Origin of the sequence: Pseudomonas sp. BNK-7 (assembly GCF_048072025.1) — a bacterium.
GTDB lineage: Bacteria > Pseudomonadota > Gammaproteobacteria > Pseudomonadales > Pseudomonadaceae > Aquipseudomonas > Aquipseudomonas danubii.
In genome coordinates this window covers 1534367-1591494 of sequence record NZ_CP182252.1, presented here as the reverse complement: position 1 = coordinate 1591494, position 57128 = coordinate 1534367, and the positions used below count along the sequence as shown (strand labels likewise).

The window sequence follows — 57128 nt, the reverse complement described above, 5'->3', positions numbered from 1 at the left end:
CAAGACCATCGTCCCGGTGCCCGGGGGCAAGCCGCTGCAGGAACCGCCGCCCGGCAAACTCGACTAAGGCCCCTATCCCTAGCAGAATGCTCGGACATTCTGCTGGGAGATGGCCGTTGAAAGCCCTCGACGAACTGACCTTCGACAACCGCTTCGCCCGCCTGGGCGACGCCTTCTCGACCCACGTACTGCCCGAACCCCTCGACAACCCCAGGCTGGTGGCCGCCAGCCCGGCGGCCATGGCGCTGCTGGACCTGGACCCGGCCGTGGCCGAAAGCCCGGTGTTCGCCGAACTGTTCGGCGGGCACAAGCTGTGGGCCGAGGCCGAGCCCCGGGCCATGGTCTATTCCGGGCATCAGTTCGGTTCCTACAACCCGCAACTGGGGGACGGTCGCGGACTGCTACTGGGCGAGGTCTACAACCAGGCGGGAGAACACTGGGACCTGCACCTGAAGGGCGCCGGGCAGACGCCGTATTCCCGCATGGGCGATGGACGTGCCGTATTGCGCTCGTCGATCCGTGAATTCCTCGCCTCCGAGGCCCTGCATGCCCTGGGCATCCCCAGCAGCCGCGCCCTGTGCGTGATCGGCTCGGACACCCCGGTATGGCGCGAGAAACAGGAACGCGGGGCGATGGTCCTGCGCCTGGCGCCGAGCCATGTCCGCTTCGGGCATTTCGAGTACTTCTACTACACCAAGAAACCCGAACAGCAGAAGCAGTTGGGAGAGCATGTGCTGGCCCTGCATTTCCCCGAGTGCCTGGAGCAGCCTGAACCCTATCTGGCGATGTTCCGCGAGATCGTCGAACGCAACGCCGAACTGATCGCCAAATGGCAGGCCTACGGTTTCTGCCACGGGGTGATGAACACCGACAACATGTCGATCCTGGGCATCACCTTCGACTTCGGCCCGTTCGCCTTTCTCGATGATTTCGACGCCCACTTCATCTGCAACCACTCCGATGACCAGGGCCGCTACTCCTTCAGCAACCAGGTGCCCGTCGGCCAGTGGAACCTCAGCGCCCTGGCCCAGGCCCTGACGCCATTCATCAGCGTCGAGGCGCTGCGTGAGGCCCTGGGCCTGTTCCTGCCGTTGTACCAGGCCCATTACCTGGACCTGATGCGTCGGCGCCTGGGCTTCACTCAGGCCGAGGACGACGACCAGAAGCTGGTGGAACGCCTGCTGCAACTGATGCAGAACAGCGGCGTCGACTACAGCCTGTTCTTCCGCCGCCTGGGGGAGCAAGCGCCGGACCAGGCGCTGGCCCGGCTGCGGGACGATTTCGTCGACCGCGACGGCTTCGATGCCTGGGCCGAGCAATATCGGCAACGGGTCGCCCGCGATCCGCTCCAGGGCCAGGACCTGCGCCGGGAGCGCATGCACGCGGTCAACCCGCTGTACATCCTGCGCAACTATCTGGCGCAGAAGGCCATCGATGCCGCCGAGTCAGGCGATTACTCGGAGGTGCGTCGCCTGCATCAGGTGCTGAGCCGGCCTTTTGAGGAGCAAGAGGGCATGCAAGGGTATGCCGAACGTCCGCCAGAGTGGGGCAAGCACCTGGAAATCAGCTGCTCGTCCTGACTCAGGCGAAGGTCTCCATCGACAGCTTGAAGCGCTCGGCCAGCCAGCGGATCTGCCGCAGGTTGAGCTGGCGCTTGCCGCTGAGTACTTCCGAGACCACCGACTGCGCGCCCACCCCGGGCAGGTCGCTTTGAGTCAGGCCATGTTCACGCATCAACGAACGTAGAACCTCCACTGCGCTGACCGCCGGCATCGGATGGTGCTCTTCGTCGTAGGCCTCGATCCAGTCACCCATGATGTCCACCAGCGAAGCCAGTGGGTGCGATTCGTCTTCGCCCATGATGTCCAACAGCTCATCGAGTGCCAGGGCCAGCGCGTCGTAATCGGCCTCGCTCTTGGGTTTGCGCAATATGGGCGCAACGAACGGCCAGTGCTCCGCCGCTTGCTTAACCTGAAGACTCATTGTGATTCCTCCTTCCACAGCCCCTTGTCGTATTCGCCGTGATCCAGCACATGCCTGATATAGAGGCGCTGCCCCCCATAGCGCACGATTGCGATCAGCCTCAGTTTGTTGCCGCCAAGGTCGAAAACATGAAAGCCCCCGACCTTGTCTAGCGCCGGGAACAAGGCCTTCATGTCGGCGAAATCAGCCGGCCTGGCGCCTTTGGCCTTGCGATACCAGGTATCCAGCGCCCGCGCGACTTGCGGCCATTGCTCCTTGGCCTGCCGGATACGTTTTGCGGTGACGATGTGCATGCAATGTCCCTATCGCATAGTGCTATTAACGTTAGATGCGAGCATTAGATATCTCAAGATGCTATATCCGCGGCCAGTCCAGCGGTGCTCACGTGCTTCAAGCCTAGACAGCCAACGAACGGGCTTGCCGAGCAGTGTGTGAGCGATTGCGACGGACTCATGAGCTTCGACCAACGCCTCAGCCGTCGTGCACAAAAACGCCAAACACAAGATTGCGCATGGACCCGTCGACAGCGGATACGGATAATGCGCAACCCTGATTTCCAGTACCTGCAAGGATGCGCATGAACCTGTTCCTGACCCTGGTCGCCGGAGTCTTCACCGCCATTGGCCTGGTGTCGGCGATCATCTACCTGAGCCGCCGCGCCAAGTACCGCATGAACCTGCAGGACCTGCGCCTGCACGGCAAACCGCACCGCACCATCACCCAGGTCGAACTGGACGAACTGGCCAAACAGACCGCCAGCCTGCAGCGAATCCAGGGCCGCGGCGGCATGTCTTACCAGCCGGTCAGCGACCACGTCTACCTGATTGGCGGCGGCGCCGGGAGCGACAGCATCGAGCTGCAGTCCCAGACGCTGAAGCACATGTCGATCGGCGGCATCCCCGTGGAATTCCCCTACCCGATGGAAAATTTCCTGACCACCAAGAACCAGGCCGAAGTGGTGATCGCCAAGAAGTTCGCCGTGGTCATCGCCCTCAACGGGCATCGCCTGGCCCAATGACACACAGAAGGCCTGGCTGCCACTTTCACCGCTCGCCCCTGCCACTAACCCCGTCGATGCCCTGCAAGAGTCCACCATGAAAACTCGCTACCTGCTGCTGTTACCCCTGCTGCTCTGGCTGACCGGGTGCAAGGAAGACTTCGCCACCCTGCACTTCCAGGACTCGGTGCGCTCCGATCCCAAGGCCGGCCCGCAATTCTCCGACCAGTTGGTGCACGAGGCGTACAAGCAGAGTATTTACACGGCGCTCAGCGCCCAGGGCCTGGACCCGGATGCCATCGCCCTGGAGCGCGACAAGGAGGATGACAAAGTGATCCACCTGCGCCTGCTGGACTACTCCCTGAGCCCGGAACAACGGGGCCGCCTCAAGGCCGTCTTCGAGCAGGTCACCCGCGCGCGCAATGCCAGCTCCATGAACCTGCACCTGGAGTTGGACAACGCCCAGGCCAGCGTTACCCCATCCGGCCCCAGCGGCCTGCCGGACAGCATCGATGCCACCCTCAAGTTCGACCCGACGTTCGAGATGCTGCTGGACCGCAGCTACGACGACAGCCTGCGTGCCATCGTCAACCGCAGCGAAATCGAAGGCCCGGTCAGTTGCAAGATCACCGCACACCTGACAATGCCCACGCGCTTGAAATTGATCGGCTACGAAGCCCTTGAACAGGACAACAGCGAGCGCGGCCTGATCTCCTTGCTGACCCGCAGCGGCAGCATCGCCAAGGTACCGCTCAAGGTGCATTTCGATGACCCGGACCTGAACCGGCACATGCAGCAAAAAACCATCCAGGCCTGGCCTTCCAGCTCGAAAAGCACCCAGCCCGCGCCGGTGCCCCTTGACGAATTCGCCATCGTCATCGGTTCCATCGGTGTCCAGACCCTGACCTCAGCCCTGCCCTTCGACACCCGCAAGGACGAGCTGCAAGCGCTGTGCGATCAAAAGATGCAGGCCCTGGGTCGGCCATTCACCTTTCAAATAGGCCGGACCCTGGATCGCTTGACCCGCGTCGACTACCGCTAAGCGCCATTGCGCAACAAGGACCTCCATTGAACCGACGCCTCTACACCGCAGCCCTGCTGCTGATGCTGCTGACCGGCTGCAAGCAGACCTACCTCACCCTGCACTTCCAGGACACCGTGGGTAACCCCAAGCAGGCCCAGATCGTGCCGTACTTCGCCGAAACCATCACTCAGATGGCCGCCGGGATCGGCATCGAGCCTGACCAGATCGGCCTGGAGATGGACCGCAAGGACGACAAGACCCTGCATATCAGCCTGGACAGCGCCGTGCCCGAAACCCAGCGCCAACGCCTGCAGGAGCTGTTCAGCGAGATTGTCGAGGCGCGCGCAGCCGGCACCTTCGAGGCCGTTCTGGAGATCGCCCCGGAAATCGGGAAATACACCAACCCCGAGTACCGCAAAAGAGCCATGGCCTTGCCGCGGCGCTTCTCGCTGGCGCTGGAGCCGGTGAAATACGCCGATGTGCTGTTTCATTACTCGATGGAGGAATTGATCAGCGGCAAGCTCTCGGCCACCGGCACGCCCAACGAGGCGTTTTGCCAATACCAGGCCACCCTCCAGGCACCGGGCATGCCGTTCAGCCAGATGGGCAGCAAGGCCGGGAGCGGACCAGGGGATTACAACGTGTATCTGGAGTGGAAAGACAACAAGCGCGAACCGGCGCAGTTCTTGTTCGGCAACATCAGGTTCGCCAACCCCACGCTCAACCAGATGCTGTTCGACAACCGCATCCAACTGTCCGCGATCAAGACCTCCTGGGGCACGCGAGTGGATCGCCGGGCCGACCGCGTCGGCTTCAGTGTCGGTTCCCTGGGCTTGCAGTACCACGAGGATGGAGAGATTTCTCCGTTGCAACACATAGGCTTCATGGGCAAGTGCGAGGGCATGGCCATGGACCTGGGCCGGCCCTTTACCTTTTACATCGGCCGCTCCATGGATCGTCTGGTCAGCGTCGAGCTGGCCCCGCCCAGCACGTGAAGCCATGGCGGCGCCGACTTGATATTCACCTTGGGCGCCGCCATTTAAGGCGCTCTACCCTGTTTGCGGAGCCCAACCATGTCCGAGCCACTGCTGATTCCCTGCCCGCACTGCAACGGTCTGAACCGTATCCCCGGCGAGCGCCTGGGCGATCAGCCCAAGTGCGGGCGCTGCAAGGGTGAGGTGTTGCTGAGCAAACCCTTTGACTTGCAACAGGGCGACTACGCCAGCCAGATCAAGGGCGACCTGCCGTTGCTGGTGGATGTGTGGGCTGACTGGTGCGGACCGTGCAAATCCTTTGCGCCGATCTTTGCGCAGGCCGCCGCGCAACTGAGTGGCAAGTGCCGGCTGGCCAAGCTGGACAGTGAAGCCAACCCTCAGCTCTCGGGGCAATTGGGCATTCGCTCGATTCCCAGCCTGATCCTGTTCAAGAACGGCCGGGAAGTGGCCCGCCAGAGCGGCGCCCTGCCCTTGCCGCAACTCTTGGGCTGGTTGCGCAGCCAGGGCATCTGAACACGCCCTGACAGGAGACTTGCACTTCTGCCACCGCGGCGCCGAGTTCAGGCGTTTTCCAGCAGGTTGTGCAGATCGACGAATTGCTGGGTCAGCTTGTGTCGCGAATCGAGATAGATCAGCGGCAGGCTGGCCTGGTGGGATTCACGCATGCGCACCGAGCTGGCCAGGTACACCGGCAGCACCGGCAACCCCTCGCTGATCAGTTCGTCGAGCATCTGTTGCGGCAGGCTGGCCCGCGCCTGGAACTGATTGACCACGATCCCCTCGACCTGCAGGTCCTCGTTGTGGTCTTCCTTCAACTCTTCGATCTCCGCCAGCAGGCCGTACAGCGCCTGACGGGAGAAGCTGTCGCAGTCGAAAGGAATCAATACCCGATCAGCGGCGATCAACGCCGAAACCGCATAGAAATTCAGGGCCGGCGGGGTGTCGAGATAGATCCGGTCATAGTCCTCGGCCAATTCGTCCAGCAACTTACGCAGCTTGTTGATCTTGTGCTTGGCCTCAAGCTTGGGCTGCAGATCCGCCAACTCGGCGGTGGCGGTCACCACATGCAGGTTGTCGAACGGCGTCTCGTAGATATCCACCTGGTTCTTTTTCGAGAAGGGCCCGGAAGACAGGGTCTGCTTGAAGAAATCGGCAATGCCCATGGGAATGTCATCGCCGGTCAGGCCGGTGAGGTACTGGGTCGAGTTGGCCTGGGCATCCAGATCCACCAGCAAGGTGCGATACCCCTCGCTGGCGCTGACCGCCGCCAGATTGCAGGCAATACTGGACTTGCCCACGCCACCTTTCTGATTGAACACCACTCGCCGCATGTCTAAACCTCCGTGTATCAAAGATCACCGAGTGTAGTAGTCCTGCGCGCCCGTTAGCTACCTCGGCAACACAAGAGTTTCCCAACCTCCGCCCCCCCTGGAACAGGCGACGCAAAGCCTCGGCGCCGAGGGATCGGGGCGCAAAGGAAACTCGATAGTGGCAAATAGACACCCATGATCGCGGCAGATTCGACGCTTTTGCGACCAACAGCCCAAGCAGCATTTGCTACAAGCCAGTCGCACCGGGATAATGCGCGCCACTGACGCCTTCGCGTCATCCAGGTCAATCGCCAATCGAAGCGATACACCGCGTCAAGGAAGCCCGCAGGGGCGGGATGAAATCAAGTGATCAAGTTCAACATCGCTCAATGGCGTGCATGGGCCCCTGGGCTCGAAAGCGTGGACGCCTGGCAGGCCTGGAGCCGTCAGCCGACCCTGCCCGAGAGCAGCGATGCCGCTCCCGATGTGTCTTTTCTGCCCGCCATGCAGCGCCGCCGTCTCAGTCGCCTGGCGCGCATGGCTTTCAGCGTTGGCTGGCCCCTGGCCGAAGGCCTCGAGCAATTGCCGCTGGTGTTCATTTCCCGGCACGGCGAAACCCCGCGAACCTTCGAGATCCTCAGCGACCTGGCCGCCGAGCAGCCGCTGTCGCCCACCCAGTTCAGCCTCTCGGTGCACAACGCGGTGATCGGCCTGTGGTCGATCATGCGCGGCGAAACCAGTGAAATGACTGCCCTGGCCGCCGCCGGCGACGGCCTGGAACACGGCCTGCTGGAAGCCGCCACCCTGCTGGCGGACGGCGCTCCCCATGTACTGCTGGTGATCACCGAGGAACAGCCGCCCGAGGCCTACGCCAGCTGGATCGACGACGTGCCGTTTCCCTATGCCCTGGGCCTGTTGCTGACCCCAGGCGACGACTGGCAACTGTCCCTGGACAGCCACGACAGTCAAATCCCCAAGACCCAGTGGCCCCATGCCCTGAACCTGCTGCGAACCCTGCTCGGCTCGCAGACCTTTTGCCAACATGCCTGGATGAATCGTGTATGGACCTGGCAACGCAACCACTGAGCGCCAAGGGCCGCAATGCCTACTACTGGCGCCTGCTGGCCACCGGTCTGAGCTTTGCACTGTTCGGAATAGGTGGTTTGTGCCTGCGCCTGGTGATTTTCCCGCTCCTGGCCTGCCTGCCCGGCGACGCCGCGAGCCATAGCCGGCGCGCACGCCGGACCGTCAGTCGGCTGTTCTGGCTGTTCATCCGTTTCATGGCCAAGAGCGGCGTGCTCACCTACGAAGTCCAGGGCGCCCACCTGCTCGGCCGTCCGGGGCAGATGATCATTGCCAATCACCCGTCGCTGATCGACGTGGTGTTCCTGATCGGCCTGGTGCGCGATGCCAACTGCGTGGTGAAGCAAAGCCTGTGGGACAACCCCTTCACCCGCAGCCCGGTGCGCGCCACCCAGTACATCAGCAACGACGGCAGCATGGACATGCTCGACAGCGCCTCCGGGGCGCTGCAAGCAGGCCAGACCCTGATCGTCTTTCCCGAAGGCACCCGTACCCAGCCGGGCGCCGCTCCCGCCTTTCATCGGGGGGCCGCGGCGATTGCCCTGCGGGGTGCGAAAATCATTACCCCGGTGGTGATCAAGGTCAGCCCCACCACTCTGACCAAGGCCGAGCCCTGGTATCGCATTCCGCAACGCCGTGTGCACTTCAGTTTTCACGTCGGTGCCGATATAGACCCACAGACCTTTGCCGCCCAAGGCCCCGCGCCTCAGGCGTCGCGCAAGCTCAATGAGCACTTGCACCACTATTTCATCAAGGAGCTCGCCAGAGATGAGCGATACACACCCGGATCTGATGCTTGAAATCAAACTGCTGATCATCGACGCCCTGGGCCTCGAAGACATCAGTGCCCAGGACATCGGCAACGATCAGACCCTGTTCGGCGAAGGCCTCGGCCTGGACTCGGTGGACGCCCTGGAACTGGGGCTGGCGATCCAGAAAAAGTACGGCATCAAGATCGATGCCGACGCCAAGGACACCCGCAACCACTTCAGTAACGTGGCGAGCCTTGCGGCGTTCGTCACTGCAAAACAGGCAGCTTGAGAACCGACCATGCAAACCCGTGACGACATCTTCAACACCCTGCGCGATGCCCTGGTCGAACTCTTCGAGCTTGAGCCTGACAGCATCAGCCTGGATTCCAACCTGTACCAGGACCTGGAAATCGACAGCATCGACGCCGTCGACCTGATCGACCACATCAAGCGTCAGACCGGCAAGAAAATCGCCGCCGAGGAATTCAAGTCGGTGCGTACCGTCAATGACGTGGTCGAGGCGGTCTACCGTCTGGTCCAGCCGGCCGCATGAGCCGGCTGATCGGCCTGGGCTTGTTGCTGGCCGGCCTGCTTTACCCCTTTGCGGTGTATTTCGGTATGGAGCACTTCGCTCCGTGGCAATTCGGCCTGCTGCTGGGCGGCCTGTGGCTGGCCCGGGCGCTGACCGGGGAACGTCGTCCCGGCAGCTTGTGGATGGCAGCCGCGGCGCTCGTCTTCTGCCTGCTGCTGGCGTGGTTCGACCACCCGGCGCTGCTGCGCTGGTACCCGGTGCTGATCAGCAGCTTCATGCTCGGCCTGTTCGGCCTGAGCCTGAAGTACGGCCCGCCGGTGGCGGAGCGCCTGGCGCGCCTTGGCGAGCCGGACCTGCCGGAAAAAGCCATACGTTATACCCGCCAGGTGACCATCGCCTGGAGTGTGTTTTTCCTTTGTAACGGAGTAATCGCCGCGGCCCTGACCCTCTGGGCGCCGCTGAGCTGGTGGACGTTGTACAACGGCCTGATCGCCTACGGGCTGATGGGTTTGCTGTTTGCCATTGAGTGGCTTTTACGACAACGGGTACGAGGCCGTAGATGAACTGGATTGCCCTTGAGCGGCTATTGCTCAGGACCCAAGCACCGCGGGTGGTCAGCGCCCATCCCGATATCCACCTGGAAGGCTTGCAGACCCGGGCCCTGGGCCTGGCCGCGGCCTTGCAAGCGCGCGGCGTGCGACGCCTGGCGCTGCACCTGGAAGATGCCGTCGACCTGGCCGTAGCCCTGCTGGGTGCCTGGCGCGCCGGGGTCAGTGTGTTGCTGCCCGCCGACCTGCAGGCCCAGACCCGCCAGCGCTGGGCGGCGGACGTCGACCTGTGGCTGACCGACCAGGACCCGCCCTTGCAGCCACTGCAGGCTGCGCCGCTGGAACCGGCGGAGCTGGACCTGGACGCCTGCCAACTGAGCCTGTGCACCTCAGGCTCCAGCGGCGAACCCAAGCGCATCGAGAAAAACCTGCGCCAGCTGGCCAACGAGGTCAGCGCCCTGGAACAGCTCTGGGGCACCGATCTGGGCCCGGCCTGGATCATCGGCAGCGTCGCCACCCAGCACATCTATGGCCTGCTGTTCCGCGTGCTCTGGCCGCTGTGCGCCGGGCGTCCCTTCGTGCGCCGTCAATTGCCGTTCCCCGAAGACCTGCAACGGGCCAGCCGCGAATGCCCGGCATTCGCCTGGGTGGCCAGCCCGGCCCTGCTCAAGCGCATGGGCGACAACCTCGATTGGCCGGCCCTGAGCCCGGTGCGCCGGGTGTTCTCCTCCGGCGGCGCCTTGCCTGCCGAGGCCGCCAGCGGGCTGCAACAGCGCCTGCAGCAATGGCCGACGGAGATCCTCGGCAGTTCGGAAACCGGTGGTATCGCCTGGCGCCAAGGGCCAGAGCTGTGGCAGCCCTTTGCCGAGGTGCACCTGAGCCAGGACAGCGACGGCGCACTGCTGATCGCCTCGCCCTACCTGCCGCCCGGGCATGTCGAACACACGGCCGATGCCGCGCGCATCGCCGCCGACGGCCGTTTCGAGCTGTTGGGCCGCCTGGACCGCATCGTCAAGCTGGAAGAAAAACGCATCTCCCTGCCCATGCTCGAACAGGCCCTGGAGCAGCACGACTGGGTCGCGGAAGCACGCCTGGGGGTGATTGAAGACAACCGCGCCTACCTTGGCGCCCTGCTGGTACTCAGTGAGTCCGGCCTGCATGCCCTGCGCAACCAGGGCCGACGCCACCTGACCCAGGCCCTGCGCCAGCACCTGGCCGGGCATTGCGAAGCCCTGGCCCTGCCCCGGCGCTGGCGCCTGCTGCGGCAGATGCCCCTGAACAACCAGGGCAAGCTGCCCCAGGCCGAAGTGCAGGCCCTGCTGCTGGCGCCACGCCCACAAGCCCCGGAAGTGCTGGAGCAAGTGCAGCACGCCGACGAATGGCAACTGCAACTGGCAATTCCACCAGACCTGGCCTACTTCAGCGGGCACTTCCCCGCCACACCGGTGCTGCCGGGGGTGGTGCAAGTGGACTGGGCCCTGGCCCTGGGTCAGCAGTTGCTCGATCTGCCGGGCCGCTTCGCCGGCATGGAAGTGCTGAAGTTCCAGCAACTGGTGCGCCCCGGCGACTGCATCCAGCTCAACCTGCGCTTCGACGTCCAGCGCCAGAAACTGTATTTCGCCTTCCTGAATGACGGCGCCCCCTGCTCCAGCGGGCGGATCATCCTGGAGGCCAGCTGTGGATAACGCTTCCCACTTCGCGGTTGTAGGCGCTGGCTTGCCAGCCAAGGGTTCAGCGCCGACCCACAAGCCCTGCGCCGTCATTCCGGTCTACAACCATGAAACTGCCGTGCCCGCCGTGGTCGACGCGCTCCTGGCCCGGGGCCTGCCCTGCGTATTGGTGGACGACGCCAGCAGCCCGGCCTGTGCGGCGGTGCTGGAACAACTGGCCGGGCGCGAGCAGGTATTCCTGATTCGCCTGGCCATCAACCAGGGCAAGGGCGGCGCGGTCATGGCCGGCCTGCGCGAAGCCGCTCAGTTGGGCTTCAGCCACGCCTTGCAGGTCGATGCCGACGGCCAGCACGACCTGGCGGATGTGGATCACTTCATCCAACGCTCACAGGCCCATCCCGAGGCGCTGATCTGCGGTTATCCGCAGTACGACGCCAGCGTGCCCAAGGGGCGCCTGTACGCCCGCTACCTGACTCACGTCTGGGTCTGGATCAACAGCCTGTCGCTGCAGATCCCGGACTCCATGTGTGGCTTCAGGGTATATCCCCTGCCCGCCACGTTGGCCCTGCTGGACTCGGTGCAACTGGGGCGGCGCATGGACTTCGACCCGGAGATCCTGGTGCGCCTGTCCTGGCGCAACCAGCCCATGCACTGGCTGCCGACCCGGGTGCACTACCCCCGGGACGGCCTGTCGCACTTTCGCCTGTTCCACGACAACGCGCTGATTTCCAAGATGCACGCCAAGCTGTTCTTCGGCATGTTGCTGCGCCTGCCGCTGATTCTCTGGCGCCGGTGGCGTTCATGAGCCTGGAGCAACCCAAGGAGCCCGGCAGCGAACACTGGGCCGGCCATCAGGAGCGCGGCAGCTTCTGGCTGATGAAGCTCACCGCCTTCGGTGTACGAGTGCTGGGGCGCCGGGTGCTGAGCCCGGTGCTGTACGCCATAGTCTTCTACTTCTTCCTGTTCGGCCGCCGCGCCCGCCGCAGCATCTGGCAGTACCAGCAGCGCCTGGCCCAATGGAGCGGGCGCGACGAATTGCGCCCCAGCCACTGGCGGGTGTTCGGCCAGTTCATGGCCTTTGCCGATGCCCTGCTGGACAAGCTCGATGTGTGGAACGGCAAGTTGCGCATCGAACAGATCGAAATCGTCGACCCGGCGCAGCTGCGCCATCAGCTGCGCGGGGAACGCGGACAACTGCTGGTGGGCGCGCACCTGGGCAACCTGGAAGTCTGCCGGGCCCTGGCCGAGCTGGGCGAGCAAGTGACCATGAACGTGCTGGTGCACACCAAGCACGCCGAACGCTTCAACCGCCTGCTGGGCGAGGCCGGGGCCAGCAACCTTCGGCTGATCCAGGTCAGCGAGCTGGACCCGGCGATCATGCTGCAACTGAGCCAGCGCCTGGATCGCGGCGAGTGGCTGGCGATTGCCGGCGACCGCGTACCGCTGCACGGCGGGCGCAACGTGCGGGTGGATTTCCTCGGCCATCAGGCCGCTTTTCCCCAGGGCCCCTGGCTGCTGGCCGGGCTGCTCAAGTGCCCGGTCAACCTGCTGCTGTGCCTGAAACAGCAGGGCCGCTACCAGGTGATCCTCGAGCCCTTCGCCGAGGCCGTGCAGTGGAAGCGCAATGACCGCCAGCAGGTGATCGCCCAGTGGACCGCCCGCTACGCCGAGCGCCTGGGCCAGTACTGCCTGCAGGCACCGCAACAATGGTTCAACTTTTACCCATTCTGGAAGACCGATGACGACCTCGACCCATGAGCCGGTAACCTTCGGCGAACACCCCCTGCGCATCGAAGACGTGCTGGCCCTGGCCAACCGCCAGGTACCGACCCGCCTGCAAGACGACGCCGCCTGGCGCCAGCGGATTGCCAAGGGTGCGCAGTTCCTCGACTCCCTGCTGGACAAGGAAGGGGTGATCTACGGCGTGACCACCGGCTACGGCGACTCGTGCGTGGTGGCGGTGCCGCTGCAGCACGTCGAAGCCCTGCCGCGTCATCTGTACACCTTCCACGGCTGCGGCCTGGGCAAGCTGCTGGACGCCCAGGCCACCCGCGCTGTATTGGCCGCACGCCTGCAGTCGCTGTGCCATGGGGTTTCCGGGGTCCGGGTGGAACTGCTGGAGCGCCTGCAGGCCTTCCTCGACCAGGACATCCTGCCGCTGATCCCGGAAGAGGGCTCGGTGGGCGCCAGCGGCGACCTGACGCCGCTGTCCTACGTGGCGGCCACCCTGTCCGGCGAACGCGAGGTGCTGTTCCGCGGCGAGCGTCGTGAGTCTGCCGACGTGCACCGCGAGCTGGGCTGGGAGCCCCTGGTGCTGCGGCCCAAGGAAGCCCTGGCGCTGATGAACGGCACCGCAGTGATGACCGGGCTGGCCTGCCTGGCCTTTGCCCGGGCCGATTACCTGCTGCACCTGGCCACCCGCATCACCGCCCTCAACGTGGTGGCCCTGCAAGGCAACCCGGAGCACTTCGACGAACGCCTGTTCGCCGCCAAGCCGCACCCGGGGCAGATGCAAGTGGCCGCGTGGCTGCGCCAGGACCTGGCCATCGATGCGCCGACCGCGCCCCTGCACCGCCTGCAGGACCGTTACTCGCTGCGCTGCGCGCCCCATGTGCTCGGCGTGCTGGCCGACAGCCTGAACTGGCTGCGGGGCTTTATCGAAACGGAACTCAACAGCGCCAACGACAACCCGATCATCGACGCCGAGGCCGAACGCGTGCTGCACGGTGGGCACTTTTATGGCGGGCATATCGCCTTCGCCATGGACAGCCTGAAGAACCTGGTGGCCAACGTCGCCGACCTGCTGGACCGGCAGTTGGCGCTGCTGGTGGACGTGCGCTACAACCACGGCCTGCCGAGCAACCTGTCCGGCGCCAGCGCCGAACGCGCCATGCTCAATCACGGGTTCAAGGCGGTGCAGATCGGCGCCAGCGCCTGGACTGCCGAAGCCCTGAAAAACACCCTGCCAGCCAGCGTGTTCTCCCGTTCCACCGAGTGCCACAACCAGGACAAGGTGAGCATGGGCACCATCGCCGCCCGCGACGCGATCCGCGTGCTGGAGCTCACCGAGCAAGTGGCCGCCGCCACCTTGCTCGCAGCCAACCAGGGCGTCTGGCTGCGCCGCCAGGAAGCCGATGCCCGGCCGTTGCCGCCGGCCCTGGATGCCATGCACCAGCAACTGGCCGCAGACTTCCCACCGGTGATCGAGGACCGCGCCCTGGAGCGCGAGCTGCGCCTGTGCCTGCAACGTATCGCCGAACAACACTGGAGGCTGCATGCGCAGTAAGGGAGTGATCCACGCCGACACCCAGGTCCAGGTGCCGTTCTTCGACGTCGACACCATGCATGTCGTCTGGCACGGGCACTACGTCAAGTACCTGGAAGTCGCCCGCTGCGCCCTGCTGGACAAGCTCGGCCACAACTACAACCAGATGCTCGAATCCGGCTACGCCTGGCCGGTGATCGACCTGCAACTGCGCTACGTGCGCGGCGCGGTGTTCGGCCAGACCCTGAACGTGCGCGCCAGCCTGGTGGAGTGGGAGAACCGCCTGAAGATCAACTACCTGATCACCGACCTGGCCAGTGGCGAGCGCCTGACCCGCGCCAGCTCGGTGCAGGTGGCCGTGGAGATCGCCAGCCGGGAGATGCAACTGGCCTCGCCCAAAGTCTTCACCGACGCCGTTGCCAGGGCCCTGCCATGAGGGTAGGAGCGAGCTTGCTCGCGAAGATCGTGGGTCTGTCGGCCAATTGCATGATGCCAGGCACCCTGGTGCGGCGGTTCGCGAGCAAGCTCGCTCCTGCGCTACTGGTATTGCTGGTGATACCGGGGTTGGCCCAGGCCTTCGATCTGCAACAACTGAGCGACCAGCTGTCGCGGCCGGAGGTGATCCACGGTCGCTTCATCCAGGAAAAACACCTGCGCGCCCTGCCCCAGCCTTTGACCAGCAAGGGCCACTTCGTCCTGGCGAAAAACCATGGCCTGCTGTGGCTGCTGCAGACCCCGTTGCAGCAGGACTACCGCATCACCACCGCCGGCATTGCCCGGCGCGATGCCGGCGGCTGGCAGATGCTTCCGGGCAAGAGTGCCGGTGCCGAACAGAACCGCCTGTTCCTCGCCGTGCTGCAAGGCGACAGCAGTGGCCTGCAGCGTGACTTCGAACTCAAGCTGCAAGGCAGCGCGCAGAACTGGCAGTTGCAACTGATCCCCCGCTCCCTGCTGCTGAAACAGATCTTCAACCAGATCAACATCGACGGCGGCGAGCTGGTGCAACGCATCGAACTGCTGGAAGCCCAGGGCGACCGTACCTTGCTGATCATGCAGGACAGCAGCAGTGCCCAACCCTTGAGTGAAGCGGAGCAACATGACTTTGCCGAGTGAACGCTGGCTGCCGCGATCCTTCCTGATCCTGCTGGCCCTGGTGCTGGCCTTGGGCGCCTGGCAATGGCGCCACGGTGCGCCCCTGTCCGCCAACCTGATGGAACTGGTGCCCGGCACCGCCCCGGACGCCCTGGAGCTGCTGGCCGAACAGCGCATGCAGGAACCGCTGAACCGGGAAATCCTGGTGCTGGTAGGGCATGCCGAGCGCGAAAAAGCCGTGGCCATGGCCCGGCAACTGGCCGAGCAATGGCAGGCCAGCGGGCTGTTCGAGAAGGTCCAGTGGAACCTGCAGGCCGACCTGCCGGCCTTGCGCAAGCAACTGCTGCAAGGCCGCCTGGCCATGCTCTCGGCCCCTGACCGCGAGCAGTTGATCAACCAGCCCCAGGCGTTCATCGAGCAGCGCGTGCAAAGCCTCTTCGACCCCTTTGCCGGCTTCTCCCTGGTGCCGAGCCAGGATGACTGGCTGGGCCTGACCGGACGTATTCAGAACAGCCAGCCGCAACACGGCGCGGTGCAATTGGACATCGGCAGCGGCGCCCTGGTGGCCGACGCCGATGGCAAACAATGGGTACTCCTGCGGGCCCGCACCAACGGCAATGCCTTCGACATGCAATTGCCCTTGCAGGTGGCCGAACTGCTGGACCACAGCCGCGAACAGGCCGGCCACAGCGATGTACAACTGCTGGCCGCCAGCGGCTTGCTGTACGCCGCCAACGGCCAGCAGCAGGCCAGCCGGGAAATCACCTGGGTTGGCGGAGGCGCCACCCTGGGCATCCTCTTGCTGCTGCTCCTGGCCTTCCGCCGCTGGCGCGCCTTGCTGGCCTTTGTCCCGGTGCTGGTGGGCATGCTGTTCGGCGCCGTGGCCTGCGTCGCGCTGTTCGGGCGCATGCACGTCATGACCCTGGTGCTGGGCTCAAGCCTGATTGGCGTGGCCGTCGACTACCCCCTGCATTACCTGTCCAAGAGCTGGAGCCTGAAACCCTGGCGCAGCTGGCCGGCCCTGCGCCTGACCCTGCCCGGGCTGAGCCTGAGCCTGATCACCAGTTGCATCGGCTACCTGGCCCTGGCCTGGACCCCATTCCCGGCGCTGACCCAGATCGCCGTGTTCTCCGCCGCCGGCCTGCTGGGGGCCTACCTGTCGGCGGTGTGCCTGCTGCCGGCCCTGCTCAAGGGCGTCGAACTGCGTCCGGCGCAATGGCCGCTGCGGGTCGCCGAAGCCTTGCTCGGGGTGCGTGCCGCACTGCTCAAGCGTGTGCCGAGCCCGGCGTTGCTGGCCCTGTTGGCGCTGTTCTGCGCCGCTGGTTTGTGGCAGCTCGAGAGCAAGAACGACATTCGCCAATGGGTCGGCGCACCGCCGCAACTGATGCAAGAGGCCCAGGCCATTGCCCGGATCACCGGCTATCAACCCACCAGCCAGTTCTTCCTGGTGCGCGCGACCGATCAGCAGCAATTGCTGGAACGCCTGCGCGCCCTGGACCTGCGCCTGCAACAACTGGTGAGCCTGGGCAAGCTCAAGGGCTACCTGTCCCTGGACCAACTGGTGAGCCAACCCGCCGAGCAGCAACAAGTGCGCGAGGCCCTCAAGCAACTGCCGGGCGTCTGGCAGCCGCTGCTGGCGCTGGGGGTGCCCCTGCCGGCCCTGCAAGCGGAGTTGAAACAACTGCAGGACCTGCCCGTGGCCGACATTGATACCGCGCTCATCGGCCCCCTGGCCGAGCCTTATCGCCCGCTGTGGCTAGGCAGCAACGCCAGCGGCGTAGCGGCCATGGTCAGCCTGCAAGGCCTGAACGACGCTGCCCTGCTGCGGGTCCAGGCCGATGACCTGCCAGGGGTGCAACTGGTGGATCGCCTGGGCGAGCTGAACCGCGTGTTCGCCGCAACCCAGGTCAGCGCCGCCGAACTCAAGCTGGCGTCCTGCGTGCTGATCGTGCTGCTGCTGATCCTGCCCTTCGGTTTCGGTGGCGCCTTGCGCCTGGTGGCCCTGCCGCTGCTGGCAGCCTTGTGCAGCCTGGCCAGCCTCGGCTGGCTGGGCCAGCCGCTGACCCTGTTCAGCCTGTTCGGCCTGCTGCTGGTGACGGCCATCAGCGTCGACTACGCGATCCTCATGCGCGAGCAGATCGGTGGCGCCGCCGTGAGCCTGCTGGGCACCTTGCTGGCGGCCCTGACCACCTGGCTGTCGTTCGGTCTGCTGGCGGTGTCCAGCACCCCGGCGGTGAGCAACTTCGGTCTGGCGGTGAGCCTGGGGCTGGCCTTCAGCTTTATCCTCGCGCCCTGGGCCGGCCACACGCCGCATCCGACGCCAGCCGCAGAGAACCCGCCATGCTGATCCTGCTGTTCTGGCTGCTGGCCCTGGCCCTGTTCGCCCTGGCCACCTACATCGGGCGCCACCTGGGCCTGATTCCGATTGTCAGCCAACTGCTGCTGGCGACCTTCGGCCTGCCGTTACTGATGCTGCTGTGGATCGAGCCGCACTGGCAGCTGGGCGGCGCGCAGCTGGTATCGCCGCAATGGCTCAAGTTCCTCTACGGCCTGAGCTTCGCCCTGCTGCTGGGGCACATCCTCAGTGATGTGATCGACCTGCGCCTGGACCGTCAGAGCCTGAAGATCGCCGTGCCGAGCTTCTGCATTCCCTTTGCCTGTGGCCTGGCCACGGCCTTCTGGCTGCTGCCGGCACAACCCTGGATCAGCTCCCTGGCGGTGGGCCTGCTGTTCGCCATTACCGCAATCCCGGTGCTTTACCTGTACCTGCGACACATCCAGTACCCGCCCGCCGCTACCCGGCGCCTGGTGCAGACCGCGATCCTCATCGACCTGACCTGCTGGACCCTGTTCGCCCTGGCCCAGGGCAGCCTGCAGGTGAGCAGCCTGCTGCTGCCCCTGGCGGGCGCCTGCCTGCCCCTGGTGCTGCGGGTCCTCGGCCTGCGCCAGCCCCTGCTGCACAGCCTGGGGTTCTTCGGCCTGCTGGTGCTGGCCGAGCACTACAAGCTCAATGCGCTGATCTTTGGCATCGGCTACCTGTTGTGCATGGCCGCCCTCAAGCTGCCGCTGGTGCTGCCGTTAAAGGCTGCCTGGATGAACCGCTTGCAGACCTTGGTTGCCATTCCGCTGATCCTCACGTTCGGCATCGTGCAGATCAACGTGCACAGCGCCATGGACAGCCTCGGCTGGGTGCAACTGGCGGCGCTGCTGTTGCTGCCGATTGCCAGCAAGCTGCTGGGCAACTGGCTGGGCCTGAGCTGGGCCGGCGCCTCTTTCGAGGGCGCCAGCCGCTGGCGGGAAAGCCTGCTGCTGAACATTCGCGGCTTGAGCGAGATCGTCTTTCTCAACCTGCTGCTGCAACAACAGTTGATCAGCCCGGCGCTGTACTTCGCGCTGATGCTCATGGGCCTGATCGCCACCCTGCTGCCGGCCCTGGCCGGGATGCACCGAACGCCTGCGGCCGCGGTAAACGCGGCCCCCCTGAACCTGAACATCGCCGAACCGGCAAGGAGCCCCAGTGCCAACAGTTGAAATGCAACGTCGCCAGGTCGTGGTGATTGGTGCCGGCCCCTCGGGGGCCATCGCGGCCGCGCTGCTCAAGCGCCAGGGCCACGACGTGCTGATCGTCGAGCGGCAACATTTCCCGCGTTTCTCCATCGGTGAAAGCCTGCTGTCCCACTGCCTGGATTTCGTCGAGGAAGCCGGCATGCTGGAGGCAGTGCAAGCCGCCGGTTTCCAGCTCAAGAACGGCGCAGCCTTCGCCTGGGGCGAGCACTACAGCGCCTTCGATTTTGGTGACACCTTCAGTAACGGCAAGCCCACCACCTTCCAGGTGCAGCGCGCCGACTTCGACAAGCTGCTGGCCGACCAGGCCGCCCTGCAAGGGGTCGAGATCCGCTACGGCGAGGAGATCATCGCGGTGGACGTGGCGCGGCCGTTGCCGCAGCTCGACTGCCGCCGCGAGGACGGCAGCCAGTACCGCATCGAAGCCGACTTCATCCTCGACGCCAGCGGCTACGGCCGGGTCCTGCCACGCCTGCTGGAACTGGAAGCACCGTCGAACTTCCCGGTGCGCCGGGCGGTGTTCACCCATGTCGAGGATCGCATCGACTGCGAGCACTTCGACCGCAACAAGATCCTTATCACCACCCACCCGGAACACCGCGACATCTGGTTCTGGAGCATCCCCTTCAGCAACGGCCGCTGCTCGGTGGGGGTGGTGGCCGCCGACGAACACTTCGCCGGGCGCGATGGCGACCTGGACGCCTGCTTGCGCGGCTTCATCAACCAAACCCCGAGCCTGGCCAAGGTCCTGGAAAACGCCGAGTGGGACACCCCGGCGCGGACCATCGGCGGCTACTCGGCCAACGTCACCACCCTGCACGGCCCGGGCTTCGCCCTGCTGGGCAATGCCGCGGAATTCCTCGACCCGGTGTTCTCCTCCGGCGTGACCATCGCCATGCGTTCATCGAGCATGGCCGCCGCGGTGCTGCACCGTCAGTTGCAAGGCCAGAGCGTCGATTGGCAGAGCGAGTTCGCCGAACCGCTCAAGCGTGGCGTCGACACCTTCCGCTGCTACGTCGAAGGCTGGTACGCCGGCACTTTCCAGGACGTGATCTATCACCCGGGCAGCTCGCCGGAAATCCGCCGCATGATCAGCTCGATCCTCGCCGGCTACGCCTGGGATGAGCGCAACCCCTTCGTCAGCGAGCCCAAGCGCCGGCTCAAGGCCCTGTCGCAGGTCTGTGCGAGGGACGTGGCATGAGCGAACCATCCAGCCAGTACCTGAGCGCCAGCTACGTCGAGGAAACCCGCTTCGGCTTCTGGTTCCTGCGCAGCCACACCTGGCAGCACCATGTGCTGCGGGTGGCGATCAACGACCTGCGCTCGCTGTTCGACGGCGAGCCGCCCGCCCATCCGGTGCTGCTGGATGCTGGCTGCGGCCAGGGCAAGTCGTTCCAGTACCTGCGCCAGGTGTTCGCTCCGCAGCGCCTGATCGGCCTCGACGCCGACCCCCACAGCCTCAAGCTCAGCGCCGAGGAAGCACAGCGTCAGCAACTGCAGGTGGAATTGATCGGCAGCGACTGCGCGACCCTGGAGCTGGCGGACGCCAGCGTCGACCTGTTGTTCTGCCACCAGACCTTCCATCACCTGGTGGAGCAGGAAAAGGCCCTGGCCGAGTTCTACCGGGTGCTCAAGCCGGGAGGCTACCTGCTGTTCGCCGAATCCACCGAGGCCTACATCGATACCTGGGTGATCCGCTGGCTGTTCCGCCATCCGATGCATGTACAGAAAAGCGCCGCCGAGTATCTGCAGATGATTCGTCGGCAGGGCTTTGAGTTCGGCCCGCAGAACGTGTCTTATCCTTACCTGTGGTGGAGCCGCGCCAAAGACTTCGGCCTGTTGGAGCGCTTCGGCCTGCGCCAGCCGCCGCCGGTGGGCCAGCGCGAGGAAACCCTGGTCAATGTGGTGGCCCGCAAGCCCCTGAATCCCCCGGTCACCGAGGAAGGTCTGCCCGCATGATCCGCGCTCTGCTGCTCGGTTGTGTCCTGTTGCTGAGCGCTTGCGTCAGTCAGGCTCCGCTGCCCGAGCGCACGCCTTCCCTGGTGTTGCCGTTGCAGTTGCATGTGCAGCGCCAGGCGGATGGCCAACGCCAGGACTGGCTGCTGGTGATCCAGGCTGAAGGCGCGGACCTGCGCTGGTCGCTGATGGACCCATTGGGCATTCCCCAGGCCCGTCAGCGCCTGGTGCATGGCCAGTGGCAGGCCGATGGCCTGCTGCCCCCCAACCCGGAGGCCCGGGAGCTGTTCGCAGCGCTGCTGTTCGCCCTCACACCCGAGGCGGAACTGGCCGCCAACTACCCGGGCGCTCGTCAGCAAGGCGCCCAACGTACCCTCGGCCCACGCTGGCGGATTGACTATCAACAACTTCTGGATTTCGAGTTGAACCTGCCTCAAGGCCCGCACTACCACATCACTGCACTGAGTACCGAGGCCACCCCATGACGGCCTACCTCAATGCCCTCGGGGTGATTTGCGCCCTGGGCCGCAATCGCCAGGAAGTCGCCCGCAGCCTGTTTGCCGGCGACTGTTCAGGCATGCGCGACGAAAGCCACTGGGTGCCCGAGCGCACCTTGCCGGTGGCGGCGGTGCGCGGTCCACTGGCCCCCATGCCCAGTGGCTTCCAAGCGCAAAACAGCCGCAACAACCAATTGCTGCTGGAGGCCACGCTGCAGATCGAGGACGACATCCGCCAGGCGATCCAACGCTATGGCCGTGGCCGCATCGGTATCGTCCTGGGCACCAGCACCTCGGGCATCGACGAAGCCAGTCGCGGCATTGCCCGTTATCTGCAGGACCGGCAATTCCCGGCGGATTACGACTACCGCCAGCAGGAGCTCAGCGCGCCGGCAAACTTCCTCGCCGACTGGCTGCAACTGTGCGGCCCGGCCTATGTGATTTCCACCGCCTGCACTTCCAGCGCCCGTGCCCTGATCAGCGCCCGGCGCCTGCTGGACCTGGGCCTGTGCGACGCGGTGCTGTGCGGCGGGGTCGACAGCCTGTGCCAGCTCACCCTGAACGGCTTCACCGCCCTGGAGGCGGTTTCCGCTCAGCGCTGCAATCCGTTTTCCCGCCACCGCGACGGCATCAACATCGGTGAAGCGGCGGTGCTGTTCCTGATGAGCAAGGAACCGGGCCGTGACTCGCCCATTGCCCTGCTGGGCGGCGGTGCCAGTTCCGACGCCTACCATATTTCCGCCCCGGCCCCCGACGGTCGAGGAGCCTTGCAGGCCATGAAACTGGCCCTGCACAGTGCCGGCTTGCAGCCACAACAGATCGGCTACCTGAACCTGCACGGCACCGCCACCCAGCACAACGACGCCATGGAGAGCCTGGCGGTGGCCCAGCTGTTCCCCGAAGGCGTGCCCTGCTCATCGACCAAGCCCATGAGCGGCCACACCCTGGGGGCCGCTGGTGCCCTGGAGGCCGCGTTCTGCTGGCTCAGCCTGAGCGCCGAGAACCCCGCCCAGGCACTGCCGCCGCACCTCTGGGACGCCCAGGCCGACCCGGCCCTGCCGGCACTGCGCTGGGTCACCCCGGCCGACCGCCTGGACCCGCATGCCCCGCGCCGCCTGATGAGCAACTCCTTCGCCTTCGGCGGCAACAACGTCAGCCTGATTATCGGAGACGCCCCATGATTGACTGGCCGCTCGCCGAGTTGCTGCCCCATGCCGGGGACATGATCCTCATCGATCAGGTCCTGGCTTTTGATGAAGAACAGATCCGCACTCGCCTCCAAGTTCGCCCCGGCGGCCTGTTCAACCGCGCCGATGGCAGCCTGCCGGCCTGGGTCGGCATCGAACTGATGGCCCAGAGCGTCGCCGCCTACGCCGGTTGCCGCGCCCGCCAGCAGGGCTTGCCGGTGGAGCTGGGTTTTCTTCTGGGCACCCGTAAATTCGAGTGCAACGTTGAACATTTCCCCGTCGGCAGCACCCTGGAGATCCACGCCCTGCGCTCCCTCGAAGACGACAACGGCATGGGCGTGTTCGAGTGCCACCTCAGCGGCCCCGGCATTGCCGCCAGCGCGCGCCTGAATGTGTTCCGTCCGCCCCAGGCCGCCGACTATCTGCATGAAACACCTGCCTCTTCTACAGGAACCCCGTCATGACTGACTCCGTACTGGTCACCGGCTCCAGCCGTGGCATCGGCCGTGCCATCGCCCTGCGTCTGGCCCAGGCTGGCTATGACCTGGTGCTGCATTGCCGCAGCGGCCGCAGCGAAGCCGAAGCCGTCAAGGGCGAAGTCGAGGCCCTGGGCCGCAGCGCCCGCATCCTGCAATTCGACGTGTCGGACCGAGCGGCCTGCAAGGCCGCGCTGGAAGCTGACGTTGAGACTCATGGCGCCTATTACGGCGTGGTGCTCAATGCCGGGCTGACTCGCGACGGCGCCTTTCCGGCCCTCAGCGAAGAGGACTGGGATCAGGTGCTGCGCACCAATCTCGACGGTTTCTACAACGTCCTGCACCCGGTGATGATGCCGATGATCCGCCGCCGCGCCGCCGGGCGCATTGTCTGCATCACCTCGGTGTCGGGGCTGATCGGCAACCGTGGCCAGGTCAACTACAGCGCTTCCAAGGCCGGGTTGATCGGCGCCGCCAAAGCCCTGGCCATCGAGCTGGGCAAGCGCAAGATCACTGTCAACTGCGTGGCCCCGGGCCTGATCGACACCGCCATGCTCGACGAGAACGTGCCGGTGGACGAGCTGATGAAGATGATCCCCGCCCAGCGCATGGGCACCCCGGAAGAAGTCGCCGGCGCGGTGAACTTCCTGATGTCCGCCGAGGCCGCCTACATCACCCGCCAGGTGCTGGCGGTGAACGGGGGCCTGTGCTGATGAAACGCGTGGTCGTCACCGGCATGGCCGGCATCACCTCCCTGGGCAGCGACTGGGCCAGCATCGCCGAGCGCTTCGCCGCCAACCGCAGCGGCATCCGGCGCATGGACGAGTGGGACAGGTTCAGCGAACTCAATACCCGCCTGGCCGGCCCTATCGACGACTTCCAGGTGCCCGGCCACTGGACCCGCAAGCAACTGCGCAGCATGGGCCGGGTTTCGCGCCTGGCCGTGGGCGCCGCCGAGCAGGCCCTGGCCGACGCCGGGCTGCTGGGCGACCCGTCGATCAAGGACGGGCGCATGGGCGTGGCCTGCGGTTCTTCCACCGGCAGCACCGACGAGATCAAGGCCTTCGGCAACATGCTGCTGAACTCGGTGGCCGAAGGGCTCAACGCCAACTCCTACGTGCGCATGATGCCCCACACCACCGCGGCCAATATCAGCATCTTCTTCGGCCTCACCGGGCGCCTGATTCCCACCTCCAGCGCCTGCACCAGCGGCAGCCAGGGCATCGGCTACGCCTATGAAGCGATCAAGTTCGGGCGTCTGCCGCTGATGCTTGCCGGCGGTGCCGAAGAGCTGTGCCCCACCGAGGCCATGGTGTTCGACGCGCTGTATGCCACCAGCCTGAAAAACGATGCGCCCCACACCAGCCCGCGGCCCTACGACACCGACCGCGACGGTCTGGTGATTGGTGAGGGCGGCGGCATGCTGGTGCTCGAAGAACTGGAACATGCCCTGGCCCGCGGCGCGCGCATTCACGCGGAAATCGTCGGCTTCGGCAGCAACGCCGACGGCCAGCACACCACCCGTCCCGAGCAGAGCACCATGCGCCGGGCCATGGAGCTGGCGCTGGAGGATGCGGCCCTGTTCCCGGCGGCCATCGGCTACGTCAACGGCCATGGCACGGCCACCGAACAGGGCGATATCGCCGAGACCCAGGCCACCAGCAGCCTGTTCGGCAATCGCATGCCCATCAGCTCGCAGAAGAGCTTTCTCGGCCACACCCTGGGCGCCTGCGGCGCGCTGGAATCCTGGTTCAGCATCGAGATGCTCAACCGCGACCTGTACGTGCACACCTGCAACCTGGATCAGGTCGACCCGCGCTGCGGCGAGCTGGACTACCTGCAGGGCGGTTTCCGGGCCATGAGCCACGAATACGTGATGAACAACAACTTTGCCTTTGGCGGCGTCAACACCTCGTTGATCTTCCGCCGCTGGTCCTGATGCCTCACCTCACTGGAGAAATGGAATGTCTTCCCTGTTTCGCGCCACCCTCATCGTCCTCGCCCTGCTGAGCGTCACCGCCTGCACCAGCAAGCGCATGTACACCCCCAACCGAGTGATCCCGGCCACCATCCAGGCCGACCAGGAGCAGGTCAAACAGGCGATCCTGAAGAACCTGGTGGCCCGCAAGTGGACCGTGCAGCGCATCAGCCCGGAGCTGATCCAGGCCGAGATCACCGTGCGTGAGCAGTTCCACGCCGAGATCGATATCCAGTACTCCGCCAGCTACTACAAGATCGTCTACCGCGACAGCCGCGACCTGGATTACAAGGACGGCAAGATCCACAAGAACTACATCCGCTGGGTACGCCTGCTGGACAAGGGCATCCTGCGCGAGCTGCGGGACAACCAGAACGAGCGGACCGCGCAACAGCTGTCCGACGCCGCGGCCAAGAGCTTCCCGGCCGCGCAATGAGCCTCTCCCTGTGACCCCGGTCACAGGGCTGCTTCACCCCCTTTAATGTCATGGAGAATGCGATGCGTTTGAAGACACTGGCGGCCACCGCCACCCTGCTGCTGTGCACCCTGCCCGGCATCAGCCAGGCCCGCGATACCACCCTGTTCCTGCCTTTCGACAAGGTGGTGGCCGAGGCCATCAGCACCGGCAAGATCGATGGCAGCGTGAAGTTCTACCTGGCGGGCAACAAGCCGGCCGGCAAGGTCAGTGTGCTGAGCCCGGGCGCCGTGACCAACAAGAAGACCAATGCCTTCGGCAAGGCCGACCAGGTGGCCTGCGAGTGGGCCTTGCAGTCGGCGCTGATCACCCTGCATGAAGCGGCGAAGAAAGTCGGCGCCAACGCCGTGACCGACATCGCCAGTTTCTACAAGAGCCGTGAGCGCAAGGACGCCACCACCTATGAGTGCCATGCTGGCGCCATCATGGCTGGTGTCGCGCTGCGCGGGGATCTGTCTAAGGTCCAGTGAGCTGCGGCTGACAATGAAAAGGGCGCCCCACACAGCCTGGTAGGGCGCCCTTTTTGTTTCCGGGATTTTTTCGGGAGCCCGGCCAGCGCCGTCTACACTCGCAACAGCAGGCCGGGCCACCGTCGCCTGCGGGAGCCAAGCGCTGCGACTGGACCTGGGCCGGTGCGACGCTGGCTCTTCTTTCACGTCCGTCAAGGAGCCGACCATGCAAGTGAAAGCGCTGATTGCCCTGGCCCTGCTAGCCGTCCTGAGCCCCACCAGCCAGGCCACCAACCTGATGTACATGCCCTTCGAAAAAGTCGTGGCCGACGCCGAGCGCGCCGGGCGCCTGGATGGCAGCGTGAGCTTCCACCTGGCCGGCAACCCGCTGCCACCGGTGCTCCAGGTGCGGCTCACCGAAGTGACTACCCACAAGAAGACCAATGCCTCCAACAAGAGCGATATCGCCGCCTGCGAGTGGGCCTTGCAGTCGGCGCTGATCACCCTGCAAGCCGCAGCCAAGCGGGTCGGCGCCAACGCGGTGACCAACATCGTCAGCTACTACAAGCGCCACGTACGCAAGGACCTCAACACCTACGAATGCCGCGCCGGGGTGCTGATGGCGGGCGTCGCCCTGCGCGGCGACCTGGTCATCCTGCAGCCCCCGGTGCGCCCCAACAGCCCCTCAGGACGTGGCCCCGGTCTTGCGCGTCAGTAGCTCGACAAAGGCCTTGGCCATGGGCGAGGCCTGGTCCTGGCGCTGTACCAGCCACACCGCCGACATGGCCTCCGGGTCCAGCAGCCGACGATAGACCACGCCGTCGATGCGCATGCGCTGGTAGGACGCCGGCAGTACCGAGACCCCCAGCCCCGCTGCGACCAGGCCGATGATGGTCATGGCTTCACCCGCCTCCTGGGCGAAATGCGGAGTAAACCCGGCCTCCCGGGACAGGCTCAGCAACTGGGCATACAGGCCGCTGCCATAGCTGCGGGGGAAGAACACAAAAGGCTCCTGGGCCAGCGCCGCCAGGTGCAAGCCCTCTTCACTGCCGCTGGCCAGCGGATGCTTGGCGCTGAGCACCGCCACCAGCGGCTCGCGCAGCAGCTCCACCACCGACAAGGAGTCCGGCAAGGGCAAGGGCCGCATGATGCCCACCTGGATCGTCTGGTCCACCAAGGCTTCGGCCACCTGGGTGCTGCTCATTTCCTTGAGCTTGAGGTGCACCGCGGGAAAGCGCTGGCGAAAGGCAAAGATGGCCTGGGGAATGGTCGAGTTGAAGGGGGCTGACGAGGTGAAGCCGATCTTCAGTTCGCCCAGTTCGCCCAACTGCGCGCGCCGGGCCACGTCTGCCGCCTTGTCCACCTGAGCCAGCACCAGGCGCGCCTCTTCGAGGAACAGGCGCCCGGCCTCGCTAAGCTCGACCCGACGATTGGTACGCTCGAACAGCCGGGCGCCCACCTCCTGCTCCAGGGCCTGGATCTGCTGGCTCAGCGGTGGCTGGGAAATGCCCAGCACCTGGGCCGCACGGCCGAAGTGCAGCTCTTCGGCGACGGCGATGAAGTAGCGCAAGTGACGCAATTCCATGGGCGATTCCATTGAGTCGTTAAAGCTATCAAACAGGTCGAACAATATATTGGAAATGATCATTAGCCAGCTATATGCTTTTTTCCATTGCCTGACCGGCTGCGTCCCCCCGAGGTCCCCGTGAAAACCGCTGTTGCCCCCCTTGCCCACACCCTCGCCGCTACGCCCCTGGACGAGGTGGTCGCCCAACTCAACGAGGTCTACATCGAGAAAGGCACACCGCTGTTCATGCGCACGGTGCTGGCGCTGTTCTCCGGGGGCTTTGCCACCTTCGCCCTGCTGTACTGCGTGCAACCGATGATGCCGCTGCTGTCCCGGGAGTTTTCCATCAATGCGGCCCAGAGCAGCCTGATTCTCTCGGTGTCGACGGGCATGCTGGCCATCGGTCTGCTGATCACCGGGCCCATTTCCGACCGCATCGGCCGCAAGCCGGTGATGGTGGCGGCCTTGCTCGCCGCCGCCCTGTGCACCATCGCCAGCGCACTGATGCCCAGCTGGCACGCAGTGCTGGTGATGCGGGCGCTGGTGGGGCTGTCCCTGAGCGGGCTGGCAGCGGTGGCCATGACCTACCTCAGCGAAGAGATTCACCCCCAGCACATCGGCCTGGCCATGGGCCTGTACATCGGCGGCAATGCCATTGGCGGCATGAGCGGGCGACTGATCACCGGGGTGCTGATCGACTTCGTCAGCTGGCACACAGCGATGCTGGTGATCGGCGGCCTGGCATTGATCGCCGCCGCGGTGTTCTGGCGCATCCTTCCCGAGTCGCGCAACTTCCGCCCCCGCTCGCTGCACCCACGCAGCCTGCTGGACGGCTTTACCATGCACTTTCGCGACGCCGGCCTGCCCTGGCTGTTTCTTGAAGGTTTCCTGCTGATGGGGGCCTTCGTCACCCTGTTCAACTACATCGGCTACCGCCTGCTGGCCGATCCCTATCAGCTGAGCCAGGCCTGGGTCGGGATGCTGTCGGTGGTCTACCTCTCGGGGATCTACAGCTCGGCGAAGATCGGCGCCCTGGCGGACCAACTGGGCCGACGCCGAGTGCTCTGGGCCACCATCGTGCTGATGCTGGCGGGGATCGCCCTGACCCTGCTGACGCCGCTGTCCCTGGTGCTGATCGGCATGCTGCTGTTCACCTTCGGCTTCTTCGGTGCCCACTCGGTGGCCAGCAGCTGGATCGGCCGCCGGGCCACCAAGGCCAAGGGCCAGGCCTCATCGCTGTACCTGTTCAGCTACTACGCCGGTTCGAGCATTGCCGGCACCGCTGGCGGGGTGTTCTGGCACCTGGCGGGGTGGAACGGCATCGGCCTGTTCATCAGTGCGCTGTTGCTAGGCGCGTTACTGATCGCCATGAAGCTCGCAAAACTTCCCCCCCTGACCCGCAGCGAAGCGGCCTGAGCGCGCCAAACCTTCAGCAACGAAAACGCCAGGCATTGCAGGCTGTGTGAAAACTACTGCGTTTGGCCGGGCGTTTTTGATGGGGTGGCGCTTACACGTGGTATTGCGCCGATAACTCGTGCACCGCTTCCAGGAAAGCACCGGCATGCTCCGGCTTCACTTCCGGGGTGATGCCGTGACCCAGGTTGAACACGTGGCCGCTGCCGGTGCCGTAGCTGGCGAGGATGCGCGCGACTTCGCTGCGGATCGCCTGCGGATTGGCGTAGAGCACGGTAGGGTCCATGTTGCCTTGCAGGGAAACCTTGCTGCCGACACGTCGACGGGCTTCGCCAATGTCGCAGGTCCAGTCCAGGCCCAGGGCGTCGGCGCCAGCATCGGCAATGCTTTCCAGCCACAGGCCGCCGCCCTTGGTGAACAGGATCACCGGCACCTTGCGCCCCTCGTGCTCGCGGATCAGGCCGCTGACGATCTTGCGCATGTAGGCCAGGGAGAATTCCTGATAGGCCGCCGACGAAAGGCTGCCGCCCCAGCTATCGAAAATCTGCACCGCCTGGGCACCGGCCAGGATCTGCCCGTTGAGGTAGGAAGTGACCGACTGCGCCAGCTTGTCCAGCAGCAGGTGCATGGCTTGCGGGTTGTCGTAGAGCATGGCCTTGGACTTGCGGAAGTCTTTCGACGAACCGCCTTCGACCATGTAGGTGGCCAGGGTCCAGGGGCTGCCGGCAAAACCGATCAGCGGCACGCGGCCATTGAGTTCGCGACGAATGGTGCTGACCGCGTCCATCACGTAGCCCAGGTCCTTTTGCGGATCGGGGATCGGCAGGGCTTCGATGTCGGCCAGGGTGCTGACCACTTTCTTGAAGCGCGGGCCTTCACCGGTCTCGAAGTACAGGCCTTGGCCCATGGCGTCGGGGATGGTGAGGATGTCGGAGAAGAGGATCGCCGCATCCAGCTGTGGATAGCGGTCCAGAGGCTGCAGCGTGACTTCGCAGGCGAACGCCGGGTTCATGCACAGGCTCATGAAGTCACCGGCATTGGCACGGCTGGCGCGGTATTCAGGCAGGTAGCGCCCGGCTTGCCGCATCATCCACACCGGGGTGACGTCTACGGGTTGCTTGAGCAGGGCACGAAGGAAACGGTCGTTCTTCAGGGCAGTCATGTCGGCATCCGGAAAAAAAGTGGGGGCATTTTCTCAGAGCGCGACACAAAAGGCACGGCAAGAGCCGTGCCTTTTATGTATCAGGTCAATTTGTCGCGGACTACAAGCAGTTGTTTAAGCGTCGCGAGCGAAGGCAAGGCAAGGCGAAAACAGACGAGGAAGCGGAGTTGACTGCTGTCAATGAGCATTCCGAGTCTGTTTCTGCGTAGCGCCGCAGGCGTGCAGCGCGCAGCATTGCCGAGCGCAGCAGCTTAAACGCCCAGGTAGTCGAGGATGCCTTCGGCGGCGTTACGCCCTTCGAAGATCGCCGTCACCACGAGATCGGAACCGCGGACCATGTCGCCACCGGCAAAGATTTTCGGGTTGCTGGTCTGGTGCTTGTACTGGCCTTGCTCCGGCGCCACGACGCGGCCCTGGCTGTCGGTCTGGATGCTGAACTGCTCGAACCACGGCGCCGGGCTCGGGCGGAAACCGAAGGCGATGACCACGGCGTCGGCCGGGATGATCTCTTCGGAGCCGGGAATCGGCTCGGGGCTGCGGCGGCCACGGGCGTCCGGTTCGCCGAGACGGGTCTCGACCACCTTCACGCCTTCGACCTTGTCTTCACCGACGATGGCGATCGGCTGGCGGTTGTAGAGGAACTTCACGCCTTCTTCCTTGGCGTTCTTCACCTCTTTGCGCGAGCCGGGCATGTTGGCTTCGTCACGACGATAGGCGCAGGTCACCGACTTGGCGCCCTGGCGGATCGAGGTGCGGTTGCAGTCCATCGCGGTGTCGCCACCGCCCAGTACCACCACCTTCTTGCCCTTCATGTCGACAAAGTCTTCCGGCGACTTTTCAAAGCCCAGGTTGCGGTTGACGTTGGCGATCAGGAAATCCAGGGCGTCATACACCCCCGGCAGGTCCTCGCCGGCAAAGCCGCCCTTCATGTAGGTGTAGGTGCCCATGCCCATGAACACCGCATCGTATTCGGCAAGCAGTTGCTCCATGGTCACGTCCTTGCCCACCTCGGTGTTGAGGCGGAACTCGATGCCCATGCCGCTGAAGACTTCGCGACGATTGCTCAGCACGGTCTTTTCCAGCTTGAACTCGGGAATGCCGAAGGTCAGCAGACCGCCGATTTCCGGGTTCTTGTCGAACACCACCGGGGTCACGCCGCCACGCACCAGCACGTCGGCACAGCCCAGGCCCGCCGGGCCCGCACCGATGATCGCCACGCGCTTGCCAGTGGGCTTGACCTTGGACATGTCCGGGCGCCAGCCCATGGCGAAGGCGGTGTCGGTGATGTACTTCTCCACCGAGCCGATGGTCACCGCGCCAAAGCCGTCGTTGAGGGTGCAGGCACCCTCGCACAGCCGGTCCTGGGGGCAGACCCGGCCGCAGACTTCCGGCAGGGTGTTGGTCTGATGCGACAGCTCGGCGGCGGCGAGGATGTTGCCCTCGGCCACCAGCTTGAGCCAGTTGGGAATGAAGTTGTGCACCGGGCACTTCCATTCGCAGTACGGGTTGCCGCAACCCAGGCAGCGGTGGGCCTGGTCGGCCGACTGCTGGGGTTTGAAGGGTTCGTAGATCTCCACGAACTCTTTCTTGCGTTGACGCAACAGTTTCTTCTTCGGGTCTTTGCGCCCGACCTCGATGAACTGGAAGTCGTTATTGAGACGTTCGGCCATGTTCAGGAACCTCTTTACGACAGCCTCAAGCGACGAGCTTCAAGCTGCAAGACAATCACATTAAGTCGGCACACCGCGCACGAGCTTCAAGCTTGCCGCTTGAGGCTCGTAGTCTGCAGCTGCGTTACTGCGGATTCGCACGAGTACTGGAGAGCAGAGACTTCAAGCTCGCCGCCTTGGGCTTGACCAGCCAGAAGCGACGCAAGTAGTCGTCGAGGTTCTCAGCGAGGTTACGACCCCATTCGCTGTCGGTTTCCTCGACATACTCGTTCAGCACACGCTGCAGGTGGCTGCGATAGGCTTCCATCGCTTCGCCGCTGATCCGCTGGATTTCCACCAGTTCGTGGTTGACCCGGTCAACGAAAGTGTTGTCCTGGTCGAGCACGTAGGCGAATCCGCCGGTCATGCCTGAGCCGAAGTTGTAACCGGTCTTGCCCAGGACGCAGACAAAGCCACCGGTCATGTACTCGCAGCAGTGATCGCCAGTGCCTTCCACCACGGTGTGGGCACCGGAGTTACGCACGGCGAAACGCTCGCCCGCGGTGCCGGCGGCGAACAGCTTGCCGCCAGTGGCGCCATATAGGCAGGTGTTGCCGATAATCGCGCTGTCCTGAGTCTTGTAGACGCTGCCCTTGGGCGGAACGATCACCAGCTTGCCGCCGGTCATGCCCTTGCCCACGTAGTCGTTGGCATCGCCTTCCAGGTAGAGGTTCAGGCCCCCGGCGTTCCACACGCCGAAGCTCTGCCCCGCAGTGCCCTTGAAGCGGAACGTGATCGGTGCCTGGGCCATGCCCTGGTTGCCGTGCAGCTTGGCAATTTCACCGGAGATCCGCGCACCGATGGAACGGTCGCAGTTGCAGATATCCAGGGCGAAGTCGGCACCGCTCTTGTCGTTGATCGCCGAACGCGCCATCTCGACCATTTTCTCGGCCAGCAGGCCCTTGTCGAAAGGAGGGTTGCGGTCCACCTGGCAGAACTGCGGTTTGTCCACCGGGATATGGTCGCTGCCCAGCAACGGGGTCAGATCCAGGTGGTGCTGCTTGGCGGTCTGGCCTTCGAGGATTTCCAACAGATCGGTACGACCGATCAGTTCCTCCAGGGAGCGCACGCCGAGCTTGGCCAGCCACTCACGGGTTTCCTCGGCGACGTAGGTGAAGAAGTTCACCACCATGTCGACGGTGCCGATGTAGTGATCCTTGCGCAGCTTCTCGTTCTGCGTCGCCACGCCAGTGGCGCAGTTGTTCAGGTGGCAGATGCGCAAGTACTTGCAGCCCAGGGCGATCATCGGCGCGGTGCCGAAGCCGAAGCTTTCAGCGCCGAGGATGGCCGCCTTGATCACGTCGAGGCCGGTTTTCAGGCCGCCGTCGGTCTGCACCCGGACCTTGCCGCGCAGGTCGTTGCCGCGCAGGGTCTGGTGGGTTTCCGCCAGGCCCAGTTCCCACGGCGCACCGGCGTACTTGATCGAGGTCAGCGGCGAAGCGCCGGTGCCGCCGTCATAGCCGGAGATGGTGATCAGGTCGGCATAGGCCTTGGCCACACCGGCAGCGATGGTGCCGACACCGGCTTCCGCCACCAGCTTCACCGAAACCAGGGCCTGAGGGTTGACCTGCTTGAGGTCGAAGATCAGCTGCGACAGGTCTTCGATGGAGTAGATGTCGTGGTGCGGCGGTGGCGAGATCAGGGTCACGCCGGGCACGGCGTAACGCAGCTTGGCGATCAGGCCGTTGACCTTGCCGCCGGGCAGTTGGCCGCCTTCGCCGGGCTTGGCGCCCTGGGCCACCTTGATCTGCAGCACTTCGGCGTTGACCAGGTATTCCGGGGTCACACCGAACCGGCCAGTGGCCACTTGCTTGATCTTGGAGCTCTTGATGGTGCCGTAGCGCGCCGGATCTTCGCCGCCTTCACCGGAGTTGGAACGCGCACCGAGGCGGTTCATGGCTTCGGCCAGGGCTTCGTGGGCCTCGGGGGACAAGGCGCCCAGGGAAATGCCCGCGGAGTCGAAGCGCTTGAGGATCGACTCCAGGGGCTCGACTTCGCTGATGTCCATCGGCGTGTCCAGGATCTTCACTTGGAACAGGTCACGGATCATCGACACCGGGCGGTTATCCACCAGCGCGGTGTATTCCTTGAACTTGGCGTAGTCGCCCTGCTGCACGGCGGCTTGCAGGGTGTTGACCACGTCCGGGTTGTAGGCGTGGTATTCGCCGCCGTGGACGAACTTCAGCAGGCCGCCTTGCTGGATCGGCTTGCGCGGGCTCCAGGCTTCGGCCGCCAGGGCTTTCTGCTCGGCTTCGATGTCGACGAAACGTGCGCCCTTGATCCGGCTCGGCACGCCACGGAAGCTCAGGTTGCAAACTTCCTCGGACAGGCCGATGGCTTCGAACAGCTGCGCGCCACGGTAGGAGGCGATGGTGGAGATGCCCATCTTCGACAGGATCTTCAACAGGCCCTTGGTAATGCCCTTGCGGTAGTTCTTGAACACCTCGTAGAGGTCGCCCAGCACTTCGCCGGTACGGATCAGGTCCCCCAGCACTTCATAGGCCAGGAACGGATAGACCGCCGAAGCACCAAAACCGATCAGCACCGCAAAGTGGTGCGGATCGCGGGCGGTGGCGGTTTCCACCAGGATGTTGGAGTCGCAACGCAGGCCTTTTTCGGTCAGGCGATGGTGCACTGCGCCCGTGGCCAGGGAGGCGTGGATCGGCAGCTTGCCCGGCGCGATATGACGGTCGCTGAGGACGATCTGGGTGCGGCCGGCGCGCGCGGCTTCTTCAGCCTGGTCGGCGACATTGCGGATTGCCGCTTCCAGACCGACGCTCTCGTCGTAGTTGAGGTCGATGACCTGGCGCTCGAAGCCCGGGCGATCGAGGTTCATCAGCGAACGCCACTTGGCCGGGGAGATCACTGGCGAGCTGAGGATCACCCGCGAAGCGTGCTCAGGCGACTCCTGGAAGATGTTGCGCTCGGCACCGAGGCAGATCTCCAGGGACATGACGATGGCTTCGCGCAGCGGGTCGATCGGCGGGTTGGTGACCTGGGCGAACTGCTGGCGGAAGTAGTCGTAAGGGGTACGCACGCGCTGGGACAGCACCGCCATCGGCGTGTCATCGCCCATGGAGCCCACCGCCTCGTAGCCCTGTTCGCCCAGCGGACGCAGCACCTGGTCACGCTCTTCGAAGGTGACCTGGTACATCTTCATGTACTGCTTGAGCTGGTCGACATCGTAGAAGGCCGAACCGTGGTCGTTGTCTTCCATGGTGGCCTGGATGCGCAGAGCGTTCTTGCGCAGCCATTGCTTGTATGGATGACGGGATTTCAAGCGGTTGTCGATGGCGTCAGTGTCGAGGATCTGCCCGGTTTCGGTGTCCACGGCAAAGATCTGCCCTGGCCCCACACGGCCCTTGGCGATCACGTCCTCGGGCTGGTAGTTCCACACGCCGATTTCCGAAGCCAGGGTGATGAAGCCGTTCTTGGTGGTGACCCAGCGCGCCGGGCGCAGGCCATTGCGGTCCAGCAGGCAGACGGCGTAGCGACCGTCGGTCATGACCACGCCGGCCGGGCCGTCCCACGGCTCCATGTGCATGGAGTTGTATTCGTAGAACGCGCGCAGGTCGGCGTCCATGGTCTCGACGTTCTGCCACGCTGGCGGAATGATCATGCGCACGCCGCGGAACAGGTCGATGCCGCCGGTGACCATCAGCTCCAGCATGTTGTCCATGCTCGAGGAGTCGGAGCCCACGCGGTTGACCAGCGGGCCGAGCTCTTCCAGGTCCGGGATCAGGTCGTTGGCGAACTTGGTACGCCGGGCCACGGCCCAGTTGCGGTTGCCGGTGATGGTGTTGATCTCGCCGTTGTGGGCGAGGAAGCGGAATGGCTGGGCCAGCGGCCATTTCGGCAGGGTGTTGGTGGAGAAGCGCTGGTGGAACACGCAGATCGCGGTCTGCAGGCGCGGATCACCCAGGTCCGGATAGAAGGCGGCGAGGTCCGCCGGCATCATCAGGCCTTTATAAATGATGGTCTTGTGGGAAAAGCTGCAGATGTAGTGGTCGGTGTCGGCGGCGTTGGCCACCGAGGAGCGACGACGGGAACTGAACAGCTTGATGGCAAAGTCCTGGTCGCTCAGACCCTGGCCGCCGATGAACACTTGTTCGATCTGTGGCAGGCGCTCCAGGGCCAGACGCCCGAGCACACTGGTATCGATCGGTACTTTGCGCCAGCCCACCAGCTGCAGGCCGGCGGCCAGGATCTCGCGGTTCATGTTTTCGCGAGCGGCTTCGGCTTTCACCGGGTCCTGGTTGAAGAACACCATGCCCACTGCATATTGCTTGGGCAGTTCGACGCCGAAATGCTCCGTGGCGACGGCGCGCAGGAACAGGTCGGGCTTTTGCATCAGCAGACCGCAACCGTCGCCGGTCTTGCCGTCCGCGTTGATCCCACCGCGGTGGGTCATGCAGGTCAGGGCCTCAATGGCCGTTTTCAACAGGGTATGACTGGGTTCGCCCTGCATATGGGCTATCAGGCCGAAACCACAGTTATCCTTAAACTCATCTGGTTGGTACAGACCTGCTTTCATAGACACTTTCTCACCAGGCTGCCTCTTATCGAGACAAATTTCTTTTCAATTCAACCACTTACCGTCCACGCCGAACGTACGCCAGCTTTGCGGGGGCAAAAGGGAGGTCATTGTACACACCGACACAAAGCCCCACAAATTTGACGACGATCTGTCGCAAATTCATGTCGCATTTATGAACGTTTTAAAGCGATATGCTGTGCTAGTCAAAAAGTTTTGCTTTTGACTGCCGCGACTCAAAAACTACTGTGACGCAGACACCACAAGGCACGCGGCCGGTAAGGCAGCATGCCGATGCGGAAATTTGAGGTTGCCGGGAGAGGCGGCCTGGGTAAGGCCGCCGAATCTTCAGCGAGTTGTTGCCAGTTCTTGTTGAACGCTAGCGACAGTGCGAGGCCAAGGTTTACCAGCCTGAACCTTCGCTGGCAAGGATTTGATGGCGCTGACCGCTGCATCGCGGCTTGCGAAGTTGCCGTAGGTGATCACATACAGCGGCTTGCCGTTGAGGACTTTCTTGAAGTAGCGGTATTCACCGCCCTGTTCCTTAACAAAATTCTGCGCGGCGGCTTCCGAGCTGGTGCCGAGAATCTGCACCACGTAGTTGCCTGGCGCTTGTCCGGCGTACCAACTGCCACCGGCAGCCTTGGCTACAGTGACCGGCTTTTCCGCTGGCTTGGCGGCCGGAGCCGGCTTGGCAGCAACCGGTTTCTCTACCGGCTTGGGCGCAGGGGTCGGCTTGGCGGTGGCGACCTGGGTCGGGGCCGGAGTCGGAGTCGGTGCAGGGCTGGCCACTGCACCAGCAGGCGGCGCGGTGGTGGTCACGGTTGGCGGAACGGCACTGGAGCCTTCCACAGGAACCCCATCGTCGCCCTCGGTGATACCGCCTGCGGCTTCAGCCAGAGGACCGCGCATGACCGGTTGCGACTGGCCGACCAACGGCAGCGGCATCGGCTGAGACGAGCCGGCAAATTCCACCGATGGACTGCCATTGGCATTCGGTGTCGGTGTCTGCCCGAGGGGCAGTTGCGCTTGCTCGCTGGCCGGAGCCCCGGTGGTTGGCGCCTTGCTGCGACCCGGCATCAACCAGGCTGCAGCCACGGCCACAACCACTACAGCGGAAATGGCCAATACGTGTTTCTTCGGCATGTTGAACCCCATACTTGGACGCTTGACCGCGGAGCGGCTGGCGATCATGGCTTCGATCATTGCATCCCTGGCGACCTGGTTGATGTTGCCCGGCCAGCCATCGGAGCTTTCGTGAATATCACTGATCTGATCTGCGGAGAAAAGTTCGATGCCCTGACCCGCGCCCTCGAGGCGCTGAGCCAGATATTCACGGGTTTCCTCTTCGGTGTATGGCTGCAATTCGATGACGTGGAAGCGCTCTTCCTCGGCGCTCAACTGATCCAGGGACGCGATCAGCGACGACTCGCCGAACAGGAATACATGAGGGCGACCTTCCGGAGCGCCCGCCGCCAGGGCCAGCAGGGCCTCAAGTGCAGACTCGTCAAGCTGCTCGGCATCATCCACCAGCAGGTAGACTTCCTGACCGGTCAGGGCCAGTTGCACCACTTGGGCGAGGATTGCGCCGATCTCGGCCTGGGCCACGTTCAAGGCCTGGGCTACCTGGTGCAACACTCCGGCAGCATCGCTGGCGCCACGGGCGGAAACCACCACGCTTTGCACCGATTGCTTGTTGGTACTGGCGACCAGAGCCTGACGCAACAGCGTCTTGCCACTGCCCTGAGGGCCGGTGACTACCAGCAGCAGCTGACTGTAACGTGCCAGGTGATGCAACTGCCCCAGCACAGGCTTGCGTTGGGCAGGAAAGAATTTGAAGCCAGGGACCCGGGGAGCGAAAGGATCATGGCTCAACTGGTAATGGCCGAGGAAAGCCTCGTCGGCGTGCAAACTAGTCATCGGGATCTTATTAACCTTTAAGCTGAGCCAGGGCGCGGTAATCCGCTCCCAGCGTGGCCTGTAAAATCTCTTTCGGATAATCGTCGGTCACTACGGCTTCGCCCATGCGGCGCAACAGCACCAGACGCAAACGACCGTCGATCACTTTCTTGTCAATTGCCATATGTTCGAGGAAGTCCGCTTCGGTCATCTCTTCAGGCGGGATGACCGGCAAGCCCGCGCGCTGGAACAGACGAATACCGCGGTCACGCTCCTGGCTGGTGATCCAGCCCAGGCGCGCGGACATTTCCAAGGCCATTACGGTGCCAGCAGCTACCGCCTCACCATGCAGCCAGACACCGTAGCCCATATGAGTCTCGATCGCATGGCCGAAGGTATGGCCCAGGTTGAGGGTGGCACGCACCCCCGATTCACGCTCGTCGGCACCGACCACCGCAGCCTTGGCCGCGCAGGAGCGTTCGATGGCATAGGTCAGCGCCTGCTGGTCCAGGGACCGCAGGCGATCGACATTCTCTTCCAGCCAGGTCAGGAACGGCTCGTCGCAGATCAGGCCGTACTTGATCACTTCCGCCAGGCCCGCCGACAGTTCACGGTTCGGCAGGGTATTGAGGCTGGTGGTATCGATCAGCACCACGTTCGGCTGATAGAAAGCGCCAACCATGTTCTTGCCTAGGGGGTGGTTGATGCCCGTCTTGCCCCCCACCGAGGAGTCCACCTGGGACAACAGGGTGGTAGGAATCTGGATAAAGTCCACGCCGCGCTGATAGCAGGCGGCGGCAAAGCCGGCCATGTCGCCGATCACTCCGCCGCCGAGGGCAATGATGGTGGTCCGACGGTCGTGGCGCGCAGTGAGCAGGCCGTCGAAGATCAGTTGCAGGGTTTCCCAGTTCTTGTAGGCCTCGCCATCAGGCAGGACCACCGAAATCACCGAAAACTGCGCCAGACTGCGGGTCAAACGCTCAAGGTACAGCGGCGCAACGGTCGCATTGGAAATGATCGCCACTTGCCGCCCGGCGATATGGGGCACCAGCAGCTCGGGCCGGTCCAACAGTCCTTCACCAATGTGAATCGGGTAGCTGCGCTCGCCTAGATCGACCTTAAGTGTCTGCATGTGTCCCCACAGTGAAGATGGAAGCAGGCGTTGTGCCTTGTATTGACGATGGGCCTCGTCTGGTCTTCTGACGCTGCCCGATAGCTCTGCGCCACACCTTGGCGGTCGTGGCGCGACGCCGAGAATAGCGCATTTCGCTCGACGCATTAACGGGGTGGCAGCTGCTGCAGGCGCTCGAGTATGTCCAGCACCACCATTCGTGGCGGCCGCTCATCGGTTTCCACCACCAGGTCGGCGATTTCCCGATAAAGCGGATCACGGATTTCCAACAGGTCGCGCAGGGTCTTGGCCGGATCGGCGGTGCGCAGCAAGGGACGATTGCGGTCCCGGGCGGTGCGCCCTACCTGCTGTTCCACCGAAGCGTGCAGATAGACCACTCGTCCACCGGCATGCAGCGCCCGACGATTGGCTTCGCGCATCACCGCACCACCGCCGGTAGCCAGGACCACGCCGTCGGTGCCACAGAGCTCGGCGATCATCGCCTGCTCACGATCGCGAAAGCCCGGCTCGCCTTCTTTATCGAAGATCCACGGAATATTCGCGCCTGTACGCAGTTCAATTTCCTTATCGGAATCTTTGAATGGCAGGCGCAGCTCTTTGGCCAGTAAGCGGCCTATGGTGCTTTTTCCAGCCCCCATCGGCCCAACAAGAATCAAATTTCGCACAGAATCAACGACTCACAGCAATCGCCTGGTTGTTCATGATACGCGGAGTGAGAAATACCAGCAGCTCGGATTTTTTCTCCGACACCACGTCACGCCGGAAAAGGCGGCCAAGATACGGCACATCGCCAAGAAATGGCACTTTATCTACAACCTTGCTTTGGGTATTGGAGAAAACCCCACCGATGACGATGGTCTCGCCATCAGTGACCAGGACCTTGGCATTGACCTCGTTCTTCTTGATCGGCGGCACATCCTGAACCTTGTTCAGGTAATCCGGCTCATCCTTGGTGACCTTGACGTCCATGATGATGCGGTTGTCCGGGGTGATCTGCGGCGTCACCTCAAGAGACAGCGAGGCCTCCTTGAACGACACTGAAGTGGCGCCACTGGAACTGGCTTCCTGGTAGGGAATTTCGGTGCCCTTGAGAATCCTCGCGGTTTCCTTGTCGGAAGTGACCACCTTGGGCTGGGACACGATTTCACCGTTGCCGGTCTTCTCCATGGCGGTCAGCTCCAGGTCCAGCAGCACGCTGTCAGTGATGTAGGCAACGCCGATGCCCGAGGTGTTGGCCGTGACACCCAGATCGACGAAGGGCGAATTGCTGCCACTGCTGCCCGGGGTGCCGATGGTCGAAGAGCCTTTGGCGCCGCTCTGCACCCCGGAAGCATTCCAGTTGCCCCTGTTTTGCACCGAGCCGCCCCAGCGCACGCCCAGGCTCTTGTCGTAGTCGATGTTGGCCTCGACGATTCGCGCCTCGATCATCACCTGACGCACCGGGACGTCCAGCTGAATGACCATGCGCCGCAGCTCATCGAGGCGCTCCTGGGTCTGGTAGGCAATGATGTTGTTGGTGCGCTCATCCACGGTGATGGAGCCACGTTCGCCAACCTTCTCCTCGGTACCGGTCACGGACTGGAACAGCCTGGCGATATCCGCAGCCCTGGCGTAATTGACCTGCAGCAGATCCCGGCGCAAGGGCGCCAGGTTTTCCAACTGCGTCTGCAACTCCAGCTCCTGGCGCTCGCGGGCCGCGATCTCATCCGCCGGAGCCACCAGCAAAACGTTCCCGACCTTGCGCTTATCCAGCCCCTTGGTCTTGAGTACCAGATCCAGAGCCTGGTCCCAGGGCACGCTCTGCAAGCGCAAGGTGATATTGCCTTGCACGGTGTCACTGGCCACCAGATTGAGCCCGGTGAAATCGGCGATCAGTTGCAGCACCGCGCGCACCTCGATGTCCTGGAAATTCAGCGAAAGCCTTTCACCGGGCAGACGCGTTGCGCCCTCACCTGAAACCCCAATGTTTTCCGGCTCAAGCGGGGGGCTGCTGGCAAATCGATTGTGCTCTTCAGAGGCGAAGGCCCTGAGCACGGTGGCGCCAACCAGCGATGCCAGCAGCACTATCCATAGCGCCACACCGAAGGCTGAAACAGTCCTGTTCATTTTGCAGATTCCACTTAAGAGTGTTTTTTCAGAGACAGTGTTCGCGGCCGCTCCTGCCAGGCTCCCGCTCCATCGGCGACAATTTCCACCACGTCCACCCGGGACTCGCTGATGGCCACGATCCGGCCCTCGTTTCGCCCCAGGTAATCACCGACCTGCAAGGGAAAGACACCGCCTGCGCTGCGCAACAGCGCAAAGCGGCCGGAGGCACGGGACAGAGTCCCGACCATTTGCAACTGCTCGATATCGAAGCCCTCAAGATGTTGCCGGACCCGCCGCGAATTGGGCCGGACAGCACTCGCGCCCTGTCGAGCAGTGATCTGCTCGACTCTTTGGGGTGGCTGAAATGGGCTGCGCAGCGCGCTGGCGCCATAAGTGACCGAGGGGTAGGAGCGCATGACCGGAGGCGGATCAATCGCCCCCGGTGATTGCAGGTGCACCTCACTCATGTAGGCATCCAGGTCGGCAAAGTCAGCGCCACCTTCACATCCCAGCAGTGCCACACAGAAACAACCGAGCACCCAGCAACGCGAACCGATCATGAGTGAGGCTCCCGACTGTCATACCTGTAGGTCCGCGCCTCGATGCTCATGCGCAGTTGTGTGGAATTGCCCCTGTCCACGGGCTTGATCTGAAAATCATGCAAGGTGACGACTCTCGGCAGACCGGCGACGCCACTGACGAAAGTCGCCAGGTCGTGATAGGCACCAGTGACCGCGATCTGAATTGGCAGCTCGACATAAAACTCCCGGACCACCTCCGGTTGCAGCTTGATCTCCTCGAACACCAGGCTGCTGTCCTGCCCCATGCGACTGATGTCTTCCAGCAGTCCTGGGACCTCGGTCTCGCTGGGCAACTGGCGCACCACCAGAGAGAAGCTGTCCTGCAGGGCCCCAAGCTGCTCACGGTAGCGCTCAAGATTGGCGACCTTTCCAGCTTTGTCAGCGAACTGCAGCTTGAATCGATGCTCCTCCTGGCGCAGTTGCCCCAGCGTCTCCAGATGCGGACTCAGGTAAAAGCTATAGCCCGCCACCTGGGGCAGTAGCAGAAGCAAGACCGCCAGCAGCGCCTTGATCGGCCCGGGCCAGCAACCGAGGTTGCTCAGTTCCAGCTCCCGTAGATCGGTACTACGCAACTGCGCCAACCAATGCCCCAGGCTCATCGCGGGGCCTCCTGCGGCAGCAAGGGCATCCACCCAACGTTGAGCCGAAACAGATTGCCCAACCCCTGATCCGCCGCCACAACATGCTTCACCTCGGTCAGACTGGGTGCGGCAAACCCCTCGGCGGACTGCAGATTGCGCATCAACTCGGACACCCGCTGATTGGACTCCGCGGCCCCACTAATGCTCAGGCTCTGCCCCAGCAGACCCACCTCGGTAAAGTACAAGCCAGCGGGCAGGCTGCGGGCCAATTGCTGGAAAATCCGCACACTGGCCGAGCGGCTGCCTTGCAGGTCCTCAATGACCCCCATGCGCTCCACCAGTTGCTGACGCTGGACCTTGAGTTGGTGAATGGTGGCAATTTGGTTATCCAGGCCAGCCGTCGCCTGCCTCAGATATTGGTTGCGAGCCTGTTGCCGACCGATCAGCCGGTCGATGCAGGCATCGGCCAGGAGCACAAGCCCTACACCCAGCACCAGCATTGCCGCCAATACCTGGAGGAAACGTCGGCGGCGCAACGCTCGTGCGGCCTCGCGCCAGGGAAGAAGGTTGATGCCAGCCATCAATCAAACCCTCGCAGGGCCAGACCGCAGGCACGCAGCAGGTACGGCGCCTGTTCAGCAAGCGCTCGGGCATCCACATGGGGAGCAATGGACATGCTGACGAACGGATCGGCGATGACTGTGACGATTCCCACTTGTTCTGCTAGCCGACCATCAAGACCGGTCAAGCGGCTGCCGTCACCGGCCAGCAGCAACCGCTCAACAGGCTGTTGTTGCGGCGACTCGGCAAACAGTTGCAAGGAACGATGCGCCTGCTGCAACAACGCTTGCTCGAACGGCCGCAGCGTGTCCTCGGCACAACCTTGGGGCAAACAGCCCTGGCGCTCGGCCAGCAACGCCTGATCCAGGGTCAGCGCGTAGCGGCGCTCCAACGCCTGGGTCAGCTGTCGACTGCCAAACAACTGCTCCTGGCTATAGATGATTCGCTGGCCGTGCATCACGCAGAACGTGGTCATATCCGCACCTATGTCCAACAGCGCCACGGCCAAGGGCGATGCAGACGGCAACGACTCCGTCAGCATTGCCAGACAACGCTGCAGGGCAAGGGGCGCGGTATCCACCACCCTTGGCGTCAGGCCTGCCAGGGTCATTGGCGCTTCCAGGGCTTCGACATCCTCGTTGCGACAGGCCACCAGCAGCACCTGAACCCGCTGGGGATCACCGGGCACGGCGCCCTGGACCTCGAAATCAATGGCCACGTCCTCAAGGGGATAAGGAATGTACTGGGCCGCCTCCAGCTGGAGCTGATGTTCCAGCTCATCGTCGCCGAGCCCGGCCGGCATCTCGATCAGCTTGCTGATCACTGCCTCGCCCGACACCGCCACAGCCACATCCCGGCTACGGCTGCCGCTCTTGAGCCAGGCCCGGGACAACACCCTGGCCAGCGCCTCGGGATCGGTCCCGAACGAGTCCGAAGCCAGGTCTTCCCTGGCATAAGCCTCGACTCGATAGCTGCGCCGCTGGTGACTCAGAGCCAGAAGCGTGACCGATGTCGCACTGATGTCGATCCCCAGCAGGGAACCCGACTTTTTGCTGAAGAGTCCAAGCACGATCATTTCCCTATGACTATCCGTAACTTACGAACTTCCTGAGCTCAATTGCACTCGTTCGCCACGTCTTGACAGACGGGCAAATGACGCTCTCGGCGGAAAATGCTTATAATGCGCAGCGTTTTTTTTCCGCTTTCCTGCTGCGTAGGTCGGTCCCTGAATACCTTGAATGCCCTGACGCCTAATTCATTCCTTTCTCTGGAAATCCAAAAGCCTTGATTCGTCTGCTGAAGTTTTTCGGGTGGTCCATCGTCGCTGTGTTCTGCGGGCTGCTTCTCGCCCTCTCCGGTGCGTTTCTCTATCTTAGTCCCGGCCTTCCCTCGGTTGAGGCCTTGAGAAGTATCCAGTTGCAGATTCCTCTGCGGGTGTACAGCAGCGACGGCAAGTTGATCGCAGAATTTGGCGAAATGCGCCGTACCCCTATACGTTTCGCCGAAATTCCCCCCAACTTCATCAATGCGTTACTAAGTGCTGAAGACGACAACTTCGCTAACCATTACGGAGTTGACCCCAGCAGCCTGATGCGCGCTGCGACCCAATTGGTCAAAAGCGGACACATCCAGTCCGGCGGCAGCACCATCACCATGCAGGTGGCGAAAAACTTCTTCCTCAGCAGCGAGCGCAGCTTCTCGCGCAAGACCACCGAAATCCTCCTGGCCCTGCAGATCGAGCGGCAGTTGACCAAGGACGAGATCCTCGAGCTGTACGTCAACAAGATCTATCTGGGCAACCGCGCCTATGGCATCGAGGCTGCGGCCCAGGTGTATTACGGCAAGTCCATTCGCGACGTGAGCCTGGCGCAGATGGCGATGATCGCCGGCCTGCCCAAGGCCCCATCGCGCTTCAACCCCCTGGCCAACCCGGCGCGCAGCAAGGAGCGTCGTGACTGGATCCTGGGGCGCATGTACAAGCTCGGCAAGATTACCGAAGCGGCCTACACCGAAGCCATCAACGAGCCGCTCAACGCCAGCTATCACGTGCCGACACCGGAAGTGAGCGCGCCGTACATCGCCGAGATGGCCCGTGCCGAGATGGTTGGCCGCTATGGCAGCGACGCTTATACCGAAGGTTTCCGAGTCACCACCACGGTGCCCAGCGATCTGCAGGAAATGGCCAACACCGCAGTCCATGAAGGCTTGATGACCTACGACCAGCGCCACGGCTATCGCGGGCCTGAGTCCCGCCTGCCAGGCAAGACTCAGGCGGCCTGGGCCACCGAACTGACCAAGCAGCGGACCATCAGCGGCCTGGAGCCGGCGATCGTCACCCAGGTCGAGAAGAAAGGCGTACAAGTGCTGACTCGCAACGGCGAGGAGCATGTGGCCTGGGACACCATGAAATGGGCCCGGCCGTTCCTCAACACCAACAGCATGGGCGCCGTCCCTCGCCAGCCGGCGGACGTGGCTCAGGTCGGCGACCTGATTCGCGTACAGCGTCAGGCGGACAATTCGCTGAAGTTCAGCCAGATCCCGGTCGCCCAAGGCGCCTTGGTGACCCTGGACCCGAAAAACGGCGCGATCCGTGCGCTGGTGGGGGGCTTTGCCTTCGAGCAGAGCAACTACAACCGTGCGATGCAGGCCAAACGCCAACCCGGCTCGAGCTTCAAGCCGTTCGTCTATAGCGCAGCCCTGGACAATGGCTACACCGCGGCCAGCCTGGTCAATGACGCCCCGATCGTGTTTGTCGATGAGTACCTGGACAAGGTCTGGCGTCCGAAGAACGACACCAACACCTTCCTCGGCCCGATCCGCATGCGTGAAGCGTTGTACAAGTCACGCAACCTGGTATCGATCCGCCTGCTACAGAGCATGGGTGTGGACCACACCATCGACTACATCAGCAAGTTCGGCTTCAACAAGCAGGACCTGCCGCGCAACCTGTCCCTGGCACTGGGCACCGCGACCCTGACGCCCATGGAGATCGCCACTGGCTGGAGCACCTTTGCCAACGGCGGCTACAAGATCACCCCATACATCATCGACAAGATCGAAAGCCGCAACGGCGAGATGCTGTTCAGCGCCAACCCGCCCAGCGTCCCCACCGGGGATACCACCAGCAGCGGCATTGCGGCGCCGGAACACAGCTTCACGGTCAATACCGTGGCGGGCGAAAGTCCGATCCAGGCCCCCGTGCAGACCCCCGCGGTCGCCGAGCGGATCATCGACGGGCGCACCACCTACATCCTCAACAGCATGCTCCAGGACGTGATCAAACTGGGCACCGGACGCCGGGCCCTGTCCCTGGGCCGTACGGACCTGGCCGGCAAGACCGGTACTACCAACGAATCCAAGGACGCTTGGTTCTCCGGCTACAACGCTGACTACGTGACCACCGTGTGGACCGGCTTTGACCAGCCGGAAAGCCTGGGACGCCGTGAGTACGGCGGCACTGTGGCTCTGCCGATCTGGATTAACTTCATGGGCGCCGCCCTCAAGGACAAGCCGGCGCACACCCAGGCGGAGCCGGAAGGCATCCTCAGCCTGCGGGTCGACCCGGTCAGCGGCCGCGCGGCCACCCCAGGCACACCGAATGCCTATTTCGAGCTGTTCAAGAGCGAAGACACTCCGCCCTCAGTCAACGAGTTGGGCAATGGGGTCGCTCCGGGCAGCCCGTTGCCGGCGGACGAAGCGGCACCGATCGATCTGTTCTAAGCCTGCAGGAGCCGGCTGGCCAGCGAAGGTCGATGGGTGTCTTACCTGGTTTACCGGCCTCTTCGCGGGCAAGCCCGCTCCTACGGCAAGGCCATGACAGGGTACAAAGCGCCCACAAAAAAGCCCCGGCTCGCGAGAGCCGGGGCTTTTTGCATGACGCTACAACAGCTTAGCCGTTGAACACATCATCCACGCTTTTGAGCGGGTAGTTCTTCGGATACGGCAGGGTCGCAACGCCGGTCTCGATGGCAGCCTTGGCCACGGCATCGGAGATCACGGTGATCAGGCGGGCATCCATTGGCTTCGGAATGATGTACTCACGGCCGAATTCCAGCTTGATGCCGCCGTAGGCGTCGCACACTTCCTGAGGCACTGGCAGCTTGGCCAGTTCACGCAGGGCGTTGGCTGCAGCGATCTTCATTTCTTCGTTGATGCGCTTGGCGCGAACGTCCAGGGCACCACGGAAGATGAACGGGAAGCCCAGAACGTTGTTCACCTGGTTCGGGTAGTCCGAACGGCCAGTGGCCATGATCACGTCATCACGGGTGGCGTGAGCCAGCTCTGGAGCGATTTCCGGATCAGGGTTCGAGCAGGCGAACACGATCGGGTTCGGCGCCATGGACTTCAGGCCTTCAGCGCTCAGCAGGTTCGGACCGGACAGACCCACGAACACGTCGGCGCCTTGCAGGGCATCGGCCAGGGTGCGCTTGTCGGTCGCGTGGGCAAACACGGCCTTGTACTGATTCAGGTCGTCACGGCCGGAGTGGATCACACCGGTACGGTCAACCATGAAGATGTTCTCGATCTGCGCACCCATGCTCACCAGCAGTTTCATGCAGGAGATGGCGGCAGCACCGGCACCCAGGCAGACGATCTTGGCGTCGGACAGGGTTTTGCCAGCGATTTCCAGGGCGTTGATCATGCCGGCTGCGGTCACGATCGCGGTGCCGTGCTGGTCATCGTGGAAGACCGGAATGTCGCACTGCTCGATCAGAGCGCGCTCGATCTCAAAGCACTCTGGAGCCTTGATATCTTCCAGGTTGATGCCACCGAAGGTGATGGAGATGCGCTTGACGGTGTCGATGAAGGCTTGCGGGCTTTCGGAGTCGACTTCGATGTCGAATACATCGATGCCGGCGAAACGCTTGAACAGTACGCCCTTGCCTTCCATCACAGGCTTGGAGGCCAGTGGGCCGAGGTTACCCAGGCCGAGAATCGCGGTGCCATCGGAAATGACGGCAACCAGGTTGCCTTTGCCGGTGTACTTGTAGGCCAGTTCCGGATCGCGAGCGATTTCGCGTACCGGTTCGGCTACGCCGGGGCTGTAGGCCAGCGCCAGATCACGAGCGGTAGCAGTGGCCTTGGTGAGCTCGACACTCAGCTTTCCTGGACGAGGATTGGCATGATATTCGAGAGCGGCAGTTTTCAAATCAGACATGTGGGCATTCCGCTTTTTACTGTTGGACAGACGGACCGCCGAGGATACGCGTGTCGCATAGTCCCTACAAGACTGCCCAGTCACCCCTGTCAAGGCCTGTAGCGTACGACTTTGGGCCAAGAGCCACGGTGCACAAGGCTTTCAACTGTTCACAATCCAATTAAAAAATGTCTACAATTTTTCTTTATCAGAGACGTCTGACCATGGAAGTGTCGGTCACTGACAACATCCAGGGCACCCCGCCCGATGTGGAACCCTCTCGACGCGAGCGCTCCACCACCCAGCCGCGAGCCTCGATTCGCTGCCCCGAAAGCCCCTTGAGCCAGCGACGATCAAAACGCTCCAGGACATTGGGTGCAATGCGCAATACAACCGCGCCCCGCAATGTGATCCAAACACCCCCGCGATTGCGCTGCACCTTGCTCACACGCCCCTCAAGCACAACAAAACCCGAACCGCGACTCTGCTCCGCTTTCAGTACAGGTGAACGCCGCCAGAGCCCCAGCCCGGCTCGGCGCGCATGTTTTTCAGCGGCTTGCTGACAAGCCACCAGGGCGACGTTCGGCGCCAGTGCAATCTGGTAGGCCAGCCCTTCAGCGATCAAGCGCGCCTCAAAGTTGATGCCATTGGCACCATAGACATGAGCCAGGGTCCGGCCATAGCGATCACGCCGCTCACGCCCGGGCAACAAACCGACTCGACCACCGCTCTGCGTCACCAATTGCTGCAAGCGTTGCCGCGCCGCCACCGCGAAAGGCTCGGCCGATCGCCCCTTACCGGCCAGCTCCGGCGCATTGAGGCCGATCATGCGTACGCTGCGGCCATCCTTGAGGCGCAGCGTGTCGCCATCCACCACCCGCTGCACGGTTGCAGGAATCAGTCCCTTCGGTACCGGGCAAAACGCCTGAGCGGTGGTCAGCCAAATCGCAGACACAAAAAAGGCGCCCACTAGGGACGCCTTTTTCATCAGCGAGGAAAGTCGGTAACGGCTTTCCAGAACGATCAGCCTCAGGCCTTTTTCGTTGCGCCGAAAGCACCGAAGCGCGACTTGAACTTGTCGACACGACCGCCAACGTCCAGAGTCTTTTGCTTACCGGTGTAGAACGGGTGGCACTCGTTGCACACGTCCAGGCTCAGAGGCTTGGCCAGGGTGGAGCGAGTTTCGATGACGTTACCGCAGCTGCAAGTGGCGGTAATGGCTTCGTATACTGGATGGATATCGGCTTTCATGGTGTATTCCTCAGGCTAGCGTGCCGCCACCCAACACTATTGTTGAATACCGCACGAATTAGGGCGCGAATTCTACCAGACCCCATCAATCGCGCAAGAGATCCTGACTGCACTCCATCAGAAAAACCCCGAGCAGCCTTGACAGCACCCGGTTTGCCGTTCCGTGAGCGACGACAGCCGTCCCGGTACAGCTCAAAGCTCGCAGGAACCGGAGCCGTACACGCTTGTGCAGGACACTCCAGAGCGCCTCTGTTAGGCTCCGGGGCTTATTTACTGTCCGCTCAACGAGATTTTCCCGCGTGCCCGACGCCATCCTGCGCCTCGCCCTGCCTTCGCCCCTGCGCCGCTTGTTCGACTACCGTGCACCCGCCGGCGTGCTGCGCGCCCAGCTGCATCCGGGCATGCGCCTGCGGGTGCCGTTCGGCCGTCGGGAAATGATCGGCATTCTGGTGGAAGTGGCGGATCACAGCGAAGTCCCGGCCGAGAAACTCAAGCCGGCGCTGGCCTTACTGGACCCCACCCCGCCACTGCCACCCGCCCTGTTCAAGCTGTGCCTGTGGACCGCCCAGTATTATCAGCACAGCCTGGGCGACACCCTGAGCTGGGCGCTGCCGGTGCTACTGCGCCAGGGAGAGCTGGCCGAGGCCCGCCAGGAGCGTTTCTGGTCGGTTGCCCCTGGCGCCCGCCTTGATGACCCACGCATCGCCCGTGCCCCGCGCCAGCGTGAAGCCCTGGCAACCCTGGCCCAGCATCCCCATGGCGTGCCCCATGCATTGCTGAGCAAGCTGATGCTGAGCAAGGACAGCCTGGATCTGCTTCTGGCCAAGGACCTGGTGCAGGTGGAAGTACGCAAGCACGCTCCGGGCGTGCGCCACGAACACTGGCTGGCCCAGCCCGAGTTGCCGCTCAACAGCGAGCAGCGCGCCGCCTACGAGGCCATCCGCGCCGGGTTCGACAGTTATCACGCCTTTCTCCTGGCTGGCGTCACCGGCAGCGGCAAGACCGAGGTCTACCTGCAACTGATCCGCGAGACCCTGGAAGCCGGCAAGCAGGCGCTGGTGCTGATCCCGGAGATCAACCTGGGGCCGCAAACCCTGGCGCGCTTCGAGCAACGTTTCAACGCACGCATCGCCCTGCTGCACTCGGCGGTCAATGATCGGGAACGCCTGGACGCCTGGCTCGCGGCCCGCGATGGCGAAGCCGATATCATCATCGGCACCCGCTCGGCCCTGTTCACCCCGATGAAAAATCCCGGGCTGATCATCATCGACGAGGAGCACGATGGCTCCTATAAACAGCAGGAAGGCCTGCGCTACCACGCCCGGGACCTGGCACTGGTGCGGGCACGCCAGGAAAACATCCCGATTGTCCTGGGCTCGGCCACCCCATCCCTGGAAAGCCTGCACAACGCCTACACCGGTCGCTATGGCCTGCTGCGCCTGAACGAGCGGGCCGGTGGCGCCAAACAGCCACGCTTCCTGCGCCTGGATGTGAAGAGTCGCCCCTTGGACAGCGGTATTTCAGGCCCCATGCAACAAGCCATCGGTCAGACCCTGGCCGCCGGGCAGCAAGTGCTGGTGTTTCTCAACCGCCGGGGCTTCGCTCCGACCCTGCTCTGCCATGACTGCGGCTGGATGTCTGAATGTCAGCGCTGCGATGCCCGGATGACCGTGCACCAGCGCTCCGGCGAGTTGCGCTGCCACCATTGTGGCCACGTCGAGCGCGTGCCCCGGCACTGCCCGCAATGCGGCAAGGTCGACCTGCGCCCCGTGGGCGCCGGAACCGAGCGGGCGGAAGAACGCCTGGGAATACTCTTCCCCGACTACCCGGTACTACGGGTGGACCGCGACAGCACCTCACGTAAGGACGCGATGAACCAACTGTTCGCCACCATCCAGAAAGGTCATCCGTGCATCCTGGTGGGCACCCAGATGCTGGCCAAGGGGCACCACTTCCCCCGGGTCACCCTGGTATCGATCCTCGATGCCGACGGCGGCCTGTTCTCCGGCGACTTCCGTGCCAGCGAGCGCATGGCGCAACTGATCGTCCAGGTGGCCGGGCGCGCGGGACGCGCCGAAGAACCGGGCAAGGTGATCATCCAGACTCACCTCGCCGACCACCCGCTACTGGTGCAACTGACCGAACAGGGCTACTTCGCCTTTGCCGAGCAGGCCCTGAGCGAGCGCCGCGCCGCCGGCCTGCCACCCTTCGCCCATCTGGCGCTGCTGCGGGCCGAAGCCCACAAGCCAGGCCAGGCCGAAGGTTTTCTGGACGAAGCCTGCGGCGAAGCCGAGCGCTTGCTGACGGAACAGAACCTGGGCGGCATCGAACTGTTGGGCCCGGTGCCAGCGCCGATGGAGCGGCGCGCCGGACGTTACCGTGCGCAATTGCTGCTGCAGGCCAACGCCCGGGCACCGCTGCACCGGCTACTCAGCAGCTGGCTGCTGGTGCTGGAGCAGATGCCCAGCGGGCGCCAGGTGCGCTGGTCGCTGGATGTGGACCCGGTGGATTTGTATTGATCAACATCGCGCCTTTGCGAGCAGGCCGACTCCCACGATAGATAGCCACCCACCCACAAGAGCAGGCTCGCCCGCGGACGGGACCCAGTAGCCACCACCGATCCCTCAGCAGCCCTCTATAGTTGGCAAGCCCGCTTCAGCAACGGATAATGCCCAGTTTTTCCACCCGCGCACCAAAGCGCCGCCGCGCCAGCGGTCGAACGAGAAGACCATGAAAGACACCATTCGCCAGCTCATCCAGCAAGCCATCACCCAACTCGTCACCGAAGGTGTGTTGCCAGAAGGCCTGACGCCGGCGATCCAGGTCGAAAACACTCGCGACAAGACCCACGGTGACTTCGCCAGCAATATCGCCATGATGCTGGCCAAGCCCGCCGGCATGAAGCCTCGCGACCTGGCGGAAAAAATCATTGCCGCATTGCCGGCCCATGAAGACCTGAGCAAGGCAGAAATCGCCGGCCCGGGCTTCATCAACTTCTTCCAGAACACCCAGGCCCTGGCCGCGCGCCTGGACGCCGCCCTTGGCGACGAACACCTGGGCGTGCGCAAGGCCAGCCCGGCACAACGCACCGTGGTCGACATGTCGGCGCCAAATCTGGCCAAAGAGATGCACGTCGGCCATCTGCGCTCCACCATCATCGGCGATGGCGTGGCGCGGGTCCTGGAGTTCCTCGGCGACACCGTGATCCGCCAGAACCACGTCGGCGACTGGGGCACCCAGTTCGGCATGCTGATGGCGTACCTGGAAGAAAACCCGATTACCAGCGACGAGCTGTCGGACCTGGAGAACTTCTACCGCGCCGCCAAGCAGCGCTTTGACGAATCCGAAGCCTTTGCCGATCGCGCCCGCAGCCTGGTGGTCAAGCTGCAAGCCGGCGATCCGGACTGCCTGGAGCTGTGGACCAAGTTCAAGGACATCTCCCTGTCCCACTGCCAGAAGATCTACGAGCTGCTGAACGTCAAGCTGACCATGGCCGACGTCATGGGCGAGAGCGCCTATAACGACGACCTGATCAATGTGGTCAACGACCTCAAGGCCAAGGGCATGCTGGTGGAGAGCAACGGCGCCCAGTGCGTGTTCCTCGACGAGTTCAAGAACGCCGAAGGCGAGCCGCTGCCGGTGATCATCGTCAAGGCCGACGGCGGCTACCTCTACGCCACCACCGACCTGGCCGCCGTGCGCTACCGCAGTGGCAAGCTCAAGGCTGATCGCGCCCTGTACTTCGTCGACCAGCGCCAGGCCCTGCACTTCCAGCAAGTGTTCGCCGTCGCCCGCAAGGCCGGCTTCGTGACCCATCCGATGGAGATGGAACACATGGGCTTTGGCACCATGAACGGCGCTGACGGCCGTCCGTTCAAGACCCGCGACGGCGGCACCGTAAAACTCATCGACCTGCTGACCGAAGCCGAAGAGCGCGCCTATGCCCTGGTCAAAGAGAAGAACCCGCAACTGCCGGAAGCAGACCTGCGCAGCATCGCCAAGGTAGTGGGCATCGACTCGGTGAAATACGCCGACCTGTCCAAGCACCGCACCAGCGACTACAGCTTCAACTTCGACCTGATGCTCAACTTCGAAGGCAACACCGCCCCTTACCTGTTGTACGCCTACACCCGCGCCGCCGGTGTGTTCCGCAAGCTGGGCAAGGACTTCAGCGAAGTCGGTGGCCAGATCGAACTGCACGCGGCCCAGGAACTGGAGCTGGCGGCCAAGCTGGCGCAGTTCGGCGAGATCCTCAACAACGTCGCCGACAAGGGCACGCCGCACATCCTCTGCACCTACCTGTACGACGTGGCCGGGCTGTTCTCCAGCTTCTACGAGAACTGCCCGATCCTGACGGCCGAGACGCCGACGCAGATGCATAGCCGCCTGCGCCTCACCGAACTGACCCGTCGCACCCTCAAGCAAGGTCTGGAACTGCTGGGCCTCAAAGTCCTGGAGCAAATGTAAGTTGGCTGCCAAGAAAAAACCTGCACCCAAGCGTGGCGCCAGCCGTTACCAGGCCCCGGCCAAGAAGCCGATTCCGGGCTGGTTGTGGCTGGCCATCGGCCTGACCATTGGCGCCTTCATCGTATTCCTGATGAAGCTCGAACCAGGCAAGGGCGGCGACAGCGTCAAGCGCGAGAAGATCGAACAGCAGAAAGCCAGCAAGATCGCCGAGGCCAACAAGACCCCGCCGAGCCCGCAGCAACCGGTGAAGCCCAAGTACGACTTCTATACCCTGTTGCCGGAATCGGAAGTGATAGTGCCGCCCGAGGCCGTGCCGGAGAAAACCCTGCCGACGCCGCAAGTGCCACCGGTGCCCACCACCCCGGTGACCCCGGCGGAAGCGGCGAAGATCGACACCGCCCGGGCCCAGGCGGCCCTGGCCGGCATCACCCCACCGCCCGCGCCACCGGTGGCCAAGGCGGCGCCGGTGACCAAGTTCTTCCTCCAGGCCGGCTCGTTCCGCAAGCAGGCCGATGCCGACAAGGTACGGGCGCAGATCATCCTGCTGGGCCAGTCGGTGGCGGTGGAATCCGGCACGGTGAAGGACGAAACCTGGTACCGGGTATTGGTGGGGCCGTTCAGCAACCGTGAACAACTGACCGTGGCCCAGAAACAACTGGCCGGCGCCGGCTTCAGCAACCTGCTGTTACAACAGCGCCAGAGCCGCTAAGCCGACGGCTACCCGATTGATCGCGAACAAGCCCACTCCTGCACAACGCGCGGTAGGAGCGGGCTTGCCCGCGAAGCTCTTGCAGCTTGCAACAAAGACCGCCGGTCCCCCGCTACAGCCTCCAGTTGAAAAACGCTCAGCCACCCCCATATGAGTTTCCATCAGGGCACTTTCGCCCCGCTGTGTGGAGACTTCCCCTTGACCACCATCGTTTCAGTCCGCCGCCACGGCAAAGTCGTCATGGGCGGCGACGGCCAGGTATCTCTCGGCAACACCGTGATGAAAGGCAACGCGAAAAAAGTCCGTCGCCTGTACCACGGCCAGGTGATCGCCGGTTTTGCCGGGGCCACCGCTGACGCCTTCACCCTGTTCGAACGCTTCGAAGGCCAGCTGGAGAAACATCAGGGTCACTTGGTGCGAGCTGCTGTTGAACTGGCCAAGGAATGGCGCACCGATCGCTCCCTGAGCCGCCTGGAAGCCATGCTGGCTGTCGCCAACAAGGACGCTTCCTTGATCATCACCGGCAACGGCGACGTGGTTGAGCCCGAAGACGGCCTGATCGCCATGGGTTCCGGTGGCGCCTACGCCCAGGCCGCAGCCAGCGCCTTGCTGAAGAAGACCGACCTGTCGGCCCGTGAAATCGTCGAGACCGCCCTGGGCATCGCCGGCGACATCTGTGTATTCACCAACCACACTCAAACCATCGAGGAGCAGGATCTCGCGGAATAAGCCTGTTACGGCGCTCGCGCCACGGCATTCATTCTTGCTTGAGGACCGCCAATTACTATGTCCATGACACCCCGCGAAATCGTCCACGAACTCAACCGCCATATCATCGGCCAGGACGATGCCAAGCGCGCCGTCGCTATCGCTCTGCGTAACCGCTGGCGCCGCATGCAGCTACCGGCCGAGCTGCGCGTTGAAGTAACCCCCAAGAACATCCTGATGATCGGCCCGACCGGTGTCGGCAAGACCGAAATCGCCCGGCGCCTGGCCAAACTGGCCAATGCCCCCTTTATCAAGGTCGAAGCCACTAAATTCACCGAGGTCGGCTATGTCGGCCGCGACGTTGAATCGATCATTCGTGACCTGGCCGACGCGGCGATCAAGATGTTCCGCGAGCAGGAGATGATCCGGGTTCGCCACCGCGCCGAAGACGCCGCCGAAGAACGTATCCTCGATGCCCTGCTGCCACCGGCACGCACCGGTTTTGGCGGCGATGAAGCGCCAGCCCAGGACTCCAACACCCGCCAGCTGTTCCGCAAGCGCCTGCGCGAAGGCCAACTGGACGACAAGGAAATCGAGATCGAAGTGGCGGAAGTCAGCGGTGTCGACATCTCTGCGCCACCGGGCATGGAAGAAATGACCAACCAGCTGCAAAGCCTGTTCGCCAACATGGGCAAGGGCAAGCGCAAGAGCCGCAAGCTCAAGGTCAAGGAAGCGCTGAAACTGGTGCGCGACGAAGAAGCCAGCCGCCTGGTCAACGATGAGGAACTCAAAGCCAAGGCCCTGGAGGCCGTCGAGCAGCATGGCATCGTGTTCATCGACGAGATCGACAAGGTGGCCAAGCGCGGCAACTCCGGCGGCGTCGACGTGTCCCGCGAAGGTGTACAGCGCGACCTGCTGCCGCTGATCGAGGGCTGCACCGTCAACACCAAGCTGGGCATGGTCAAGACCGACCACATCCTGTTCATTGCCTCCGGCGCCTTCCACTTGAGCAAGCCCAGCGATCTGGTGCCAGAGCTGCAAGGCCGCCTGCCGATCCGTGTGGAGCTCAAGGCACTGTCGCCGGAAGACTTCGAGCGCATCCTCAGCGAGCCCCATGCTTCGCTGACCGAGCAGTACCGAGAGCTGCTGAAGACCGAGGGCCTGAATATCGAGTTCCTGCCCGACGGCATCAAGCGCCTGGCGGAGATTGCCTGGCAGGTCAACGAGAAGACCGAGAACATCGGTGCCCGTCGCCTGCACACCCTGCTTGAGCGCCTGCTGGAAGAGGTATCGTTCAGCGCCGGTGACCTGGCCAGCGCTCATAACGAAGAGCCGATCCGCATCGATGCTGCCTACGTCAACAGCCACCTGGGCGAATTGGCGCAGAACGAAGACCTGTCCCGTTATATCCTGTAAGCCTTCACTACCCACGTAGGATCCGGCCTGTCGGCGATAGGGCCAAACCCGATCGCCGGCAGGCCGGCTGCTACCGGAAGGACTACAGGTCATGAGCAAACTCCCCACCGGCATCAACCTGCATAAAGCCTCGAAAACCCTGACCCTGACCTATGGGCCAGACGAGGTCTATCAGCTGCCCGCAGAATTCCTGCGGGTGCACTCCCCCTCCGCCGAGGTCCAGGGCCACGGCAAACCCATCCTCCAGTTCGGCAAGCTAGGCGTGGGCCTGAGCAAGGTTGAACCGGCTGGCCAGTACGCACTGAAATTGACCTTCGATGATGGCCATGACAGCGGATTGTTCACCTGGGAATACCTGTATCAGTTGGCGCTGCGCCAGG

The 57128-nt window shown here is 63.6% G+C and carries 54 protein-coding genes and 1 pseudogene (2 of these 55 running past the window's edge); 37 read left to right on the top strand and 18 right to left on the bottom strand.

Features of this window, described 5'->3' with window-relative positions; translation table 11 throughout:
- Positions 1-67 carry the final stretch of a mechanosensitive channel MscK gene (mscK, locus tag ACMGF8_RS07450; protein ID WP_305949298.1) on the top strand. 3287 nt of this gene lie to the left of the window's left edge, so the window shows 67 of its 3354 coding nt (coding positions 3288-3354); the start codon falls outside the window, past its left edge; the stop codon is at positions 65-67.
- A gap of 49 nt (positions 68-116) precedes the next feature.
- The gene (gene selO, locus ACMGF8_RS07445; RefSeq protein WP_416759158.1) at positions 117-1580 is read left to right on the top strand and encodes a protein adenylyltransferase SelO; all 1464 of its coding nucleotides are present in this window, start codon (positions 117-119) and stop codon (positions 1578-1580) included.
- Position 1581: 1 nt separating this feature from the next.
- On the opposite strand, the gene ACMGF8_RS07440 is transcribed toward selO, so the two are convergent.
- Both ACMGF8_RS07440 and ACMGF8_RS07435 read right to left on the bottom strand, forming a co-directional pair.
- Positions 1582-1983, bottom strand: a complete 402-nt coding sequence (locus ACMGF8_RS07440) for a helix-turn-helix domain-containing protein (protein WP_102862836.1) — start codon at positions 1981-1983, stop codon at positions 1582-1584.
- Entirely contained in the window at positions 1980-2276 is a 297-nt protein-coding gene (locus tag ACMGF8_RS07435; protein ID WP_416759156.1) for a type II toxin-antitoxin system HigB family toxin, read from the bottom strand. Before ACMGF8_RS07435 ends, ACMGF8_RS07440 begins: the two co-directional genes overlap by 4 nt.
- A 284-nt stretch (positions 2277-2560) precedes the next feature.
- Here ACMGF8_RS07435 and ACMGF8_RS07430 point away from each other — a divergent pair, with 284 nt between their 5' ends.
- From ACMGF8_RS07430 to trxC, 4 genes are all read left to right on the top strand, one after another.
- Positions 2561-3001, top strand: coding sequence for an IgaA/UmoB family intracellular growth attenuator (locus ACMGF8_RS07430; RefSeq protein ID WP_115581454.1), 441 nt, complete (start codon positions 2561-2563; stop codon positions 2999-3001).
- Positions 3002-3077: 76 nt separating this feature from the next.
- Positions 3078-4022: a hypothetical protein gene (locus tag ACMGF8_RS07425; RefSeq protein WP_102862833.1), complete on the top strand. Its 945-nt coding sequence runs from the start codon at positions 3078-3080 to the stop codon at positions 4020-4022.
- 26 nt (positions 4023-4048) lie between these two features.
- The gene (locus ACMGF8_RS07420) at positions 4049-4999 is read left to right on the top strand and encodes a hypothetical protein (protein WP_250329925.1); all 951 of its coding nucleotides are present in this window, start codon (positions 4049-4051) and stop codon (positions 4997-4999) included.
- Between the two features lie 78 nt (positions 5000-5077).
- Positions 5078-5512, top strand: a complete 435-nt coding sequence (gene trxC / locus ACMGF8_RS07415; protein ID WP_102862831.1) for a thioredoxin TrxC — start codon at positions 5078-5080, stop codon at positions 5510-5512.
- A gap of 47 nt (positions 5513-5559) precedes the next feature.
- On the opposite strand, the gene ACMGF8_RS07410 is transcribed toward trxC, so the two are convergent.
- Positions 5560-6330: a ParA family protein gene (locus ACMGF8_RS07410; RefSeq protein ID WP_102862830.1), complete on the bottom strand. Its 771-nt coding sequence runs from the start codon at positions 6328-6330 to the stop codon at positions 5560-5562.
- A 345-nt stretch (positions 6331-6675) separates the two neighbouring features.
- On the opposite strand from ACMGF8_RS07410, the gene ACMGF8_RS07405 reads away from it, so the two are divergent.
- The 23 genes from ACMGF8_RS07405 to ACMGF8_RS07295 all read left to right on the top strand — a co-directional run bounded on the left by ACMGF8_RS07405 (position 6676) and on the right by ACMGF8_RS07295 (position 26551).
- The gene (locus tag ACMGF8_RS07405) at positions 6676-7395 is read left to right on the top strand and encodes a beta-ketoacyl synthase chain length factor (RefSeq protein WP_115581452.1); all 720 of its coding nucleotides are present in this window, start codon (positions 6676-6678) and stop codon (positions 7393-7395) included.
- A complete protein-coding gene (locus ACMGF8_RS07400) occupies positions 7371-8192 on the top strand; it encodes a lysophospholipid acyltransferase family protein (RefSeq protein WP_102862828.1) in 822 nt (273 codons plus the stop codon). The genes ACMGF8_RS07405 and ACMGF8_RS07400 overlap by 25 nt, the downstream gene beginning before the upstream one ends.
- On the top strand, positions 8161-8433 hold the full coding sequence (locus ACMGF8_RS07395; RefSeq protein WP_011058851.1) for a phosphopantetheine-binding protein: 273 nt from the start codon (positions 8161-8163) through the stop codon (positions 8431-8433). Before ACMGF8_RS07400 ends, ACMGF8_RS07395 begins: the two co-directional genes overlap by 32 nt.
- A 9-nt stretch (positions 8434-8442) precedes the next feature.
- Positions 8443-8697, top strand: coding sequence for an acyl carrier protein (locus ACMGF8_RS07390; protein WP_016962653.1), 255 nt, complete (start codon positions 8443-8445; stop codon positions 8695-8697).
- A complete protein-coding gene (locus ACMGF8_RS07385; protein ID WP_102862827.1) occupies positions 8694-9239 on the top strand; it encodes a hypothetical protein in 546 nt (181 codons plus the stop codon). Before ACMGF8_RS07390 ends, ACMGF8_RS07385 begins: the two co-directional genes overlap by 4 nt.
- Complete coding sequence (locus tag ACMGF8_RS07380; protein WP_416759151.1) at positions 9236-10909, top strand: AMP-binding protein; 1674 nt, start codon at positions 9236-9238, stop codon at positions 10907-10909. The genes ACMGF8_RS07385 and ACMGF8_RS07380 overlap by 4 nt, the downstream gene beginning before the upstream one ends.
- Before the next feature lie 31 nt (positions 10910-10940).
- On the top strand, positions 10941-11699 hold the full coding sequence (locus ACMGF8_RS07375; protein ID WP_416760277.1) for a glycosyltransferase family 2 protein: 759 nt from the start codon (positions 10941-10943) through the stop codon (positions 11697-11699).
- Positions 11696-12652, top strand: a complete 957-nt coding sequence (locus ACMGF8_RS07370) for a glycosyl transferase (protein ID WP_102882067.1) — start codon at positions 11696-11698, stop codon at positions 12650-12652. Before ACMGF8_RS07375 ends, ACMGF8_RS07370 begins: the two co-directional genes overlap by 4 nt.
- A complete protein-coding gene (locus ACMGF8_RS07365) occupies positions 12633-14180 on the top strand; it encodes an HAL/PAL/TAL family ammonia-lyase (protein ID WP_102862824.1) in 1548 nt (515 codons plus the stop codon). Before ACMGF8_RS07370 ends, ACMGF8_RS07365 begins: the two co-directional genes overlap by 20 nt.
- Positions 14170-14595 (top strand): acyl-CoA thioesterase, encoded by a 426-nt coding sequence (locus tag ACMGF8_RS07360; RefSeq protein ID WP_102862823.1) that lies wholly within the window; start codon positions 14170-14172, stop codon positions 14593-14595. Before ACMGF8_RS07365 ends, ACMGF8_RS07360 begins: the two co-directional genes overlap by 11 nt.
- Positions 14592-15272: an outer membrane lipoprotein carrier protein LolA gene (locus ACMGF8_RS07355; RefSeq protein ID WP_416759148.1), complete on the top strand. Its 681-nt coding sequence runs from the start codon at positions 14592-14594 to the stop codon at positions 15270-15272. Before ACMGF8_RS07360 ends, ACMGF8_RS07355 begins: the two co-directional genes overlap by 4 nt.
- Positions 15256-17598: an MMPL family transporter gene (locus ACMGF8_RS07350; protein ID WP_416759146.1), complete on the top strand. Its 2343-nt coding sequence runs from the start codon at positions 15256-15258 to the stop codon at positions 17596-17598. The genes ACMGF8_RS07355 and ACMGF8_RS07350 overlap by 17 nt, the downstream gene beginning before the upstream one ends.
- Positions 17592-18782, top strand: a complete 1191-nt coding sequence (locus ACMGF8_RS07345) for a sodium:proton antiporter (RefSeq protein WP_102862820.1) — start codon at positions 17592-17594, stop codon at positions 18780-18782. Before ACMGF8_RS07350 ends, ACMGF8_RS07345 begins: the two co-directional genes overlap by 7 nt.
- Positions 18769-20016, top strand: a complete 1248-nt coding sequence (locus ACMGF8_RS07340; protein WP_207166961.1) for an NAD(P)/FAD-dependent oxidoreductase — start codon at positions 18769-18771, stop codon at positions 20014-20016. The genes ACMGF8_RS07345 and ACMGF8_RS07340 overlap by 14 nt, the downstream gene beginning before the upstream one ends.
- Entirely contained in the window at positions 20013-20774 is a 762-nt protein-coding gene (locus ACMGF8_RS07335) for a class I SAM-dependent methyltransferase (RefSeq protein ID WP_207166960.1), read from the top strand. The genes ACMGF8_RS07340 and ACMGF8_RS07335 overlap by 4 nt, the downstream gene beginning before the upstream one ends.
- Positions 20771-21256 carry a DUF3261 domain-containing protein gene (locus ACMGF8_RS07330; protein ID WP_102862817.1) on the top strand — a complete coding sequence of 162 codons (486 nt, stop codon included), beginning with the start codon at positions 20771-20773 and terminating at the stop codon, positions 21254-21256. The genes ACMGF8_RS07335 and ACMGF8_RS07330 overlap by 4 nt, the downstream gene beginning before the upstream one ends.
- Positions 21253-22449, top strand: coding sequence for a beta-ketoacyl-[acyl-carrier-protein] synthase family protein (locus ACMGF8_RS07325; RefSeq protein WP_102862816.1), 1197 nt, complete (start codon positions 21253-21255; stop codon positions 22447-22449). The genes ACMGF8_RS07330 and ACMGF8_RS07325 overlap by 4 nt, the downstream gene beginning before the upstream one ends.
- Positions 22446-22919, top strand: a complete 474-nt coding sequence (locus ACMGF8_RS07320; RefSeq protein ID WP_102862815.1) for a hotdog family protein — start codon at positions 22446-22448, stop codon at positions 22917-22919. The genes ACMGF8_RS07325 and ACMGF8_RS07320 overlap by 4 nt, the downstream gene beginning before the upstream one ends.
- Complete coding sequence (fabG, locus tag ACMGF8_RS07315; protein WP_102862814.1) at positions 22916-23644, top strand: 3-oxoacyl-ACP reductase FabG; 729 nt, start codon at positions 22916-22918, stop codon at positions 23642-23644. Before ACMGF8_RS07320 ends, fabG begins: the two co-directional genes overlap by 4 nt.
- Positions 23644-24870 (top strand): beta-ketoacyl-ACP synthase, encoded by a 1227-nt coding sequence (locus ACMGF8_RS07310; protein WP_102862813.1) that lies wholly within the window; start codon positions 23644-23646, stop codon positions 24868-24870. Before fabG ends, ACMGF8_RS07310 begins: the two co-directional genes overlap by 1 nt.
- A 25-nt stretch (positions 24871-24895) precedes the next feature.
- Positions 24896-25345 carry a hypothetical protein gene (locus tag ACMGF8_RS07305; protein WP_102882076.1) on the top strand — a complete coding sequence of 150 codons (450 nt, stop codon included), beginning with the start codon at positions 24896-24898 and terminating at the stop codon, positions 25343-25345.
- A 62-nt stretch (positions 25346-25407) separates the two neighbouring features.
- Entirely contained in the window at positions 25408-25854 is a 447-nt protein-coding gene (locus ACMGF8_RS07300; RefSeq protein ID WP_102862811.1) for an excinuclease, read from the top strand.
- A 205-nt stretch (positions 25855-26059) separates the two neighbouring features.
- Positions 26060-26551 carry an excinuclease gene (locus tag ACMGF8_RS07295; RefSeq protein ID WP_102862810.1) on the top strand — a complete coding sequence of 164 codons (492 nt, stop codon included), beginning with the start codon at positions 26060-26062 and terminating at the stop codon, positions 26549-26551.
- Here ACMGF8_RS07295 and ACMGF8_RS07290 read toward each other — a convergent pair.
- Positions 26519-27418 (bottom strand): LysR family transcriptional regulator, encoded by a 900-nt coding sequence (locus ACMGF8_RS07290; protein ID WP_102863059.1) that lies wholly within the window; start codon positions 27416-27418, stop codon positions 26519-26521. The genes ACMGF8_RS07295 and ACMGF8_RS07290 overlap by 33 nt on opposite strands.
- A gap of 168 nt (positions 27419-27586) precedes the next feature.
- Here ACMGF8_RS07290 and ACMGF8_RS07285 point away from each other — a divergent pair, with 168 nt between their 5' ends.
- Positions 27587-28816 (top strand): MFS transporter, encoded by a 1230-nt coding sequence (locus ACMGF8_RS07285; RefSeq protein WP_371826194.1) that lies wholly within the window; start codon positions 27587-27589, stop codon positions 28814-28816.
- Positions 28817-28907: 91 nt separating this feature from the next.
- Here ACMGF8_RS07285 and hemE read toward each other — a convergent pair whose 3' ends face one another.
- From hemE to pilM, 11 genes and pseudogenes are all read right to left on the bottom strand, one after another.
- Entirely contained in the window at positions 28908-29975 is a 1068-nt protein-coding gene (gene hemE, locus ACMGF8_RS07280; RefSeq protein ID WP_102862808.1) for a uroporphyrinogen decarboxylase, read from the bottom strand.
- Positions 29976-30226: 251 nt separating this feature from the next.
- Entirely contained in the window at positions 30227-31645 is a 1419-nt protein-coding gene (locus ACMGF8_RS07275) for an FAD-dependent oxidoreductase (RefSeq protein WP_102862807.1), read from the bottom strand.
- Positions 31646-31769: 124 nt separating this feature from the next.
- Positions 31770-36218 (bottom strand): glutamate synthase large subunit, encoded by a 4449-nt coding sequence (gltB, locus tag ACMGF8_RS07270; RefSeq protein ID WP_416759140.1) that lies wholly within the window; start codon positions 36216-36218, stop codon positions 31770-31772.
- Between the two features lie 348 nt (positions 36219-36566).
- On the bottom strand, positions 36567-38138 hold the full coding sequence (locus ACMGF8_RS07265) for an AAA family ATPase (RefSeq protein WP_207166958.1): 1572 nt from the start codon (positions 38136-38138) through the stop codon (positions 36567-36569).
- Between the two features lie 10 nt (positions 38139-38148).
- Positions 38149-39249, bottom strand: a complete 1101-nt coding sequence (aroB, locus tag ACMGF8_RS07260) for a 3-dehydroquinate synthase (RefSeq protein WP_102862804.1) — start codon at positions 39247-39249, stop codon at positions 38149-38151.
- A gap of 146 nt (positions 39250-39395) precedes the next feature.
- Positions 39396-39914: a shikimate kinase AroK gene (aroK, locus tag ACMGF8_RS07255; protein WP_011058824.1), complete on the bottom strand. Its 519-nt coding sequence runs from the start codon at positions 39912-39914 to the stop codon at positions 39396-39398.
- 4 nt (positions 39915-39918) lie between these two features.
- Positions 39919-41178: pseudogene (locus tag ACMGF8_RS07250) on the bottom strand (type IV pilus secretin PilQ); the annotation flags it as partial.
- Between the two features lie 191 nt (positions 41179-41369).
- Entirely contained in the window at positions 41370-41897 is a 528-nt protein-coding gene (locus ACMGF8_RS07245) for a pilus assembly protein PilP (RefSeq protein WP_102862802.1), read from the bottom strand.
- Positions 41894-42517: a type 4a pilus biogenesis protein PilO gene (locus ACMGF8_RS07240; RefSeq protein ID WP_102862801.1), complete on the bottom strand. Its 624-nt coding sequence runs from the start codon at positions 42515-42517 to the stop codon at positions 41894-41896. Before ACMGF8_RS07240 ends, ACMGF8_RS07245 begins: the two co-directional genes overlap by 4 nt.
- Positions 42514-43080 (bottom strand): PilN domain-containing protein, encoded by a 567-nt coding sequence (locus ACMGF8_RS07235; protein ID WP_416759136.1) that lies wholly within the window; start codon positions 43078-43080, stop codon positions 42514-42516. Before ACMGF8_RS07235 ends, ACMGF8_RS07240 begins: the two co-directional genes overlap by 4 nt.
- Positions 43080-44129, bottom strand: coding sequence for a type IV pilus assembly protein PilM (gene pilM / locus ACMGF8_RS07230; RefSeq protein WP_416759134.1), 1050 nt, complete (start codon positions 44127-44129; stop codon positions 43080-43082). The genes ACMGF8_RS07235 and pilM overlap by 1 nt, the downstream gene beginning before the upstream one ends.
- Positions 44130-44347: 218 nt before the next feature.
- Here pilM and ACMGF8_RS07225 point away from each other — a divergent pair, with 218 nt between their 5' ends.
- Positions 44348-46780, top strand: coding sequence for a penicillin-binding protein 1A (locus ACMGF8_RS07225; protein ID WP_180988558.1), 2433 nt, complete (start codon positions 44348-44350; stop codon positions 46778-46780).
- A gap of 169 nt (positions 46781-46949) precedes the next feature.
- Here the strand turns inward: ACMGF8_RS07225 and ACMGF8_RS07220 are convergent, their stop codons facing one another.
- From ACMGF8_RS07220 to rpmE, 3 genes are all read right to left on the bottom strand, one after another.
- On the bottom strand, positions 46950-48218 hold the full coding sequence (locus tag ACMGF8_RS07220; RefSeq protein WP_102862798.1) for a malic enzyme-like NAD(P)-binding protein: 1269 nt from the start codon (positions 48216-48218) through the stop codon (positions 46950-46952).
- Positions 48219-48405: 187 nt separating this feature from the next.
- Positions 48406-49185: a thermonuclease family protein gene (locus ACMGF8_RS07215; RefSeq protein WP_416759132.1), complete on the bottom strand. Its 780-nt coding sequence runs from the start codon at positions 49183-49185 to the stop codon at positions 48406-48408.
- Positions 49186-49226: 41 nt separating this feature from the next.
- On the bottom strand, positions 49227-49448 hold the full coding sequence (gene rpmE, locus ACMGF8_RS07210; protein ID WP_011058815.1) for a 50S ribosomal protein L31: 222 nt from the start codon (positions 49446-49448) through the stop codon (positions 49227-49229).
- Positions 49449-49747: 299 nt separating this feature from the next.
- Here rpmE and ACMGF8_RS07205 point away from each other — a divergent pair, with 299 nt between their 5' ends.
- The 6 genes from ACMGF8_RS07205 to ACMGF8_RS07180 form a co-directional block, all read left to right on the top strand.
- Positions 49748-51967 carry a primosomal protein N' gene (locus tag ACMGF8_RS07205; RefSeq protein WP_102862796.1) on the top strand — a complete coding sequence of 740 codons (2220 nt, stop codon included), beginning with the start codon at positions 49748-49750 and terminating at the stop codon, positions 51965-51967.
- Positions 51968-52178: 211 nt separating this feature from the next.
- Positions 52179-53915: an arginine--tRNA ligase gene (gene argS / locus ACMGF8_RS07200; RefSeq protein WP_416759129.1), complete on the top strand. Its 1737-nt coding sequence runs from the start codon at positions 52179-52181 to the stop codon at positions 53913-53915.
- Between the two features lies 1 nt (position 53916).
- Positions 53917-54624, top strand: a complete 708-nt coding sequence (locus tag ACMGF8_RS07195; RefSeq protein WP_016962745.1) for an SPOR domain-containing protein — start codon at positions 53917-53919, stop codon at positions 54622-54624.
- A gap of 198 nt (positions 54625-54822) precedes the next feature.
- Positions 54823-55353, top strand: coding sequence for an ATP-dependent protease subunit HslV (hslV, locus tag ACMGF8_RS07190; RefSeq protein WP_003186641.1), 531 nt, complete (start codon positions 54823-54825; stop codon positions 55351-55353).
- A 57-nt stretch (positions 55354-55410) separates the two neighbouring features.
- A complete protein-coding gene (gene hslU, locus ACMGF8_RS07185) occupies positions 55411-56748 on the top strand; it encodes an ATP-dependent protease ATPase subunit HslU (RefSeq protein ID WP_102862794.1) in 1338 nt (445 codons plus the stop codon).
- A 91-nt stretch (positions 56749-56839) separates the two neighbouring features.
- Positions 56840-57128, top strand: the 5' portion of a protein-coding gene (locus ACMGF8_RS07180; RefSeq protein WP_102862793.1) for a gamma-butyrobetaine hydroxylase-like domain-containing protein. 89 nt of this gene lie beyond the right edge of the window; 289 of the gene's 378 nt are visible here — the first part of the coding sequence; the start codon lies at positions 56840-56842; its stop codon lies off the right edge, out of view.

Coding starts and splice junctions, on each gene's coding strand:
- ACMGF8_RS07440 (WP_102862836.1), bottom strand. CDS start 1,983: ATGAGTCTTCAGGTTAAGCAAGCGGCGGAGCACTGGCCGTTCGTTGCG.
- ACMGF8_RS07435 (WP_416759156.1), bottom strand. CDS start 2,276: ATGCACATCGTCACCGCAAAACGTATCCGGCAGGCCAAGGAGCAATGG.
- ACMGF8_RS07430 (WP_115581454.1), top strand. CDS start 2,561: ATGAACCTGTTCCTGACCCTGGTCGCCGGAGTCTTCACCGCCATTGGC.
- ACMGF8_RS07425 (WP_102862833.1), top strand. CDS start 3,078: ATGAAAACTCGCTACCTGCTGCTGTTACCCCTGCTGCTCTGGCTGACC.
- trxC (WP_102862831.1), top strand. CDS start 5,078: ATGTCCGAGCCACTGCTGATTCCCTGCCCGCACTGCAACGGTCTGAAC.
- ACMGF8_RS07410 (WP_102862830.1), bottom strand. CDS start 6,330: ATGCGGCGAGTGGTGTTCAATCAGAAAGGTGGCGTGGGCAAGTCCAGT.
- ACMGF8_RS07400 (WP_102862828.1), top strand. CDS start 7,371: ATGGACCTGGCAACGCAACCACTGAGCGCCAAGGGCCGCAATGCCTAC.
- ACMGF8_RS07395 (WP_011058851.1), top strand. CDS start 8,161: ATGAGCGATACACACCCGGATCTGATGCTTGAAATCAAACTGCTGATC.
- ACMGF8_RS07390 (WP_016962653.1), top strand. CDS start 8,443: ATGCAAACCCGTGACGACATCTTCAACACCCTGCGCGATGCCCTGGTC.
- ACMGF8_RS07385 (WP_102862827.1), top strand. CDS start 8,694: ATGAGCCGGCTGATCGGCCTGGGCTTGTTGCTGGCCGGCCTGCTTTAC.
- ACMGF8_RS07380 (WP_416759151.1), top strand. CDS start 9,236: ATGAACTGGATTGCCCTTGAGCGGCTATTGCTCAGGACCCAAGCACCG.
- ACMGF8_RS07370 (WP_102882067.1), top strand. CDS start 11,696: ATGAGCCTGGAGCAACCCAAGGAGCCCGGCAGCGAACACTGGGCCGGC.
- ACMGF8_RS07365 (WP_102862824.1), top strand. CDS start 12,633: ATGACGACCTCGACCCATGAGCCGGTAACCTTCGGCGAACACCCCCTG.
- ACMGF8_RS07360 (WP_102862823.1), top strand. CDS start 14,170: ATGCGCAGTAAGGGAGTGATCCACGCCGACACCCAGGTCCAGGTGCCG.
- ACMGF8_RS07355 (WP_416759148.1), top strand. CDS start 14,592: ATGAGGGTAGGAGCGAGCTTGCTCGCGAAGATCGTGGGTCTGTCGGCC.
- ACMGF8_RS07350 (WP_416759146.1), top strand. CDS start 15,256: ATGACTTTGCCGAGTGAACGCTGGCTGCCGCGATCCTTCCTGATCCTG.
- ACMGF8_RS07345 (WP_102862820.1), top strand. CDS start 17,592: ATGCTGATCCTGCTGTTCTGGCTGCTGGCCCTGGCCCTGTTCGCCCTG.
- ACMGF8_RS07335 (WP_207166960.1), top strand. CDS start 20,013: ATGAGCGAACCATCCAGCCAGTACCTGAGCGCCAGCTACGTCGAGGAA.
- ACMGF8_RS07330 (WP_102862817.1), top strand. CDS start 20,771: ATGATCCGCGCTCTGCTGCTCGGTTGTGTCCTGTTGCTGAGCGCTTGC.
- ACMGF8_RS07325 (WP_102862816.1), top strand. CDS start 21,253: ATGACGGCCTACCTCAATGCCCTCGGGGTGATTTGCGCCCTGGGCCGC.
- ACMGF8_RS07320 (WP_102862815.1), top strand. CDS start 22,446: ATGATTGACTGGCCGCTCGCCGAGTTGCTGCCCCATGCCGGGGACATG.
- fabG (WP_102862814.1), top strand. CDS start 22,916: ATGACTGACTCCGTACTGGTCACCGGCTCCAGCCGTGGCATCGGCCGT.
- ACMGF8_RS07310 (WP_102862813.1), top strand. CDS start 23,644: ATGAAACGCGTGGTCGTCACCGGCATGGCCGGCATCACCTCCCTGGGC.
- ACMGF8_RS07305 (WP_102882076.1), top strand. CDS start 24,896: ATGTCTTCCCTGTTTCGCGCCACCCTCATCGTCCTCGCCCTGCTGAGC.
- ACMGF8_RS07300 (WP_102862811.1), top strand. CDS start 25,408: ATGCGTTTGAAGACACTGGCGGCCACCGCCACCCTGCTGCTGTGCACC.
- ACMGF8_RS07295 (WP_102862810.1), top strand. CDS start 26,060: ATGCAAGTGAAAGCGCTGATTGCCCTGGCCCTGCTAGCCGTCCTGAGC.
- ACMGF8_RS07290 (WP_102863059.1), bottom strand. CDS start 27,418: ATGGAATTGCGTCACTTGCGCTACTTCATCGCCGTCGCCGAAGAGCTG.
- hemE (WP_102862808.1), bottom strand. CDS start 29,975: ATGACTGCCCTGAAGAACGACCGTTTCCTTCGTGCCCTGCTCAAGCAA.
- ACMGF8_RS07275 (WP_102862807.1), bottom strand. CDS start 31,645: ATGGCCGAACGTCTCAATAACGACTTCCAGTTCATCGAGGTCGGGCGC.
- gltB (WP_416759140.1), bottom strand. CDS start 36,218: ATGAAAGCAGGTCTGTACCAACCAGATGAGTTTAAGGATAACTGTGGT.
- ACMGF8_RS07265 (WP_207166958.1), bottom strand. CDS start 38,138: ATGACTAGTTTGCACGCCGACGAGGCTTTCCTCGGCCATTACCAGTTG.
- aroB (WP_102862804.1), bottom strand. CDS start 39,249: ATGCAGACACTTAAGGTCGATCTAGGCGAGCGCAGCTACCCGATTCAC.
- ACMGF8_RS07245 (WP_102862802.1), bottom strand. CDS start 41,897: ATGATCGGTTCGCGTTGCTGGGTGCTCGGTTGTTTCTGTGTGGCACTG.
- ACMGF8_RS07240 (WP_102862801.1), bottom strand. CDS start 42,517: ATGAGCCTGGGGCATTGGTTGGCGCAGTTGCGTAGTACCGATCTACGG.
- ACMGF8_RS07235 (WP_416759136.1), bottom strand. CDS start 43,080: ATGGCTGGCATCAACCTTCTTCCCTGGCGCGAGGCCGCACGAGCGTTG.
- ACMGF8_RS07220 (WP_102862798.1), bottom strand. CDS start 48,218: ATGTCTGATTTGAAAACTGCCGCTCTCGAATATCATGCCAATCCTCGT.
- ACMGF8_RS07215 (WP_416759132.1), bottom strand. CDS start 49,185: ATGAAAAAGGCGTCCCTAGTGGGCGCCTTTTTTGTGTCTGCGATTTGG.
- rpmE (WP_011058815.1), bottom strand. CDS start 49,448: ATGAAAGCCGATATCCATCCAGTATACGAAGCCATTACCGCCACTTGC.
- argS (WP_416759129.1), top strand. CDS start 52,179: ATGAAAGACACCATTCGCCAGCTCATCCAGCAAGCCATCACCCAACTC.
- hslU (WP_102862794.1), top strand. CDS start 55,411: ATGTCCATGACACCCCGCGAAATCGTCCACGAACTCAACCGCCATATC.